This is a genomic window from Glutamicibacter protophormiae (assembly GCF_016894325.1).
Lineage (GTDB): Bacteria > Actinomycetota > Actinomycetes > Actinomycetales > Micrococcaceae > Glutamicibacter > Glutamicibacter protophormiae.
Map to the genome: position 1 here is coordinate 2,683,390 of NZ_CP069806.1, position 55,361 is coordinate 2,738,750.

The window sequence follows — 55,361 nt, forward strand, 5'->3', positions numbered from 1 at the left end:
CTTCGGGCTGCTGCACGGCGGCGCCTCGCTGGCCGTGGGCGAGGCGGTGGGCTCCTGGGCCGCAGTGAAGTTCGCGTCCACCTTCGGCAAGGTCGTGGTGGGAGTCGACGTCAACGCGACGCACCACCGCTCGGCCACCGAGGGCCTGGTGACCATCACCGCCACCCCGATCAAGCTGGGCCGCCGCATGACCAGCCACGAAGTGCTCATCACCGATGCTCAGCAACGCCGCATCTGCACCCTGCGCATCACCAATCTGGTGGTGGACAAGCCCAAGCGCTAGGCTTCCATGTTCCATGCTCGGGTTACGACGCGACAAGGCAGAAGCGAGCGGCTGACCCGGGATGCTGAATCTCATGAACACGCGGGCTCGCCGTCGGCGGGCCCGCTTCTAGTCGGAAGCCCAGACGCCCAGCTCGTTTCCGGAGGGGTCGGTGAAATGCAGCCGTCGGCCGCCGGGGAACGGATAGGCCGGCTGGTCGATCCAGCCTCCGGCCGCTTCGATGGCGCGGGCCGTGGCGTCCAGGTCCTCGGAATACAGCAGCACGAAGGGCCCTCCGACGGGCCGCGGCTTGTCGGCCAGCAGCAGTCCCCCGGATTCCTCCGTGCCCGCCTCCGGCATGAGGATGCCGGCGTACTGCTCGCCGTAGTCGACGAACTTCCACCCGAAGGCGACCGAGTAGAAGTCCTTGGCTGTTTTCAGGTCGGTGACGGTCAGTTCAACATAGTTCAAGGCATGATGCCGCAGCTTTCCATCCATGCCCCGAGCCTACAGTTCCGCTGCGGCCCTGTCAGGGGTCTTCGCGGCGCGCCAGCTCCCGCACGGCGGCAAGCCTGTTTTCGCCCAGGCCTTGGCCGAGCAGGTAGCCCTCGGCGGTGCCGAGCCAGTCGAGGAACTTCTCCAGCTCCTCGGCGCGGCCGCGGATGATCGAGTCCAGCTCGCCGGCCGGCTGGTGGGACTCGTAGGGGTGCTTGCGCGGAGAAACCCGATGCCATTCGTTGATGCCGCGCACCGCCGCTTCGTCGTGGGCCAGGACTTCCTCGCGCCGCCCGGCCAAATCCAGCAGCAGCGTCGCCACCAGGCCCGAACGGTCCCGTCCGGCGGAGCAGTGGATCACCGCGCCGCTGCGGGTTGCGGCCAGGTTCTCGAAGACCGCGGCCAGATGCCCGCCGAATTCCTCGCAGACCAGCCGGTACATCCCGGTGTGGTTCATGTACGGGACGGCGATCGCCTCGAAGCGCTCGTTGCCCGGGGCTTCCAGCGGAAGGTTGAACAGCTCGATGCCCCGCAGGCTCGGCTCCTGCACCACCGGGTCGTGTTCGCGGCGGCGGATCTCCCCGGGGTTGCGCAGGTCGATGACCCTGTCGATGCCGTCCGCCCGCAGCTGCCGCCAGCCCCGCTCGGTGAGCCATTCGTGGCGTCCCATGCGGTAGAAGGCTCCGCAGATGCGGCGGGCGTTGATCGCACCGTCCCAGTGGACGTCCATCGACTGCTTGCGGTACTCGGGGGCGTGGCTCATGTCTCCATTGCAACACATTCGCAATCTGCTGTAGAGTCTTAGTCATTGGTAAATGCCAATGAGTCTACCCGAGGAGGGATACCGATGAATGTCCGTTACCTTGCAACGCCATCTCCCCTCCTCACCAAGGACTTATTGTGTCTTACTACCCTGGCGGCGACACCGCCGCAACACCCCTAGCGTTCAACGGCTTCGACGAGGCCGACACCCGACTGAAAACCCGCCGCGGACGCCCCGCCTGGAACGAAACCGCCCAGGATGAGCTGGCCGACGGGCAGCGCTACTCCACGTGGCCGTCCATCGAAAAGGGCTGCCGCGGACCCAAGCCCTACCCGTCATGGCTCATCGAGGATGCCGCGGCCCTGGATACCGAGCTCGGGATCCTCAAGACCGGCAAGGAAGGGGATGTCTTCCTCGTGGAGCGGGCCACCGAGGCGCGCAGCGCGTTGCTGGCGGCCAAGCGCTACCGCGGCCGGGAGCATCTGCAGTTCAGCCGCTCCCAGGCCTACAGCGAGGGCCGCTCCGCGCGGCGCTCGCGCGATAACCGTGCGGTGAAAAACAATTCCAGCTACGGCCGCGAGGTGGCCGCCCTGCAATGGGCAAGCGCCGAATGGACGTATCTGCGCCGCTGCCACGAAGCGGGGATCCCGGTCCCCTATCCAGTACAGATCGACGGCACCGAAATCCTCATGGAGTTCATTGCGGACCCGCAGATCCCGCGGGCCGCCGCGCCCCGCCTGCAGCAGCTCTCCCGCAACGATCCGCGACTGCCGGCCCTCTGGGACCAGCTGGCCGACGCCATGGAGAAATTTGCCCTGCTGGGCATCGCGCACGGCGACCTCTCGGCCTACAATCTGCTGGTGGCCGGCGATCGCCTGGTGGTTATCGACGTGCCACAATGCGTGGATCTGGCCGGCAACGTGCAGGGCCTGGATTTCCTGCACCGCGACTGCGTCAACATGTGCGACTGGTTCACCGCCAAGGGCCTGCCGCGCGACGCCGAGGCACTGTTCACCTCGCTGCTGGCCAGCATGTTCGCCTAGACGGACGGCAGCCCGCCGCCCCGGGAATATCCGGGACGGCGGGCTGCCGTTGGCAGCGTTCTGCGCTGCTGCGGGCTACTTGGCCCACATCGGCAGCACCTCGCGCTTCCAGGTGGCGTTGGTGACGACGGCGAAGGAACCGTACGCGGCCAGCGCCGCAGTGAGAAGGCCCAGCCAGCCGCCGAGCTCGTGGATCAGCTGGTTGCCGGTGAACGCGCCGATGGTCAGGGCGACGAACGCGGTGCACAGCACGGTGAACACGGTGACCAGGACCCCGTTGGTTTTCAGCGAGGCGATGGTCATGTAGATGGTGAAGAGGGTCCATCCCAGCAGGTAGACGCCCATGCCGACGGATCCCACGGCCGCGGCGATTTCCGGGGTGGTTTCGATCCACCAGAAGCCCATCCAGAACATCCCGTAGGAGGTGAAGGCGGTGGCGCCGAAGACATTGCCCTTGAAGAATTCGATGACGCCGGCAATGACCTGCGCGATGCCTCCGTAGAAGAATGCCAGCGCCAGGACCGCGCTGCCGGCTTCGGGAATCAGTCCCGCATTGGCCAGGCTCAGCACGAAGGTGGTCATGGCGAAGGCACCCAGGCCGAGGGCTGCCGGATCGGCGATGACGGTCTTGGCGGCAGGCTCTTCGCGCAGCGGCAGATCGAGGTCGGGGCGGGTCAGTGTTGCAGTCATGGGGCACACTCCGATGTGTGTAGCGGTACAAGGTGATCGTCGGCCGGTGACCTTCGTCACCAACTCTCCTGCAGGTATCCTAGAGAGACAGTGAGGCGCATCACTACCATCTAAAGGAGGTAGCAGTTGACCACCGATTCTTCACCCCAGGTGGCTCTGCTGGAGCGTACGCTGAACACCCTGGCCGCCCGCACCGGCTTCCCCGTGGCCTTCGGCGGCTTCGCGGACCCCGGGGGCACCGTGCTGACCAGCTTCTCCGGAACCCGCACCGGGGTGTTGCGCGGGCTGGTGATCCAGCCCGGGCAGGGTCTGGGCGGGCTGGCGCTGGCCCGGCGGGAACTCACCGCCACCGGCTCCTACCACCAGTCCCCCGACATCATCCACAGCTACGACCGCGAGATCGGCGTGGAAGGGATCATCACGCTGCTGGCGATTCCCGTGGTGGTCGACAACCAGGTGCGGGCGCTGATCTACGCGGGGCTGCGCGACCGCTCGCAGCTCACCGACGAAATGCTGGCCACGGCCGCCGGCGAGGCGCGGCGCCTGGCTTGGGAGCTGTCGGTCCACGAGGAGACCGAGCGCCGCCTGGCGGTGCTGTCTGCGTCGGAGGCGCATGCCACGCACGTCTCGGACCTGGCGCTGAGCCAGGAGGACCTGACGGTGCTGTACACCGAACTGCGGGATATCGCCCGGCTGGTCGAGGACCCGCAGCTGGCGCAGCGGCTGAGCACCGCGGGATCCATGCTGCGCGCCGGGCAGCGGCGCGAGCTGGGCGGGCCGGGACCGTTGTCGACACGGGAATTGGATGTGGTCACGCACCTGGCCCTGGGCAAGCGCAATGCGCTGATCGGCGCGCACCTTGACCTGGCCGAAAGCACCGTCAAGAGCTATATCGCCTCGGCCATGCGCAAGCTGGAGGCGGACAACCGGTTCGACCTGGTGCTGCGGGCCCGAAGCCGCGGTCTGATTCCCTGAACCACCCGCCGGAAACGCGAAAAGGGCTGCTTTCGCAGCCCTTTCCATCATGTTCCTACCAGGTGTAGAAGCCCTGCCCGGTCTTGCGGCCGAGCTTCCCCTCCGCCACCAGGTCCTTGAGGATCTGCGGCGGGGCGAAACGGTCGCCCAAGGTCTCATGAAGGTATTCGGCAATGCCCAGGCGCACGTCCAGGCCCACGATGTCGGTGGTCTTCAGCGGGCCGGTCGGGTGCTTGTATCCGAGCACCATCGCGTTGTCGATGTCCTCAGCGCTGGCCACGCCCTCTTCGACCATGCGCATGGCTTCCAGCGCGATGGCCACGCCCAGGCGCGAGGAGGCGAAGCCCGGGGCGTCGTTGACCACCACGGCGGTCTTGCCCAGGGCTTCAACCCAGCCGCGCGAGGCGTCGACCAGCTGCGGGCTGGTCTGCTTGCCGATGACGACCTCGATCAGCGTGGAGGCCGGGACCGGGTTGAAGAAGTGCAGGCCCAGGAAGTTCTCCGGGCGTGCGAGCTTCTCCGCCAGGCCAGAGACCGACAGCGAGGAGGTGTTCGAGGCGAGCACCGCATCCTGCGCAAGCGATTCCTCCACCGCCTGCAGCGAGGAGACCTTCAGGTCCCAGATTTCCGGGACAGCTTCGATGACCAGCTGGCGGTCGGCGAACGCCGCGTAGTCGACCGAAACGCTCAGGCGCGAGGTCATCTCACCGAGGTTTGCATCGGTGGCACCGCGTTCGATGGACTTGGCGGCGGCAGCTTCAACGCGCTCGCGCGCGGCGATGGCGGAAGCCTCGTCGCGTTCCACGACCAACACGTCGCAGCCCTTGATCAGGAAGGCGTGGGCGATGCCGGCGCCCATGCGCCCGCCGCCCAGCACGCCCATTTTCGCAGGCAGTGCGCCGTCGATAAAGTTTGTCGCTTCACTCATGCTTACTTCTTCTTTCGGTCTAGGAATGCCTGCATGCGGTCGAACTTGGCCTGGGACTCGAAGAGCATGCCCTGGGCCAGGTTGTCGATGATCGGGTGAACTTCGCGCGGGGCGTGGAATACCGACTTGCTGATGCGCACGGCCAGCGGGTCCTGCGCGGCGATGCGGTCCGCCAGCGCATCCGCGGCGGCATCCAGCTCGGCGGCCGGGTGCAGCTCGGTGATCAGCTGCACCTCCAGGCACTGCGCCCCGGTGAGCACCTTGCCGGCCAGCAGGATTTCCTTGGCCAGCGGCTCGCCGACCAGTTCCTTCAGGCGCCAGGTGGCGCCGGCGGCGGCCATGATGCCCAGGTTGGTTTCCGGGTTGCCCATGCGCAGGTCCTCGGTGCCGATGCGGAAGTCGGCCGCGTAGGCCAGTTCCGCGCCGCCGCCCAGAGCGAAGCCGTCCAGCGCCGCGACCACGGGCATCGGCAGCTTGGCGATGCGGTCGAAGATGCCGGAGTTGATGCCGGCCAGCGCGTCGTCGCGGCGGCGCTCGCGCAGCTGGGCGATGTCCGCGCCGGAGGCGAAGATCCCCTTGGAGCCGCGCGGCTTGTCCTCGGTCGGAGCCTGGGACGGGGTGCCGGCCAGGATCATGATCTTCGGGGTGCGCTCCAGGTAGGCGCAGACCGCGTGCAGCTCGTCGACCATGACCTGGTCGATGGCGTTGCGGACCTCGGGTCGATGCAGGCGCACCCACACGCGGTCAGCGGTCTCGGTGAGCTGCAGGGTGGTGAAGTCTTCGGGGGTCAGGCTCATGGGCTTAGACACCCTCCACCAGCAGGGCGGTGCCCTGGCCGACGCCCACGCACATGGTGGCCACGCCGAGCTTGCGCTGCGCTCCGGCCAGTTCGCGTTCCATGCGGCCCAGCAGGGTGATCACGATGCGCGAGCCGGAGGAGCCCAGCGGGTGGCCCAGCGCGATGGCGCCGCCGTCGCGGTTCACGATGGACGGGTCCACACCCAGCTCGTTCATGCTGGCCAGCGACTGGCTGGCGAAGGCCTCGTTGATTTCCATGGCGCCGATGTCCCCGATGGACAGCCCGGCGCGGGCGAGCACCTTGTTGGTGGCCGGAACCGGGCCCATGCCCATGATCTCCTGGGCCAGGCCGGCGGCCTGCCCGTCGACGATGCGGGCGCGCGGGGTCAGGCCATACTTCTCGATGGCGCGCTCGGAGACCACCAGGATGGCCGAGGCTCCGTCGTTCAGCGTCGAGGCGTTGCCGGCGGTGACCACCGAGCCGCCCTTGACGACCGGGCGCAGCCCGGCCAGGACCTCTGCGGTGGTGCCGGGGCGCGGGCCCTCGTCGGTGTCCACGACGGTATCGCCCTTGCGGCCCTTGACGGTCACCGGGACGATCTCGTCCTTGAAGCGTCCGGCCTCGATCGCTGCAATGGACTTGGCGTGGGAATCCACGGCGAACTGGTCGGCGTCCTCGCGGGAGATGTTGTAGACGCGGGCGACTTCCTCGGCCGTCTCGGGCATCGAGTAGGTGGCCTTGCCGTCGCGGGACAGCTCGCCGGAGAGGAAGGCGGGGTTGGTGAAGCGCCAGCCGATGGAGGTGTCGAAGGTCGCCCCCGGCTTGGCGAAGGCCTTGGCAGGCTTTTCCATGACCCACGGGGCGCGGGACATGGATTCCACGCCGCCGGCCACCACGATGTCCGCGGCGCCCGACTTGACCATGTGGCTGGCCATGGTGATGGCGCTCATGCCCGAAGCGCACAGGCGGTTCACGGTGATGCCCGGAACGGTGTTCGGCAGGCCGGCCAGCAGCCAGGCCATGCGCGCTACGTTGCGGTTCTCTTCGCCGGCCCCATTGGCGTTGCCGAAAATGACCTCGTCCACCAGCGCCGGGTCGATGCCTGCGTCGTCGATGACGCGGCGGATGGTCAACGCCGCCAGATCGTCCGGGCGCACGCTGCTTAGCGCTCCGCCGTACCGTCCTACCGGGGTACGTGCTCCGCCTACGAGAAATGCCTCGGCCATGATTGCTCCTTGCGACAGAAAAGTAGTGATGCTCAGCACTCTAACTTACTGACCATTCGTTCAATAATACAAGCTCGGCTCGCCACAAACATTACGTGAAACCCCCTGCTGTTTAGGAGCTCTGCCCATTGATCACGTGATACCCAATCGAATATATCCGTGAGAGGATCCAATGGATTCCATGTCAACCGTTGAATTACATGATCACGTGGCGTAACCTCGGTTACTTGACCGACTCCGGGCCTGCCCGGATCGTGGACCGTAACCGGGACGCCAAAGTTTTCCAGCGGCTGCCCGGGCATCCGGTCGACGGAAAGCTGAGACGCATCGGAGCAGTAATGCAACCGGAAAACAGCCAACCACAAGACAACACCGATAACTCGTCATTCTCGCCGGACCTGACCAAGGACATCGGGCCGGACATGTCCACCGCGGAAGGCCGCAAGGAGGTCCGCAAGGCCACCGCCGCTTCGGCCATGGGCAACATGACCGAATGGTTCGACTACGGCGTTTACGCGGTCGCCGTCACCTACATCACCGCGCATTTCTTCCCCACCGAAGGCGGCACCGTGATGGCCTTGGCCACCTTCGCCCTCTCCTTCCTGGTCCGTCCCCTGGGCGGATTCGTCTGGGGTCCGCTGGGCGACAAGCTCGGACGCAAGAAGATCCTGGCCCTGACCATCCTCTTGATGTCCGGCGCGACGTTCCTGATCGGCGTGCTGCCGACCTATCAGATGGTCGGCGTGCTGGCCCCGGTGCTGCTGGTGCTGCTTCGCATGATCCAGGGATTCTCCACCGGCGGCGAGTACGGCGGCGCCGCGACCTTCATGGCCGAGTATGCCCCGGACCGCAAACGCGGGTTCTTCGGCTCCTTCCTTGAATTCGGCACCTTGGGCGGTTTCGCGCTGGGTACCGCGGTCATGCTGCTCCTGCAGCTGGGACTGGGCGAGGAAGCCATGATGGCCTACGGCTGGCGCATCCCGTTCTTCCTGGCGCTGCCCATGGGCCTGATCGGCCTGTACCTGCGAAGCAAGCTGGAGGACACCCCGGTCTTCCAGGAACTGGAGGAATCCGGCGCAACCGAGCAGGGCGGCTCCCTGAAGGACCTGTTCACCGCCTACTGGCGCCCGATCCTGACCATGGGCGGGCTGGTGATCGCGCTGAACGTGGTGAACTACACCCTGCTCAGCTACATGCCGACCTACCTGGAAACCCAGCTGGGCCTGGATTCGACGGCTTCCCTGGCGACCATCCTGATCGGCGAGGTGGCCATGATGGCCGTCATCCCGTTTGCCGGCTCGCTCTCGGACCGCATCGGGCGCAAGCCCATGTGGTACTTCTCGGTGATCGGCCTGTTCGTCCTGGCCCTGCCGATGTTCTGGCTCATGGGCCGCTCCTTCGCCTGGGCCATCGTGGGCTTCGCGGTGCTGGGCCTGCTGTACATCCCGCAGCTGGCAACGATCACCGCGACGTTCCCGGCGATGTTCCCCTCGCAGGTGCGCTTCGCGGGGTTCGCCGTCACCTACAACGTGGCCACGGCGCTGTTCGGCGGCACCGCGGCCATGGTCAACGAGGCGGCCATCAACTCCACCGGATTCCTGCTGTTCCCGGCCGTGTACATGATGGCCTCCTGCGTGATCGGCCTGATCGCCATCAAGTTCATGCCGGAGACCGCCGGTGCCTCGCTGCGCGGCACCGAGATCCCGGATGCCCACGACACCGGCATCCTGGCTGCGGTGCCTCCGGCGGCCGACAGCTCGCGGTCGGGCGCCTGAGCGAACTGTCCGACCACGGCGGCGGTGCTCCCCTGTTGGGGCAGCACCGCCGCCGCCGTTTGCGCCGAACGCGCAACAAAGCTGGCCCGGCGGCCGAAGTGCTGAAGAACGCGCGGCAAACGGCTAGCATTCATAGGGTGAGTAGCCAGAATAATTCCGCATTGCCCCACAAGGTTTCCGATATCTTCGACCCGACCCGGTGGCGGGTGGTCGAGGGATTCGACTTCACCGACATCACCTACCACCGCCAGGTGGAACGCGACGCCTCCGGCGCGATCCTGCGCGACCTGCCCACCGTGCGCATCGCCTTCGACCGGCCCGAGGTGCGCAACGCATTCCGCCCGCACACCGTGGACGAGCTCTACCGCGCCATGGACCATGCCCGCATGACCGGAGACGTGGCCACCGTGCTGCTCACCGGCAACGGCCCCTCCCCCAAGGACGGCGGCCATGCCTTCTGCTCGGGCGGCGACCAGCGCATCCGCGGCCGTGACGGCTACCGCTACGCCGAGGGCGAGACCCGCGAGAGCATCGACCCGGCCCGCGCCGGGCGCCTGCACATCCTGGAGGTGCAGCGCCTGATGCGCACCATGCCCAAGGTCGTGGTGTGCGTGGTCAACGGCTGGGCCGCCGGCGGCGGGCACTCGCTGCATGTGGTCTCGGATTTGACCATCGCTTCCAAGCAGCACGGCAAGTTCAAGCAGACCGACGCCACCGTGGGCTCCTTCGACGCCGGCTACGGCTCCGCGCTGCTGGCCCGCCAGGTCGGGCAGAAGACCGCCCGCGAGATCTTCTTCCTGGCCCGCGAGTACTCGGCCGACGACATGGTGCGCATGGGCGCGGTCAACGAGTCCGTGGAGCACGAGCGCCTGGAAGAGGTGGCCCTGGAATACGCGGCGGACATCGCCGCCCAGTCCCCGCAGGCCATCCGCATGCTGAAGTTCGCCTTCAACCTGGCCGACGACGGGCTGGCCGGCCAGCAGGTCTTCGCCGGCGAAGCCACCCGCATGGCCTACATGACCGACGAAGCGGTGGAGGGGCGCGACGCGTTCCTGGGCAAGCGCGACCCGGACTGGTCGAACTACCCCTACTACTTCTAGCCGCGCAGCGCACCACCACCTATCCGATCCACCCATCGACCCCGAGCTAGGAGACGGCTTTGGACGCACCCCATCTGGCACTGTTGGAGGCTCTGGCCGCCGCCGTGAACGAGGACGGCCCGGCCGTGGAGGTCGTGGCCGATCCGCAGGCCCCGGAGGGCTGGGTCCTCAACCGGCTGGACCCGGCCCAGCTTGCCGGCTTCGAGGAGCCGATGGTGGTGGTGCGCACCTCCGGGTCCACCGGCCGCGCCAAGCGCACGGTGCTCAGCGTCTCCGCGATGGCCTCCAGCGCGCAGGCCACCGCCGAGTTCCTGGGCTTCGAGGGGCAGTGGCTGCTGGCCCTGCCGGTGCACTACGTCGCCGGGCTCAGCGTGCTCACCCGTTCGCTGTTCGCCGGCACCAAGCCGGTCATCATGAAACAGAACGGCAGCTTCTCCGCCGAGGACTTCACCGCGGCGGCGGAGCAGATGGTGGACGCCCGGCGGCTGACCTCGCTGGTTCCCACCCAGCTGGCCCGCCTGCTGGACCACCCCACCCCGCGGACCGCCGCGGCGCTCAAGCGCTTCGATGCGATCCTGCTGGGCGGGGCGCGCGCCAGCAAGGACCTGCTGGCCAGCGCCCGCCACCACGGGCTTAAGATCTTCCAGACCTACGGTTCGGCGGAGACCTCCGGCGGCCTGGTCTACAACGGCACCGCCCTGCCCGGGGTGGCGCTGCGCGAACAGGACGGGCGCATCCTGGTCTCCGGGCCGATGCTGGCCGACGGCTACGCCAACGACCCGCAGGCCACCGCCGAGCACTTCGTGGAGCACGACGGGCAGCGCTGGTACCTGACCGACGATCTGGGCAGCGTGGACGGCTCCAGGCTGCGCATCGAGGGGCGCATCGACGACGTGATCAACACCGGCGGGGTGAAACTCTCCGCAGCCAAGATCGAGGGCCTGCTGGAGGAGTTCTTCACGCAGGCACTCGTGGTCGCCGTGCCGGACGCCCAGTGGGGCCAGGCCGTGGGATTGGCCTATTCCGGGCCTACCCGGACCGAGGACGCCTTCGAGGCGGTGCGCCGCACCCTGGGCAAGGAAGCGGTGCCGAAATATGTGCTGCACTACCCGCAGGGACTGCCACTGCTGGCCAACGGGAAGTTCGATCGCCGGCTGGTTGCGGCCCGGCTAGCCGATGCCCGTTAGCCGCCCGATTCGCCTTGCCCGCCGATTCGCGGGAAACTAGAGGGTACGGATTTTTGTGTTCGCCCGAAAGGACTGAAAGTGGCCACACTTTCCCAATGGGTCGCCGGCGCGCGCCTGCGCACCCTTCCCATCGTCATTGCCCCGGTCGTCATTGGAACAGCCGCAGCAGTGGGCGAAACCGGTCTCTTCCACTGGTTCCGCTTCCTTTTGGCGCTTTGCGTCGGGCTGCTGCTGCAGATCGGCGTGAACTACTCCAACGACTACTCCGACGGCATCCGCGGCACGGATGACGAGCGCGTCGGTCCGCTGCGGCTGACCGGCTCGAAGCTGACCGAGCCGAAGAACGTGCGCAACGCGGCCTTCGCCTGCTTCGGCCTGGCCGCCGTGCTGGGTCTGGTCCTGGTGGTCCTTTCCCAGGCCTGGCCGCTGCTGCTGATCGGCGTCGCAGCGATCTTCGCCGCCTGGGGCTACACCGGCGGCAAGAACCCCTACGGCTACCGCGGCTGGGGCGATGTCTACGTGTTCATCTTCTTCGGCCTGGTGGCCACCTTGGGCACTGCCTTCACCCAGAGCGGCACGTTCACCCTGACGGCGCTGCTCGGCGCGGTGGGCACCGGCCTGATCGGCTGTGCGTTGCTGATGGCCAACAACGTGCGCGACATCCCCACGGACACCGAGGTTGGCAAGATCACCCTCGCGGTGCGCCTGGGCGAGCACAATGCCCGATTGGCCTACGTGCTGATGCTCGCCGTGGCGATCCTGCTGCCGCTGCTGGTGACCGGTACCTTCCCGTGGATGTGGCTGGTCCTCGTCACGTTCCTGCCGGCTGCGGCGCCCAGCCTGACCATGCTGCGCCAGGCCGAGCTGTCCAAGCTAGTAATCGTGCTCAAGCAGACCGGCATCGTGAACATGGTCTACGCCGTGCTCTTCGCCGGCGCCATCCTGGTTCCCATGTGGCTTCGCTGAGCGCGGCAGCCTCCGCTTAAAATTCAACGCTCCATCCGCCAGCTTCCTGGCGGGTGGAGCGTTGTCGTTTTCCCCGACGGTCCGGCGTGGGATGACGCGGTGCCGGGTTACGCGGTTGGATCCTGAGGGCGGCGCTGTGATTCGTCGTAGGAATCCTCAGCGGCCTCGTCGGCCAACTGCTTTTCGGACTTGCTGGCGGTTGTCTTGTTGAACGCCTTGCCCACATCCTGGTTGGCGCGCAGGCGCAGGTTGTTGAAGAACAAGTAGGACACCGCGAAGGCAATCACCAGGCCGACAAGGCCCGCCACAAAGATCGGCCATTTCAGACCCCACCAGAGGCCCAGGAAAACGACCAGGAAAATTCCCAGTCGAAGCACGGTATATTTCAGAAGCTGCATAGTTTAAAGTTTACCGATGAACCTGTGAAGAAAATTGTCACTAGACTGGAGTCATGGTCCGCTTCATAATTCTCGCCGCAGTGATTTCGGTTGCACTGATGATCTACACCCTGATCGAATGCGCACGTTCCGAGGCACACCAGGTACGCTCGCTGCCCAAGCCTGCCTGGTTTGCAGTGATCCTCTTCCTACCGCTGATCGGAGCCACATTGTGGTTCACGCTGGGCCGCCCGCTGAGCGCCGAGACGAGCACCGTCCAGGGTTCCAAGGCTCCCGATGACGACGAGGACTTCCTGCGCCAGCTGGAGGTGTGGCGCCGCCAGCAGCGGCGCGACGCGGAGCTGACCGCACGTGAGGAAGAACTCAAGCGCCGCGAAGCCGAGCAGAAAAAGAACCAGTCCACGGACCGCCCTTCCAAGGAAGCCAAGGAAGCCAAGGACCAGAAGAACAAGTCAGACGGAAACGGCACCGCCACTCCCGATAGCTAGCATCGGCGCTGCGCTACCGGCAGCCGTCAGCGCCTTCTCCCTCGCCAGTACAGCTGGCGGGGGTTTTGTTTATCTTCCCAGCCGCGGCGATTCGGGACACCCATCTCCCCGCTTTCGGCGCTACGGCAGGCGATCAGAATCCGGGTCGGCCAGCAACAGGACGCACCGTGCCGCCTTCCCAGGAAGCTCCGCGCTGGCAGGAGGCGCCCACGGTGGTTATTGATATGAGGACAACTGATGCAGAAGAACGAATCCGCCTCCATGTTCAGGGGTATTACCTGGTTGCTCATTGCGGCCATGCTGTCGCTGGGAGCTGGTGTTCTGCTCGTCCTGGCAGGCAGTATTGCCGGCATGTCTTCGCCTGGGGCAGGACAAACACTCATGGCAGTTGCCACTTACATTTCCATCGCCACCCTGGGCTGCAGCGTGATATCCCTGAAGCTGGCGTCTTCCCTTCCCCCGGGCGAGCACAAGGACATCACGGATTCCGTGTCCTGGCGGTGGAAGCCATGGGCCTGTGCCGTTTTGGGGTTCGTCCTGCTTCTTGCCTCAGCCAGCTTGTCGTTGTAGACGGTCCAGGAAGGACCTAGCCTGCCCGGGCACCGGGTCGTGCCGCGGTGCCCGCCGGTCCCGGCTCTTGCGGGTTGTCCCGGCCGGCGCTGGAACAGGCGCCAAAAAAGGATCCGGCGGCCCACCAATGGTGGGCCGCCGGATCCTTTTTGCCGTTGCGACGTTTAGACGCCGGCGTAGGAGTGCAGACCGTTGAAGAAGATGTTCACGATGGTGAAGTTGAAGACCACGCACAGGAAGCCGATGATCGACAACCATGCCGAGCGCGGGCCGGTCCAACCGCCGGTGGCGCGGGCGTGGAGGTAGCCTGCGTAGACAACCCAGATCACGAACGACCAGACTTCCTTCGGATCCCAGCCCCAGTAGCGGCCCCAGGCTGCTTCAGCCCAGATCGCACCGGCGATCACGGTGAAGGTCCACATGGCAAAGCCGATGGTGTTCAACCGGTAGGCGAAGTTCTCCAGGGCGCCGGCGCCCGGAACTACGCGCATGAACGGCATCTTGTCAGGCTGGCCCTCGGCAATGCGCTTCATACGTGCATGCTGCATGAGCTGCAGGACGTTCATGGCGAAGCTGATGGCAAACAGCGCCGAGGCGAAGACGGCGATGGACACGTGGATCACGATCCACGGCGACTGCAAGGCCGGAACCAGGTGGCCGACAGGGGTCGGGAATCCGATAGTGGCGCCGCAGAGCATCAGTGTCACCAGGCCGGAGATGAAGCTGCCCATGAAGCGCAGGTCCTTGAAGAACAACGCGACCAAGTACACCACGGACACCACCAGGGCACCGGTGGACATGAATTCGTACATGTTGCCCCACGGCACGCGGTTCGCTGCAAAGGCGCGGGCGAAGACCGCGAAGCCGTGCAACGCGGTGGCCAAGCACATCAGGACCACGGCGATGCGGGCCATCTTGCGGCTCGATGAGAGCTTGGTGTACTCCATCTTGTCGGTCACGATGTGCTCGCCGACGTTGTCGGCACGGCTGTCTTCGCCGCGGCGTCCTCGGCCGGGGCGTGCCACGGCGCCGGCGGAGACCAGAAGTTTCTCGTCTTCCTTAAGCGCGGCGGCGTCCATCTCGCTGATGGACTTGTTCGTCTTGGCCAGATCCAGCGCGAAGAAGATGAAGACGACCATGTAGACCATGGCTGCCAGCAACATGAACAGCTGGCTGTAGACACCCAGCGTTTCGTTGATTGGCTCGAGTGCAGCGTTGCTACCCATTTACGGCTCCTAGGTCCTGTTCCTGGCTTGCCAGTGGCCAAGCCTTATCGAAGATTTTCTGCAATTCGTCGGATTCACGTTCAAGTCTCGGATCCTCACCACGGGCCAAGAGCGCGTATTCGATACTACGCCTGCCATCCTCATTCTTGAGCTTCACCCATACGCGGCGGCGGGGGGTGAACATCGAAATGATCAAGCCCAGCAACGCCAGCCCGGAGAAGATCGCGATCGGCCACTTGCCTGGATCGTAGTTCACGTCCAGTGCAATATAGCGCTTGAGGTCGTCGAAGGTGATGCTGCCCAAGTTGTCGGGCAGCTCGTAGGTGTCCCCCGCACCGAGCACGATGCCTCCGGCATCGAGGTTCCGGCTGTTCAGCTCCGTCATCTTCTCGGTGTCCAGCACGTACACGTTCTGCGGTTCGCCGGAGTTCAGCCCCAGATCGCCGTAGTAGGAGTTCAGCTGCAGCTGCGGGTTGATGGCGTTCGGGTCGCCGGAGAATGCCACGTTGTCCTCGCCCACCAGGGCAGTAGGCAGCAGGAATCCCTGGAAACCGAGCTGCTCGGGCTTGGCGTCGGGAACCTTGATGACCATCAGGGAGGTGTACACGGAGTCCTGGGGGACGGATACCAGCGGTCCGGAATAGGACACGTTGCCTTCGCCGTCGCGCACGGTGACCACCGGCGCGTAGCCGTTGCCCACCAGATAGACGTCCGCGCCGTCGATGCGCAGCGGATGGTTGACCTTCAGTTCCTGCTTGACCGGCTCGGCGTCGGGATTTTCGCGGACCTGCACGTGGGCGGTGAAGTCCAGCGGCTGGCCGAAGTAGTCCTTGGAATCGCGGTCGAAGAGGATGTCGAACTTGTCCAGCTTCACCGAGTAGCCCTGGAGGTTGTCGGCGGAGAAGTTGCTGCCGGGGCTGAACGAGTCGTAGGAGACCAGCGAGTTCACGAAGGTCTCGCCTTCGACAACCACACGCTGGCCGCCGTAGCCGTAGGCCTGGCCGAGGCCGGCCGTCGCGAGGATGCCCAGCAACGAGATGTGGAAGAGCAGGTTGCCGATCTCGCGGGTGTAACCGCGTTCAGCGGATACCGAGCGGCCGGTTGCGTCATCGCGGCGTTCCACGCGGTAGCCGCGCTTCTTCAGGATCTTGTAGGCATCGTCGATCAGCTGGTCGTCGGTTGGGGTGTCCGGCTGGTCCTCCATGACTTCCATGGAGTGGTACTGCGGCAGCCGTTCCAGCTTGGCCGGGGTGCGCGGAGGCGGGGTGCGCAGGGCCTTTGCATGTTTCTTGATGCGCGGGGTGATGCACCCTACCAGCGAGATGAACAGCAGGATGTAGATGGCGGAGAACCACGCCGAGGAGTACACCTCGAACATCTGGAAGCGGTCGAGCCACGGCCCGGCCACCGGATGCTGGTCCAGGTACTGGGCGACGAGTTCGGGGTTCACCGACCGCTGGGGGAAAATCGATCCCGGCACGGCGGCGACCGCCAGCATCAGCAGCAGGAACAGCGCCGTCGGCATCGACGTCAACTGGGTCCAAATCCACCGCAGGAATCCGACAAAGCCAAGGGCCGGGGCATCGCCCCGGTTCTTGGCTTTCTGCTTGTTCTTCGCCATTAGATTGGCAACCTCACTTCATTGGCAAACCAGTTTTGCAGTTCAGTTACCCAGGTGCCCCACAGGCCGGTAACCATGACAAGACCCAAAAGAATCAGGAGTCCCCCGCCCAGCCGCATGATCAGCAGCTGATGGCGGCGGAAGAAGTTCAATGCCTGCATGCCGCGCTGGAGCCCCAGCGCGATCAGGATGAACGGAAGGCCCAGGCCCAAGCAGTAGAACAGGGTCAGCAGCGTACCGCGACCCACATTCGCATCCACGCCGGTGGACATGATCAGCACGGCGCTCAGCGTCGGGCCGATGCACGGCGCCCAGCCCAGGCCGAAGGTCAGACCCAGCACCGGAGCGCCCCACAATCCTGCCGGCGGCTTGCGGTGGATCTTGCGGTCCCGCTGCATGAAGGAGAATCCCCCCATGAACACGACGCCCATGAACATCACCACCAGGCCCAGGATCTGGGTGACCCAACCGCCGTTGAAACGCAACCATGCAGTGGCCTGGCTGAACAGCACTCCGGCGGCGATGAAGACCACCGAGAAGCCCAGGACGAACAGCAGCACACCTGCCAGTACGCGTCCGCGACGGTGGTCCTTCAGGTCTGCACCGGTCAGGCCGGTGACGTAACCCAGATAGCCGGGAACCAGCGGGAGCACGCAGGGAGAGAGGAAGGAGACCAGTCCTGCCAGCAGCGCCACCGGGGCCGCAAGGAGCAGCGAGCCGTCCAGGACGATGTCCGCGAATGGATTATCGGTCAATGCTCAGCTCACAACTCTTCGGTCAGAGCGGTACTGATCAGCGATTTCAGCGTGCTTGGCTCGACGGCGCCGATGACACGGGCGCGCACCCGTCCATTGCGGTCCAGGATGATCGTGGACGGAACGGCCTGCAGCGGGACATACTTCGTCATGGCCAGCTGGATGTCGCCGCTGGTGTCCTGGACGGACTCGTAGGGAATTTCGAAGGTCCGTTCAAAGGCCATGGCGGCCTCCGCTTCGTCCCGGACGTTGACTCCGAGGAAATTGACCTTGCCCTTGAATTCCTCGGCAAGTTCCTTCAGGTGCGGCGCCTCGATTCGGCACGGTGCGCACGCTGCGTACCAGAAGTTCAAGACAGCCGGCTGGCCCTGCCACTCGGCGAGATCAACGGCGGTTCCCTGGTAGGTTTCGGCTTTGATTTCCACCGCGTCGGTGCGCCGATCCGGGGTGTATTCCTGCACGGCACCGTCGCCTGCGATGTAGTTCTTTCCGTCTCCGCTATTGGCCTGAGCGGTGAGATTATCCTCAGTGGGGGAACATGCCGCCAACGGAACCACTGCCGCCGCCGCCACCAAGGTACGCAGCATGGTGCGCCGAGACAGCGGACGAGGATTCTGCACGGGATCAATCATTTTGCTTCAGGCTCCAGGGATGTTTGCCGCGCCCGCAAGAAGCTCGGGGCTCGGTTCGGTGTAACGCACGGAGAGGATTTCATCTCCATCAAATTCAAAGCTGGTAATTGAGGTCAGCGTGCACTCGCGCTTGCGCGGATCATGCCACAGCGGCTTGCCCTCGGCGGCACGACGCGTGACCCAGATCGGAAGCTGATGGCTGACAATCACGATTTCGACACCGTCGCCGTGCTCGTCGAGCGCGGCCTTGCGGTGGAAGTCCATGGCCTCTCGCATGCGGGTGACCTGCTCTGCGTAGGGTTCGCCCCAGGACGGCTTAAGGGGGTTGACCAGCAACGGCCAGTAGCGCGGGTTCTTCAGATGCTGCGCGACCTTGGAAAGCCCCTGCAGTTTGTTGCCCGCTTCGATGACCCGGTCATCGGTGAGAATCGGCAGTTCCAGCGCCTGGGCCGTGGGGGCTGCAGTCTGCTGCGCCCGCACCAGCGGCGAGGCGACGATCCGGACGATGTTTCCACCGGAGGACTGGTGCTTGGCGAAGTAGTCCCCGGCACCATCGGCCATCTTGAATCCCAGCTCTGACAGGCCGAAACCTGGGATTCGACCATAAAGAATGCGATCCGGGTTGAAAACTTCCCCGTGGCGCAGCAAATGAACAGTCGAAAGTGGCATGCTTCCAGTGTCTCAAAGAATCAACCTAAAAGATGAATAATGTGCTCACCGTCAACGATTCACAGGGCTTGCATGGGATTCGCAAATGGAAAAACCATCCTTTCGGATGGGGTGCATCACAAAGCGCGGCGACTAGTCTGGATAGTACGAGAATGCACACGGAATCAAGCAGAGGGAGCCAATTTGGCTCCTTGCCGGTTCAACCTTTGAGGACACAGATGAGCAACTACGATCCGAACCAGCCGGGCCAGCCCTACGACCCCACTTCCGGGTCCGATGCTTCGAACCCGAATCCCTACGGACAAAACCCCTATGGCCAGAACCAGCCCGGTCAGGCACCCTATGGACAGAATCCGTACGGACAGCCGCAGTCCCCGGCACCGTCTTTCGACCCCTACGGCCAGCCGCAGGGCGGATACGCTCCGGTCCAGCCTCCGGCGCAGCGGCCCAAGACCCTGCAGTGGGCTTTCCTCCTGATCCTGCTTTCCGGAATCGCCAATGCCATTGCCACCTGGTTCATGTTCAATTCGAACATGTTCGCGAACATGATCACGTCGCAGTGGTCGTTGCTCCAGGAGCAGATGCAGTCCGACCTGCAGGCCAATCCGCAGCTGGCCGAGGATCCGTTTGTCGAGCAGATGCTCAGCAGCCCCGAGGCGTTCATGGCCGAGTTCAACTCCGTGATGTCCGGCTTCATGATCACTTCCGCTGTCATCAGCATCGCCTTGTACTTCTTGGTGGGCTTCTTCGTGGGCCGCGGTGTGAGCGCCATGCGCATCATCGCCACCGTGCTGGCCGTGCTCTCGCTGCTGGGGCTGTCCATGTCCATCGCCACGGTGTCCATGTTCGGCGATGCCCAGGCGGGCATGCTGAACGCGATGATCGTGCTGGCTACCGGTCTCGGAGTGGCCGGTGTCGTCTTCGCATGGCTGCGACCGTCCTCGGAGTACATCCTTGCACGCCGGATGGCGCGCCGGGCCGGCTACCGCTAAATCAGCGACGCGTAACGCGCAGAGGCGGCCTGATCCCACGAGGGATCAGGCCGCTTCTGCCATTGTCGGAAAAGATTATGGTTGGACTGCCAGGTAGGCCAGGATCTGCAGCTCGGTGGACAAATCGACCCTGCGCAGATTCATGCCGCGGGGAACAACCAGCGGCTTGGGCGCGAAGGACAACACGGAATTCACATCCAGCTCGCCCAACTCGTAGACCAGGTCCTGGGCCGCATCGCCGGGCACCGCGAGTACCGCAATGTTGATCTCCTCGCGGCGCACCACCGCGGCCAGATCGTTGCGCGGCTCGACGCGCAGGTTCCCGACTTCCGTGCCGACCAGTTCAGGCGAGACGTCAAGAATCGCCCGGACCTTGAAGCCGCGGGTGGTGAAGCCTGCATAGCCGCTGAGCGCGCGGCCGAGGTTGCCGGCGCCGAGGATCAGTACTCGCCAGTCCCGGTTCAGGCCCAGCGTGTTGTTGATGTGCTCCGAAAGCTCGCGGACCACATAGCCCACGCCTCGCGTGCCGTAGGAGCCCAGCCACGACAGGTCCTTGCGCAGGATCGCCGGATTCACGCCGGCTTCCTTGGCCAGCACCCCGGAGCTGGTGCGCTCCAGGCCGCGAGATTCAAGGGCGTTCAGCGCCCTCAGATACTGCGTCAGGCGTGCAACCGTGGCTTCGGGAAGCACCTTTGCTTCAAGCTCGGACATGCTGCGTCCCCCGATCGGTACGATTCCCCAAGACGCGCTGGTAGCGCGCAGTCGTATTCATCAGCTGCTGAGCAGACGTTCAAGCCGGACAGGGTCGATGGTCCAGAAATCCCTGACCTGTCCGTCGATCACCAGTACCGGAACTTCTTCATGGTGGCGTTCGAGCAGCTCGGGATCGCTGTCGATGTCCAGCTCGGTGAACTGCATCCCCAGTCGATTGGTGACCTTGCTGACGGTCGCCCGTGCGGCCTCGCAAAGGTGGCATCCCTGGCGCACCAACAACTGAATCTCATGCAATGTACTCACCCCTTCATATTCTCATGAGCCCCGACGGGTCTTAAACTTCGTAATGAAATAAACTGGAGCAAATGTCTTCCATCGATTCAGCCTTCGCGTCCGAACCCGAGCAGCATCCCGAAATCGTCGCCGCATTCTTCGACGTCGACAACACCTTGGTTCGCGGGGCCTCCCTCTATCTCCTGGCCCGCAAGCTGCACGAGCACCGGTTCTTCCGCATGCGGGAAATCCTGTGGTTCGCGCTCAAGCAACTGCGCTTCGCCGCCCGCGGCGAGCATCTGGGAGATATCCACCAGATCCGGGACCGCGCGCTGCTCATGGCCCAGGGCATCAAGGTCTCCGAGATCGAGGAAATCGGCAACGAGATCTTCGACGAGTACATCGAACCCAAGCTGTGGCGCGGCACGGTCGCCATCGCCCACCAGCACCTGACGGTAGGCCGCGAAGTCTGGCTTGTCACCGCCACGCCGCTGGAAGTGGCCAACGTCATCTCCGACCGGCTCAAGCTGTCCGGTGCCTTGGGCACCGTGGTGGACAGCGTCGACGGAGTTTATACCGGTGCGCTGGCCAGCCCCATCCTCCACGCAGCGGAGAAGGCCCAAGCGGTCCGCGCCCTGGCCAAGGAGCGCGGGATCAAGTTGTCCAAGTCGTGGGCCTACTCCGACTCCTACAACGATGTCCCCCTGCTCGAAGCCGTGGGGCATCCAGTCTGCATCAATCCGGATGCGCGGTTGCGTGCCTATGCCAAGCGCCGTGGCTGGCAGGTCTACGACTTCCGCACCGGGCAGCGCGCCGCCAAGTTCAGCCTGAAGGCCGCAGGCGTCATCGGATTCATCTGGGCCGCCAAGCGGTCGTTCAAGGACCGCAGCGGCCGTTAGAGCGGCTCCTACGGCGTTCTGCGGATAAAGCAATCGCCACCGTCCAGGACAGAATCCTGATGCGGTGGCGATGAATGCCAAGCGGCAAGCTGCTCGAAGTAGATCTACTTCTTGTTGCGGCGCTGGTGGCGAGTCTTACGAAGCAATTTGCGGTGCTTCTTCTTCGACATACGCTTGCGGCGCTTCTTGATAACAGAGCCCATATTGGTTCCTCACAAACTAATTAAAATGCGCCAACCTCGATGCTCCCCCTGCGCCGAAGCACACGGCAAGGTTGACCGGACGTTAAACGTTCCTTAATAGATTACCCGCTTTTCGGCCATGCTCTGACCACCGCTTGGCTTATCGACCGAGGGAACCCGTACCGCGTTGCGGATCAATCGCCGCAGACTGCAGATAGGTTTCTACGGCGTTTTCCGGAACGCGATAGGAGCGACCAAACTGAACCGCAGGCAGATCGCCCGCGTGGATCAGACGATAAACCGTCATTTTGGAAACGCGCATCATGTCGGCCACCTCGGCCACCGTCATGAAACGGGCTCCTGCAAAATTCTGTTTATCCTGCATGCGGGATATTCTCCTGACGCTGATCTCTTGTTCGTCGCGTGACTAGCACACGTGAACTTACACGACTTTGGATCAACACCGGCGATCGGATTCACGTTTGCTTTGTACCAGTCTAGTCGCACTTTCATAACTTTCGCATCACGAAACACACACGTGTCACGGTCAATCCGACTTTTTTGCCGGGGGTGCGACAGCAGCCCAGAGTATCTGAAGTGTTTTCCACTTCAGATACTCTGGGCTGCAGGCGATTCGGCGGGTAGAAGGCGCTAGATCAGGCCCTGGGCCAGCATGGCGTCGGCGACCTTGACGAAGCCGGCAATGTTGGCGCCGGCCACGTAGTTGCCCGGCATGCCGTACTCTTCTGCGGTGGTCGCGCAGCGGTCGTGGATGCCGACCATGATTTCACCCAGCCGGCGTTCGGTGTGGCTGAAGGACCACGAGTCGCGGCTGGCGTTCTGCTGCATTTCCAGCGCAGAGGTCGCCACGCCACCGGCGTTGGCGGCCTTGCCGGGGCCGAAGAGCACTCCGGCATCCTGGAAGACCGAGGTCGCTTCGGCGGTCGTGGGCATGTTGGCGCCTTCGGCAACGGCGATGGTGCCGGCGGCAACCATCTTCTTGGCCGAGGCGGCCCCCAGCTCGTTCTGGGTGGCGCATGGCAGGGCCACGGTACCCGGCACGTCCCAGACGTTTCCGCTGTCGACGTACTTGACCTTCTTGCTGCCGCGGCGTTCCGCGTACTCGGAGATGCGGCCGCGTTCGACTTCCTTGATCTGGCGCAGCAGGTCCAGGTCGATGCCTGCTTCGTCCACAATGAACCCGCCCGAGTCGGAGGCGGTGACGACATTGGCGCCCAGGGACTGCGCCTTCTCGATGGCGTGCAGCGCCACGTTGCCCGAACCCGAGATGATGACACGCTGGCCGTCAAGGGACTGGCCGCGGGTCTTGAGCATTTCCTCGGTGAAGATGACCGCGCCGTAGCCGGTCGCCTCCGGGCGGACCAGTGAGCCGCCCCAGGACAGGCCCTTGCCGGTGAGCACACCGGACTCATAGCGGTTGGTGATGCGCTTGTACTGGCCGAACAGGTAGCCGATCTCGCGGCCGCCGACACCAATATCGCCCGCCGGGACGTCGGTGTATTCACCGATGTGGCGGTACAGCTCGGTCATGAAGGACTGGCAGAAGCGCATGACTTCGCCGTCGGACTTGCCGCGCGGGTCGAAGTCCGAGCCGCCCTTGCCGCCGCCAATCGGCATGCCGGTCAGGGAGTTCTTGAAGATCTGCTCGAAGCCGAGGAACTTGACGATGCCGAGGTACACGGATGGATGGAAGCGCAGCCCGCCCTTGTAGGGGCCCAGTGCAGAGTTGAATTCAACGCGGAAGCCCCGGTTGATCTGGACCTTGCCGTTGTCGTCGACCCAGGGAACACGGAAAATAATCTGGCGTTCAGGTTCGCACAGACGCTGCAGAATGGCGGCTTCGGCGTATTCAGGGTGCTTCAGCGATACTGCTTCAAGGCTTTCAAAAACCTCGGTGACCGCCTGGTGGAACTCTGCTTCGCCGGGATTGCGGCGGAAGACTTCGTCGCGAATCGTCGCTAAGTGCTTATCCAAGTTTCTCTCCTCATCACTTGGGGCAGGCACGGGCCGTGACAGGGCCACAAGATACCCGGCGTCACTGCCCCAGACACGAGAATGCCATGCAAGGCAATCTGAACGAAAATTTCACGTTACAAAACAGGAATGTCCGCGTAACGTAAATTTTTAGCCATTTTGTAGGCTCGGCACCCCATCTACTGGTCAAATGTCTACCGGCGGCGCCCGAACCGTGGTAGCTTCTCGAAGAATTCTTGGGCTCGTCCCGTGACTTGCTCCAGCCCGCGGCCTACACTCCGGCCCAGATGCTGCGCAGCAGGAGCGGCGTCCGCCAGCTCGACCTGCGCCTCGTTGCCGGGCACTCCCACGGCCTGTTCCTGGGATTCCGGAATCGGCAGGATCTCGGCACACCAGCCGACCAGCACCTCGACCGCTTCGGTGTCGATGCTGTAGATGCGCCGCTGCCCGGCCGCCGTCATGCTGACCAGGTTCGCTTCGCGCAGCACCTTCAGGTGCTTGGAAACCGTCGGCTGGGAGATCTCCAGCTCGGTCACCAACGCCCCCACCGCCTTGGGTTCAGATTTCAGTGCTTCAATAATCCTGCGCCGCGTCGGCTCAGCCAACGCAGAAAAAACTTCATCAATAGCCACAGACATAACCCTAGCGGCATATGACCGATCTGCAACGTAGGCATATGTCCCCGCATGACCGCAGCCATGCACAATTCCTCGCGCACCGGCCCTTGGCGCCGGGCCGGCGCGTTGTCCGCTAGTCGAACCAGGGATCCAGCCCGAACAGCGGGAATACTTCCTTGCGGGTGGCGATGATGGAGCGGTCCACCGGGTCGGCGGGATCGTAGCCCACTTCCCAGTTGCGCCACCACAGCTGGGCGTCGTCCCCCATGAGGTAGGGCATCGCCCGGCCGTAGGTTTCCAGCACGTAGCGGCGGAATTCCTCGGGCACGTAGGTGCGCAGCGGTACCGGCTTGCCGGCCACGATCGCCGTCAGATGCGTCCAGGTGCGCGGCACAACCGCGGTGACGTTGTAGCCGCCGCCGCCGGTGGCCAGCCAGCGGCCCTCGCACAGCTCGTCTGCCAGCTGCGAGATATCCAAGGCCACCTGTCGCTGGGCATCAACCGACAGCTTCAGATTGGTCATGTCGTCATCCCGGTGCGCGTCGCAGCCGTGCTGGGAGACGATCACTTCCGGCTTGAAGGCGCGCACCAGCTGCGGGACCACCGCGTGGAAGGCGCGCATCCACCCGGCGTCCGAGGTCATGGCCGGGACCGCGATGTTCACGGCACTGCCCTCGGCCTTGGGTCCGCCGATCTCGTTGGCGAAGCCGGTGCCCGGGAACAGGCTCAGGCCCGATTCGTGGATGGAAATGGTCAGCACGCGGTCGTCGTCCCAGAAAATCGATTCGGTGCCGTCGCCGTGGTGGGCGTCGACATCGATGTACACCACGCGCCGGGCCCCGCGCTCGAGCATGCGGTGGATGGCGGCGGCCGCATCGTTGTAGATGCAGAAGCCGCTGGCCTTGCTGCGTGCCGCGTGGTGCATGCCGCCGGCGAAATTGACGGCTCTCACCGTGGTTTCGTCCATGATCGCATCCGCAGCGATGACCGATCCGCCCACGATGCGCGCCGCGGCCTCGTGCATGCCGGCGAACACCGGATCATCATCGGTGCCCAGCCCGAACTCCTCGGCAACAATGCTGGGATCAAGGCTGACCTTGCGTACCTGGTCGATGAAGGACTGGTCATGCACCGTGGCGATCACGGAATCTTCCGCAACCGCTGGAGGCTCGATGCTGACGTTGGGCCCGCCCAAGACATCCAGCTGCTCGCTGAGCCGATAGGTCAGCTCCAGGCGAGCCGGATGCATCGGGTGCCAGTCGCTAAATTTGTATTTCAGGTACTTCTCGTCCCACATCACCATCGTTGGTCGTGGGGCATGCTGGGGCTCTAACACAATTTCAGGCTACCTGATCGTGATGCAACTCATGCATTTATGGCGCCCGGATTGCTCCGGCGCCGCCAGACCCGACCGTTGGACGGGCGAAGTTGCCGTCAAACGCGTAAATTACATGGAGTAAGGTTTCCAGACATTCATTTTTACGGGAAAGACCGAGCCTATTCCAATGAGCAGCATGAGCGGTCCGGGCGCCGGAAGGCAGCCAGGCGAATCGCGCGACGAGGCGCGCCGCAGGTGGCTGGCGATTCGCACCTCGATCGCCAACTTCACCATCCGCTCCCCCGCCCGCCTGACCCTGGGCGCCTTCCTGATTGTGATCACGCTGTTCACCTCGCTGCTGGCCGCGCCGTTCGCTTCCTCCAGCGGCAGGCCCACGCCGTTGCACGACGCGCTGTTCACCGCGGTGTCCTCGGTCTGCGTGACCGGCCTGACCACGGTCTCCACCGCCGAGCACTGGTCCTTCCTGGGCCAGCTGATTATCATCGTCGGCACCTTCATCGGCGGCTTGGGCATCCTCACGCTGGCGTCCATCATGTCGCTGGCGGTCTCCCGCAAGCTCGGCGTGCGCGCCAAGCTGATGGCGCAGAACTCGATGAACACCTCCGGGGCTTCGGCGCTGGGCGAGGTGGGCTCGCTGCTGCGCATCGTGATCCTGACGGCCATCAGCCTGCAGGCGCTGATTGCGCTGTTCCTGATCCCGCGCTTCTACATCCTCGGCGAGAGCCTGCTCTCCTCGATCTGGCACGGGGTGTTCTATGCGATCTCCGCGTTCAACAACGCCGGTTTCACCCCCCATTCCGACGGGCTGGTCCCCTACGAGACTGACCTATGGATCCTCGGGCCGCTGATGGCCGGCGTGTTCGTCGGCTCGCTGGGCTTCCCGGTGATCATGGTGCTGCTGGCCAACCGCTTCAACACCAGGAAGTGGAACCTGCACACCAAGCTGACGCTGCTGGTCACCACCATCCTGCTGGTCGCCGGCTCCCTGCTGTGGCTGCTGGCGGAATGGAACAACCCGAAGACCATCGGCACGCTGAGCATGTCCGACAAGCTGATCCACGCGCTGTTCTCCTCCGTCATGATGCGCTCGGGCGGCATGAACCTGGTGGACCAGAACGACATCCACGAGGTCACCATGCTGATCACGGACGCGATGATGTTCGCCGGCGGCGGCTCGGCCTCCACGGCCGGCGGCATCAAGGTCACCACCATCGCCGTGATGTTCCTTGCCATCATGGCCGAGGTGCGCGGCGACAGCGAGACCCGCGCATTCGGCCGACGCATCCCCGAGGAAACCATGCGCGTGGCCATCTCGGTCGTGGCCCTGGGAGCCTCGCTGGTCGCGCTGGCCACGGGCCTGCTGGTGACCGTCGACGAGCAGGTGGGCATCTCGCGGGCCTTGTTCGAGTCCATCTCCGCCTTCGCCACGGTGGGGCTGAGCACCGGCGTCTCCCAGGAGATGCCGCCGGCCGGCAAATACGTGCTCAGCGCCCTGATGTTCGCCGGCCGCATCGGCAGCATCACCCTGGCCAGCGCCCTGACCATGCGGCATCGCGATACGCTGTACAAGCTCCCGGAAGAAAGGCCGATCATTGGCTGACAAGAACATGGACCACAACGCCCCGGTACTGGTCATCGGGCTGGGCCGCTTCGGCGCATCGGTCGCCGAAACCCTGGTCAAGCAGGGGCGCGAAGTCCTGGCCATTGAACGCAGCCCGGAACTGGTCCAGCAGTGGGCCAGCACGCTGACGCACGTGGTCTCCGCCGACGCGACCAACATCGACGCGCTGCGCCAGCTCGGCGCACAGGAATTCTCCTCCGCGGTGGTCGGCGTGGGCACCTCCATCGAGTCCTCCGTGCTGATCACGGTGAACCTGGTGGACCTGGGCATCGAGCACCTGTGGGTCAAGGCCATCACCCCGTCCCACGGCAAGATCCTCACCCGCATCGGCGCGAACCACGTGATCTACCCGGAGGCGGACGCCGGGGTCCGCGCCGCACACCTGGTCGGCGGGCGCATGCTGGACTTCATCGAATTCGACGACGGCTTCGCGATCGTGAAGATGTACCCGCCGAAAGAAACCCAGGGCTTCACGCTGGCCCAGTCCCAGGTCCGCTCGAAATACGGGATCACCATTGTCGGGGTGAAGTCCCCCGGCGAGGACTTCACCTACGCGGTGCCCGACACCATGGTCACCCGGCGAGACATGCTGATCGTCTCCGGGCACGTGGACCTGCTCGAACGCTTCGCTGCCCGGCCCTAGACCCGCGGGGTCCCCTGCCGGGCAGCGGACGGCGCAGCGTGCGGGCTAGCCCAGTTCGCGGCTCAGCTGCGCGGCGCGTTCGGCGGCCGCGCGGGCGCCGGCCTCGATGATGGCCGGGATGCCGCCCTCGTCGAAGGCGGCGATGGCGCGCTCGGTGGTGCCGTTGGGGCTGGTGACCGCCTTGCGCAGCGCCGCCGGATCAGCGTTCGGGTCCGCGAGCATCTTGCCCGCCCCGGCTACGGTGGCCCGGGCGATGCTGGTGGACAGCTCGGCGTCCAATCCCAGGGCAATGCCTGCCTTGGCCATGGCTTCGGCCAGGTAGAAGGCGTAGGCCGGCCCGGAGCCGGAAATGGCGGACAGGGCGTTCTGCTGCTGTTCGTCGATCACGTGCACGTCCCCCGACCCGGAGAGCAGGTCGGTCACGGACCGGACCTGCTCATCGCTGACGGTGCCGGCCGGGGAGATGCCCACCACGCCGGCGCCCACCATCAGCGGGGTGTTCGGCATGGAGCGGATGACCGGCTGGCCCGCGGGCAGCTTGTCCTGCATCGAGGCGAGGGTAATCGCCGCGGCAACCGAAACCACCACGGTCCCGGGCTTCAGCGCCGGCGCGATCTCCGCGCACAGCTCGGTGATGCCCACCGGCTTCACGCCCAGGAAAATCACGTCGGCCTCCGCGGCGGCGGTTCGGTTCGCCTCGTCGTCCTGTGAATTGACCAGCACGGTGATGCCCAGTTCGCGCAGCTCGTCCACGCGGTTCTCGCTGCGCACGGTGGCGGTGACCAGCTTCGGGTCGTGGCCCGAGGCCAGGATGCCGCGCAGGATGGCGCCGTTCATGGAACCGGTGCCAAGGAAGGACAGTTTCAGATTGCTGGTTGCTTCGCTCATATGGCTATTTTGCCACTGGCTTGGGATCTTTGCTGACGTTGAAGTGCTCCCGGGCGAATTGCAAGGTATTGCCCAGCCATTCTTCCTTCTGGCCGGCGTTTTTGGCCTTGCGGGTGGAGACCTCCACGGCAATCACGCCCTCCCAGTCGCTCTCATGCAGGTACTGCAGCGATTCGGAGACGCGCTGGGTTCCCAGCCCCGGAACCAGGTGCTCGTCCCTGCCGTTGTCCAGGCCGTCGCACAGGTGCACGTGGGCCAGGCGCGTGCCCAGATCCTCCATGGCCTGGCGCGAGTCCATGTTGGCAATGGCCGCATGCGAGAAATCCCAGGTGACGTGCTGGTAGGACTGCGGAACCGGGTTCCAGTGCGGCAGGTACATCTTGGCCTCGCGGCCGCGGGCGCGCCACGGGTACATGTTCTCGACAGCGATCTTCATTCCGGTGCTCTCGGTGATGCGGTGCACGCCCTCGGCGAATTCCTCCGCGTAGCTGCCCTGCCAGCGGAACGGCGGGTGGGCCACCACGACGCTGGCGCCCACGGCCTGCGCGAGGATGACCGAACGCTCGATCTTGGCCCAGGCCGATCCCCAGACCTGCTGGGTCAGCAGCAGGGTCGGCGCGTGGATCGCCATGATGGGCAGCTGGTACTTGTCCATCAGCGCCCGCAGCGCGGTCGCCGACTGGCTGGCCGCGTTGCCGGTGATCAGCACCTCCAGGCCGTCATAGCCGACGTCCTTGGCGATGGCAAAGGCATCGTGGACCGTCAGCGGGTAGACGGAGGCACTTGAGAGCGTCACCGGGACTTTCGCGGGTGAATGTACTTCCATGGTCATGCCCTCCTAACCGAATCGGCTGACGCCGATCGCTTATATCCGAGGATACCTAGTTTTGCTTCTCCGCCATCTGCCGGACGGTGGAGCCCAAGGCAACTTCCCCTACCCCAACGCTACTACTGAGCGGGGTCGTAGAGTCGAACATCACGTGATCAAAACGCCTGAGCATCAATCCTTCACGCAGGGCCCAGGGGCAGATGCGCACGGTTTTCAGCTTCAGCGCGCTCATGGCCTCGTGGGCCACGATCGCGCCGGCCAGCAGCTGCGGCGCACGGATCTCCGAGACGCCCGGCAGTTCGGCGCGTTCGGCCCAGCTCATGGCGGTCAGGCGATTGGTCCAGATCTTCAGCGCGTCGCGGTGCAGCACGCGTTTGACGTAGGGCCCCTCGGTGCTCGGGGCGGCACCCGTGATGCGGGCCAGCGACCTGAAGGTCTTGGAGGTGGCGGTGGCCAGCGTGGGTTTGCCGTACTGGCGCAGCTCGGTGGTCGGGTCGGTGAGCACGTCGCGCACGTAGTTGCGCAGCTCGCGCACTTCCTTGATGCCCGGCAGGTCGTTGGGCAGCCATTCGCGGGTCAACCGGCCGGCGCCCAGCGGCACCGAGAACGCCACTTGTGGGAACTCGTCGGTGCCCAGGGCCAGCTCCAGGGAGCCTCCGCCCATGTCCAGGTTCAGGATGGACTCCGAGGACCAGCCGAACCAGCGGCGCACCGAGTAGAACGTCATCCCGGCTTCTTCCTCGCCGGACAGTTCCATCAGGGTGACCCCGGTCTCGTGCTTGACCCGTTCCAGCACCGCGTGTCCGTTGGAGGACTCGCGGATGGCGGAAGTGCAGAAGGCCATGAAGTCTTCCACCCGGTGGCTGCTGGCGAACTCGGCGGCCTCCGAGATGAACGAGATCAGCTCGTTCTGGCCTTCTTCGGTAATCGCACCGTATTCGTTGAGGTAGCGCACCAGCGACAGCGGACGCTTGTGCGAAGCATAGGGCACCGGGCGGGCGCCGGGGTACGCATCGACCAGCAGCAGGTGCACGGTATTGGATCCAATATCCAGTACGCCAAGTCTCATGGTGCGCTCCTCAACGGGGTGGTGCTCAGTTTACTTCTCGGTGCTCTTCGCGGCCGGCTTTTTCGCCGGCGCCTTCTTGGCCGCCGGTTTCTTGGCCGGAGCCTTGGAGGCCGGCGCCTTCTTCGCAGCGGTGCGCTTCACCGGGCCGCGGGCGCGCTTGTCCGCCAGCAGCTCGATGGCCTGCTCACGGGTCAGCTCCTCCAGCGAGGTGCCGCGCGGAACGGTGATGTTGGTGACGCCGTCGGTGATGTACGGGCCGAAGCGGCCGTCCTTCACCACGATGTTCTTCTCGCTGGTCGGGTCCACGCCGAACTCCGCCAGCGGCGGCACCGCGGCGCGGCGGCCGCGCTGCTTGGGCTGCGCGTAGATGGCCAGCGCCTCGTCCAAGGTGATCGTGAAGATCTGCTCCTCGGTCTCGATGGAGCGCGAGTCGCTGCCCTTCTTCAGGTACGGGCCGAAGCGTCCGTTCTGGACGGTGATCTCTTCGCCCTCGGCGTCCGCGCCCAGCACCCGCGGCAGGCTCAGCAGCTTCAGCGCGTCATCCAGCGTCACGGTCTCCACCGACATGGACTTGAACAGGCTGCCGGTGCGCGGCTTGACCTTGGTCGGCTTCTTCGGCGGCTTCGGCTTGCCGTTCTTGTAGTACTCGACCGGCTGGGCCGCGATTTCCTCTTCGGTCAGCTCCGGGATGACCTCGGTGACGTAGGCGCCGTAGCGTCCGTCCTTGGCCACGATCTTGCGGCCGGTGGCCGGGTCGACGCCCAGTTCCTTCTCCGAGACCTGGGAGTTGGCGAACAGTTCTTCGGCCTTTTCCGCGGTCAGCTCGTCCGGCGCCAGGTCCTCGGGCACGTTGGCGCGCTGTGGCTCGGTGCCTTCCTCGGCGCCTTCGGGCAGGGCGCGTTCCAGATACGGGCCGAACTTGCCAACGCGCAGGGTGATGTCGTCGGTGATCTTGATGGAGTTGATGGCGCGGGCGTCGATGTCGCCCAGGTTCTCCACCACGTGCTTCAGGCCCTCGGTGTTGTCCTTGCCGAAGTAGAACAGGTTCAGCCAGTCGGTGCGGGCGCGCTGGCCCTTGGCGATCTCGTCCAGGTCGTCTTCCAGCCGGGCGGTGAAGTCGTAGTCGACGTACTGCGCGAAGTGCTCCTCGAGCAGGCGGATGACGGAGAATGCGATCCAGCTCGGGACCAGGGCGCCGCCGCGCTTGGTGACGTAGCCGCGGTCCATGATGGTGGAGATCGTCGGCGCGTAGGTCGACGGACGGCCGATCTCGCGCTTTTCCAGCTCGGCCACGATCGATGCTTCGGTGTAGCGGGCCGGCGGGGTGGTTTCGTGGCCCAGCGCGGTCAGCTCGTCTCCGGCCAGCGGCTGGCCGGCGGTCAGCTGCGGAAGGCGGGCTTCGGCGTCCGCGGCTTCGGCGTTCTCCGAGCGTTCCTGGTCCTTGCCTTCCTCGTAGGCGGACAGGAAGCCGCGGAAGGTGATCACGGTTCCGGAGGCGGAGAATTCTGCCACGCGGGAGTCGCTGGCGGTGCCGGCGAGCTTGATGGTGGCGGTGAAGCCCTTGGCGTCGGCCATCTGCGAGGCGACGGTGCGCTTCCAGATCAGCTCGTAAAGGGCGTATTCGTCCTTGGACAGCGAGGAGCGAACGTCGGTCGGGCGGCGGAACATGTCGCCGGCCGGGCGGATGGCCTCGTGGGCTTCCTGGGCGGCGTCGGACTTGGCCTTGTAGACGCGCGGCTTCTCCGGGACGGAGTCCGCGCCGTACAGCTCGGTGGCCTGCTTGCGGGCCGCGGTGACTGCCTCGTTGGACAGGAAGACCGAGTCGGTACGCATGTAGGTGATGTAGCCGTTTTCATACAGGCGCTGGGCGATCTGCATGGTCAGCTTGGAGCTCCAGCGCAGTTTGCGGCTGGCTTCCTGCTGCAGCGTGGAGGTGGTGAACGGGGCCGCCGGGCGGCGGGTGTACGGCTTGTCCTCGACCGAGGTGACGGCGAAGTCGGTGTTGGCCAGGTTGGCCACCAGCGATTCGGCCGAGGCCTGGTCCAGGTGCGCCAGCTTGGTGCGGGCGGTCTTGAGCTGGCCGCGGTCGTCGAAGTCGCGGCCGGACGCTACGCGGGCGCCGTCCACCGAGGAGAGCTTGGCGGCGAAGGATTCTCCGTTGCCGGTGGCGAAGGTGCCCTTGATGTCCCAGTAGCCGGCGGAGATGAAGGCCATACGCTCACGCTCGCGCTCCACCACCAGGCGGGTGGCCACGGACTGCACGCGGCCGGCGGACAGGCCGCGTGCGACCTTTCGCCAGAGCACCGGGGAGATCTCGTAGCCGTAGAGGCGGTCCAGCACGCGGCGGGTTTCCTGCGCGTCGACCAGGTCGGTATCCAGTTCGCGCATGTTTTCCAGCGCGCGGGCGATGCCTTCCTTGGTGATTTCGGTGAAGGCCAGGCGGCGCACCGGAACCTTGGGCTTGAGCACCTGCAGCAGGTGCCACGCGATAGCTTCGCCTTCGCGGTCCGCATCGGTTGCGAGGTAGAGTTCGTCGGCTTCCTTGAGCTTTGCCTTCAGCTCGGAGACGCGCTTCTTCTTGTCCGGGTAGACAACGTAATACGGCTCGAAATCGTTGTCCAGGTCGACGGCGAACTTGCCGACCGAGGTCTTTTTCAGCTCGGTGGGAAGTTCCGAGGGCTGCGGAAGATCACGGATGTGGCCTACCGAAGCGTCCACATCGAAGCCTTCACCCAAATACTTGGCGATCGACTTCACCTTGGCAGGAGACTCGACGATGACGAGTTTCTTACCGGTCTTTTCCTTGGCCTTGGCGGGCACGGCTCTCCTTCAGACAACGCGGCATGCCGGAGCCCCAATGGGGTGCCCCTCATGCCGCCAGCGCAGCTTTGACTCATTGAGCCTGCAGTGCGAGGCCCAATTCCCGATGATATTACACCGAAAATCGAAAGATCCTGCGCCAGACATATTTCTAGGACTTAGCCTCCCCGACGCTCGGGTACTCGGGAAGCAACGAGATTAAGTAGAACATACGCTGTGAGTCGATGCTGCGTTCCTCGGCCGTGGCCATGGCTTCATACTCGTAGACGAGGTCCAGCAGGCGGCGGTTGAACTCCAGCTGTTTTTCCTCCGAGAGGAAGACCAATCCGCTAGTCAGCATGGGCGGCCGGTCCGGCGACGGGGCGATGCCCGCCTTCGCTTCCGCCTCGCGGCGCTGCACCTCGTCATTCAGGCGTGTCCTGAATGCGTTCAACTGCACATTCAGGTACGCGGTCTTGGCGTTGGCCGAGTCGATCTGGGTGTTCAGCTCGAGGCGTTCGCCCGCGGCGCGCCAGCGTCGTTCGCGGGCGTCGCCCTCGCTGGCTGCACGGATGACGTAGCCGTATTTCTCCAGCGCGCGCAGGTGGTAGCTCATGGCGCTGGGTGTCAAATCGCACAGCGATGCGAGCTCCGTGGCGGTGCGCGTGGTCTGCGAAGCGAAAAGTTCGTCAAGCACGATCAGGCGTGCATCATGAGCCAGGGCCCGGATCGCCTGCGGATCGGTAATGGAGACGACTTGCGGAACAGCGCCCTTGCCGTCCTGCGTCGCCAAAGCGTGCTCCTGGTATGTGTTCCCTGTCATACCGAAAAACTTTAGCGCTTGTTTCACATTTTTCGAAGCAGGCCATGTCGCAATAGTCGGGCCACCGCTTCATAAAGCCGTCCGGTGAAGTCTTCCTCGCCTTCCCCGATCAGCGAGTCAAGCGCGTTAACCAGCTGCGAGACCGACAAATCCCCGTCGCAGGCGGAGGCGAAACCGGCTTGCGCCGTATCCAACAGTTCGGTGCGACGCAGCCCCGCCCCCTGGCGCAGCAGGATCACTCCGGGATGCTCGGCGCCCGGGCGCTGGTGGCGTTCTTCCGTGACGTCGTCGGCCACCACCAGATGCCAGTCGCGGAAGCCCTTGCCCGCCGCGGCCAGTTCGTCGGCCATCGCGATATCTCGCTGCAGGGTGCCTGCCACCGGCTGCTCGATGGGGTGGGTGATCTGCTCGAAGCGCCGCAGGGCCGCCGTACCGGTGGCGGACTTGCGGAAGTACACCAGTCCGAAACCGATCGCCCCCACTCCCCGCGATTCGAAATCATCCAGGTAGGCGTTGTAGGCGGCGGCGTACGAGGAGCTGTCCTCGGTCTGCGAAGCGTCGCGCAGCCAGGTTTCGGCGTAAACGCTCGGGGTAGTCTGCTCGCGCTCGATGACCCACACATCGAGGTCCTCGGGGAACCAGCTCTTGAGCCGAAGGTCCCATGGTTCATTCGATTCATCATCCAGACGATGAATCTCCCAGTTCGAGAGCATCTGCATCGATCCGCCGGGGTTCAGGAAGTCCCCCGCCTGGGCGATCACCGTGCTGACCAAACGGTCCCCGGACATGCCGCCGTCACGGTAGGTGAAGCGGTCCTTCTCGCGCTCGGTGGCGCGGCGCGGGGTGATCACGAACGGCGGGTTGGAGGCGATCAGGTCGAACTTCTGCCCGGCCACCGGTTCGAACAGGCTGCCGCGCAGCAGGCTGACGCGTTCCTGGAGATTGCGCGGATCCAGCTTCAGCACCTTGTGGTTCAGCACCAGGTTGAAACGGGTGAACGCCAGCGCACGGGCCGACAGGTCGGTGGCGGTGACGTGGTTGGCGTGGCCCAGCAGGTGGAAGAGCTGGATGCCGCAGCCGGTGCCCAGATCCAGTGCGCGGTCGACCTTTTCACGCAGCGTGATCTGGGCCAGGGTCAGCGACGCCTGGCCGATGCCCAACACGTGGTCGGTGCGCAGCACGCCAGGACGCTGGTGCGCTCCGAGATCGTGGGCCACCCACAGCTCGCCGTCGGCATCCGAGGAGTGCAGCGTCAACGCGACGGTGGCGCGGTATCCCGAAGCCCATGGCTCGATCAGCCCGAGCTTCAGCAAGCCGTCGACCTTCACGCTCGGGAAGGCCTGGTTCAGCGCCGCAGCCGCCTCGGTCCGGCCCAGTTGGAAAATCCGGAAGGCGCAGGCCAGCTCGGTCTCCGCGGCATCCCGCTCGATCACGCGCAGGGCCGGCAGGATCTGGTCGCGGGCCAGCGCGGCGGTGGCTTCATCGCCCAGCAGCTGCGAAACCTCGTCGTAGTTGAACCCGATTGCGGTCAGGTCTTCGGCGAGTCGTTCGAGCAGTTGCAGATCGGAACTCTGCGGGGCGTCTTCAAGGGCTGAAAATTCGGCGGCATTCACGCCCACCAGTCTACCGAGTACCCACGCAGGGAACCGATAAGAACTTTCCTGCCCGGCCTGCATAAAATATAGGTCATGACCAACGTCACGATTACCTACCTGCAATTGCTCTCCCCCGAGGAAATCAAGCCTTCCTCCCGTCCCACGCCCCAGGACGTGCGCATCGAGTTGGTGCAGGACATCTCGCCAGAGTATTCCAAGTTCCTCTACCGCAGCGTGGGCAGCGACCTGAACTGGGCCGACCGGCTGGATTCGACCCGCGAGCAGTGGGACGCCGTCCTTCGCAAAAACGGCTCTGAGACCTGGGTGCTGTACCGCCACGGCGCACCGCAGGGATATGTGGAGCTGGTGACCGAAGTGGTCGAGGGACACAGCGAAGTCGAGGTCTTCTACTTCGGGCTCTTCCCGCAGGCCATCGGCCAGGGCCTGGGCGGCCTGCTGCTGACCGAAGTGCTGCGCCAGGCCTGGGAGGTGGATTCGCGCACCGCCGGGCTGCCGCCGGTGGGTCGCGTCTGGCTGCACACCTGCTCGCTGGACGGCCCGGCCGCGCTGCCGAACTACGAGGCCCGCGGGTTGAAAGTCTACAAACATGAAACCGAGGAAACCGACGTCAAGGACGCCTCGCTCGGCCTGTGGCCGGAAGCCACCGTCCAGGCCGGATAAGCAGCAATCCATGCCGCCCCTTCCGGGAACGGCAAAGGGCGGCAGGCCGCCGGATCTCCGGTCGCCTGCCGCCCTTCTGGTATTTTGCCTATTAAACGGCTGCCATGCTGCAGTCCGGGCAGATGCGCAGCTTCTCGTCCTGGGCACAGTCCTCGCAGAACAGCCGCAGATTTCGGCATGACGGATTCGAGCAGTTCTCGAACTTGTTCGTCGGACCCTGGCAGCCCACGCATTCGCCGATAGTCACCGCTTCATCGGTGAATTCGGTGTGCATGCGCTTGTCGAAGACGTACAGCGAGCCCTCCCAAAGACCGGCGTCGCCGTACTTCTCGCCGTAGCGGACAATGCCGCCCTGCATCTGGTAAACCTCTTGGAAACCGCGCTTGACCATCAGGGCGGAGAGCACCTCGCAGCGGATCCCGCCGGTGCAGTAGGTGACCACGGGCTGGTCCTTCAGGTGGTCGTACTTGCCTGAATCCAGTTCGGCGACGAAGTCCCGGGTGGTGTCCACCTCGGGGACGATGGCGTCCTTGAACTTGCCGATCTGGGCTTCAAAGGCGTTGCGGCCGTCGAAGAAGTGCACCTTGGAGCCTGACTGCTCCTTGGCTTCCACCAGTTCGTGGAGTTCCTCGGGGCGCAAGTGCGTTCCACCGCCCACGACACCGTTTTCGTCGACTTCGAGCTCCCCCGGAGCACCGAAGGTGACGATCTCGTCGCGGACCTTGACGGAGATGCGCGGGAAGTCGGCAGCGGAGCCCTCGGACCACTTGATGTCCATCTTCTTGAAGGCGGGGAATTCGCGGGTCGCTTTCACGTACTTCTTCACGGCGCTCAGCTCGCCGCCGACGGTTCCGTTGATGCCGTCTTTAGAGATGATGATGCGTCCGCGCAGTCCCCAGCGTTCCAGCAGCGAACGCTGCCACAGGCGGACGGCCTCCGGGTCGGGGAGCGGAGTAAATGCGTAATACAAGACAATTCGTTCAATGGCCACACCACAAGTTTAGTGGTTGAACGGCACGAAACGCCGGGTGAAAGAGCAAAATCACATTCTCCGGCGCGCTTTTCCGGGGGCAATGGGATTCTTTCGTTTCAACTAGGCAACGATTGGCGCAATGTCAGCTAATTCCTAGGAAAGACAAGGTAGGGTCAAGATATGGCATCAAACGCAAGCGATGAACTGATTGGCACTTGGGTCGCCGGCTGGGCGGGAGCCCGCGGTTATGAGACCCGCAATGAGGGACGCGTCCATGCAGCGTTGCGTCACGACACCACCGAGGACTGGGAATACGTTATCTACGGCCCTTCCAAGGAAGAGCTCGCCGCTGTCGCCGAAACCCTGAAGAAGCACCCTAACCGCCGTTTGACTGCGTTCGACGACTCCGTCGAGCAGCTGCTGGCCACCGCAGCCGAGGTTGGCCTGCAGGTCGCCGCCGACGACGAGGTACTGATGGTCACCGAGCTGGCAGTGCATGACGTCGAGGTCCCGCTGCCCGCCGAAGGTTTCATGTTCCAGATTGAACGCGACGGCACCCATGCCTACGTCTCGCTGCACCCCGAAGACAACCAGGAAATCGTCGCCGCCTCAGGCCACGTCTCCGCCGTCGAAGGCTACGCCATTTTCGACCGCATCATCACCGGCCCGGACTTCCGCCGCAAGGGTCTTGGCACCCTGGTCATGCGTGCGCTGGCCTCGCTGGCCCAAGAACACGACGTGGACGAGGGCCTGCTGATCGCCTCGGTCGACGGTCAAAAGCTCTACGCCTCCCTGGGATGGACTTCCCTGGGCAAGGTCGTCAACTTCAAAGCCTGAGTTCCGGGCTTTCCTCTCGCCGTTGCAGCCGTTCCCGGCTGCGACGGCGATAGTCTTTTAACACCGCGGACTCCAGCGCCGCGCTTCCCACCGTTCCGGCTTCGAAAGGCTGAGTTTCGTGAAGTCTGTGCGTGCCCTGCTTGATCCCTACGACCGGAGCAACGATCCGGAAGCCGTGATGCACCGCCGCAGCGTCCCGGCCAAGGACCAGATCACCGCACCGTGGCCCGGCTGGCTGGCCGACGAAGTCAAAACAACGTTCCAGGGGCTGGGCATCAATAAACCATGGCTGCACCAGGTGCAAGCCGCGGATCTGATCCATGCCGGGAAGCACACGATCATCTCCACCGGCACCGCCTCGGGCAAATCTTTGGCCTACCTCATGCCGTCCATCGATGCGCTGTTCCGCACCCGGGACGCTGCCGCCAACGACGCCGGTGCCCAGGCCTCCGTGCTGTATATCTGCCCTACCAAGGCGTTGGCCGCCGACCAGCTCTCGGCCGTTGAAGCCCTCAAGGTTCCGGGAGTACGGGCTGCCTCCTACGACGGCGACACGGACCAGGCAACCCGCGCCTGGGTGCGCCAGCACGGAAACTTCGTCTTCACCAACCCCGACATGCTGCACCGCGGCATCCTGCCCAACCACCCGGCGTGGTCCCGTTTCTTCAAGCGGCTGAAGTACATCATCATCGACGAGGCCCATTCCTACCGCGGGGTCTTCGGAGCCCACGTGGCGAACCTGATGCGCCGGCTGCGCCGAATCTGCGCCCACTACGGCAATAATCCGGTGTTCATCGGCGCCTCGGCCACCAGCTCCGATCCCGAAGAATCCTTCGGACGACTCATCGGCGCCGAGGTATCGGCGGTGACGCGCGACTTCTCCGCCTCCGGCGAACTGGTGATCGGGCTCTGGGAGCCGCCCCTGTCCGACCGCACCGGTGAAAACGGCGCCCCGCTGCGCCGCACCGCCATCGCCGAAAGCGCGTCAATTCTCACCGACCTGATGGCGGACCACGTGCGAACCATCGTCTTCATCAAGTCCCGCCGCGGCGCGGAAACCATCGCCACCCTCACGCGCAAGCACTTGGAGAACTTCGCTCCCGAGCTGTCGGTCAGGCTGGCCGCCTACCGGTCGGGCTATCTCCCCGGGGAACGGCGGGAGGTTGAACGCAAGCTGCGCTCCGGCGAGCTGCTCGGCGTGACTTCCACTTCAGCGCTGGAACTGGGCATCGACATCTCGGGCCTGGACGCCGTGGTGGTGGCCGGCTGGCCCGGAACCCGTGCATCCTTCTTCCAGCAGATCGGCAGGGCAGGCCGCTCCGGCCAGGACGCGTTGGCGCTCTTCGTGGCCGCCGAAGATCCGCTGGACACCTATCTGGTCAGCCACCCGGAGGCCATCTTCGACCTCGGTGTCGAGGCTACCGTGTTCGATCCGCAGAACAAGTACGTGCTCAGCGGGCATTTGTGCGCGGCGGCCCAGGAGAACCCGCTGCGCCCCGAAGAGCTGGAAATCTTCGGCCCGCAGACCGAAGCGCTGCTTGATTCCCTGGTGCAGCGCGGCTACCTGCGCCGCCGGCCTGCGGGATGGTTCTGGACCCACCCGCAGCACGCGGCCGGGATGTTCTCCATCCGCGCCGACGGCGGCGGGCCGGTGGACATCATCGATGCGGAAACCGGAGCGCTGCTGGGAACCATGGACTCCCCGCAGAGCCACTACCAGGCGCACCCCGGGGCCATCTACGTCCACCAGGGCGCCAGCTACCACGTGGAGGAACTGGACGAGCAGAACCACGTGGTGGTCGTGACCAGGGTGAACCCCGACTACTACACCACTGCCCGCGACCTGACCACGGTGGCCATCGAATCCGAGGAACGCACCAGCAAGCATCGGGAGCTGGAGATCTTCTTCGGTGAAGTCATCGTGACCACCCAGGTGGTCTCCTTCCAACGCAAATCCATCGCATCCAACGAGGTGCTCTCCGAGGAGCCGCTGGACCTCGAAGCCCGGGACCTGCACACCAAATCCGTCTGGTTCACCTTGACCGAGCAGCGGCTGCTGCGCGCGGGCCTGACCGTGGACCAATTCCCCGGCGCCCTGCACGCCGCCGAACACGCAATGATCGGCCTGCTGCCGCTGGTGGCCACCAGCGACCGCTGGGACATCGGAGGGGTTTCCACCGCGCTGCACATGGACACCGGCCATCCCACGATCTTCGTGTATGACGCGCAGCCTGGAGGTGCGGGATTTGCCGAGCGCGGCTTCGAGAAGTTCTCCACCTGGGTGCGGGCCACCCGGGATGCCATTGAAGCCTGCGAATGCCGCAGCGGCTGCCCCAGCTGCGTGCAATCCCCGAAATGCGGCAACAGGAACAACCCGCTGGACAAGGCCGGGGCGGTGCTGCTGCTCAGCGCCGTGCTGGAGGATGTCCAGCCGCGGCACCACTTCTAACAGATTCGGCTAGTCCCGGGTCAGCGGCGGAGCACCGGCCCGGGCTTGGGCGGAAGCCGCCGGGAACTCGATTCCCAGCGCGGAAAACGTAATCGCCACCGATACCTGAACACGCACGGTGGTGCCGTCGGCTTCGACGGTGCAGGAATCCAGTCGTGCGTCATTGGCCGAGGCCAGCAGCCCGGCGGCGGCGCAGGGATCCCCGACGCGCAACCCTCGGGCGGTATCCGCCGCAGCAAGGGCCGCCAGGTCCGCCGCGCTGGCGGCCTGCATCGCCGCTCGGGTCACCGCCGACCAAGCAAGAATGCCGGCGGCCAACAGCAGCGCGGTGATGGCCAGGGCGGTAGCCGCGACGGTGCTGCTTCCCCGTTGCGAGCCGAACTCCGCGCAACTCATTGTTCGTTCGCCACGCTTGCAGTGCCCCGAACCTCGACCGGCCCCACCACCGGCAGGTCCACGGATTTCGCCACCGTAACCGTGGCGTACCCTCCCCCGTTGTCCACCGAGAAGCTGGCCGAGGTCCCGGCCAGCTGGATGCCCCGTGCCCGGGCTGCGCCGGGGTCCTCGCCGCGGGAAAGTTCCCTGGCCATGGCCCCGGCCGCTTGCTGGACCTGGATCTGGTGCATCCCCAGGACCCCGAGGCACAACAGCAGCGAAAGCAGGAGCGCGATGGCCGGCAGCAGCACGGCGAACTCCGCCGTGCTGCTGCCGCGTTCATCCATGACGTCCATGGCCTACAGGCTCAAGGCCTTGCTGATGAGGCCCATGAGCATGCCCCGCACGTCGCCGCTGGACAAGATGCTGATCAGCAGGCCGGCGAAAGCCACGGCGGCGAGGGTGACCATGGCGAATTCTGCGGTGGTTGAGCCTTGCTCCTCATCGAGCCGTTCGCGCAGCCTGTTCAGGGTGCTATTCATGTCGGTTCCTTTCGGTCGGGTTGCATCGAGCCTGTCCCCGGCTGGGGCGGTGATGGTGCTTTCAGGCTCGCAGTACTATCCCTGACGCGGTTGGGGCCGGCCGCAAGGTGGGCATAACTTGCCATCGAGGAATCAGGCAAAGTGCGGGAACAACGCAATGATCAGCGGCACCACACCCAAGGCGATGAAGGCTGGAAGCGCGCAGGCCCCCAGCGGCAGCACCAGCCGGGTGGCGAACTGCGCACCGCATCGGGCGACATGCTGGGCCCGTTCCCTGCGTCGCAGCTGGGCGGTATTGCGCAGCAGCGCGGACGCCGGAGCACCGGTGGCATGGGCGAATCCCAGGGAACGCTGCAACGGAGCGAGCCAGCGTGGCGCCGGTTCCCAGGCCTTCTCCCATTCCATGTTCATCTCCAGGCATCTGGCCACGGTCCGCAACGCGGCGCACTGCGGGATGCAGCGCCCCATCGAGTCAAGCAACGTGGTCATGGGCAGCCCTGATTCCATCAGGCTCGCGCCGAGGTCCAGAACCAGGTCGATGGGTTCGCTGCCTTCATACGTCTTCCTGCTTCGGGCCGAGACGGCTTGCCATTGCCTTTCCGTGTTGCGGACCGTGGCGGACCCCCGGGCATTCCACAGGAGAATTCCGGATAGCAAGCAGAGCAGAGCCGCTGCAGTCATTTCAGGGCCTGCGCCGTCGTCGCCGCGAGCAACCGGCGGCACCAGATCCTGTTCAGCGCCCACAGTCCAGCGCCTGCCGCCATGCTCAGCTGCGCGGGCCACGAGGTCAGCAAGGTGGAACCCACATCGATGCCGAGCAAGAACCCCGCGCCGAGTCCTACCACCGGCAGCCAGGTCAATAGCCGCGTGGTAGCCCTGGGGCCGGCCATGGCCGCGTCGAACGACTGCCGTGCCAGCAGCTCCGCTTCCAGATCTTCTGCCAGCTGATCCAGCACCCCGGCCAGCGGGGCTCCGGTCTGCGTTGAAAGATCCAAGCACCAGGACAGCCGTTGCACCGACCCGCCGTCCTTGTGCCCCGCGGAATGTTCGATTTCAATGGCCTGTTCGCCGCGGAACCTGGCCTGCGCTGCCAGCCGGCGCAGTGCGTCCAGGACCGGGCACGGCTCCGCGCGTAGCTGCAGCAGCGCTTCGAGAGCCTGCGGGAACATCAAGCCGCTGCGCAACAACGCAGAGAGCTCGCGGATCACGTGGGCGTCTCGACTCAGCTCCTGCTGCTGGGCGCCGTCCGAGGCTGCGCGCAGCTTCCAGCTGCCCAGCAGGCCGGGATCCGTTGCCCTGCCGGAAGCCGACCGCGGGGTCCACCACAGCCAGAGCCCGGCCAGCAGCAACAGCAGCAGCACCGCAGTCATCATTGCTCCCGCCCGGCACGGCCCGCGTGCCACCGTGCGACCTCGGCCGAGGCCTCGTCGCCGAGTTTCTCCCGCAGCAGCTCCAGGCTGCGGGCATCGGGACGGTTCCGCGTTTCCATGTCGACCAGCATGCGCACGCCGAGTCGGTCGTTCGAATCGGTGGACAAGCTTCCCAGCGCTACCGGCGAGCGCGCTCCGGACGGCTGCCGACGCATGTGGATGATCAGGTCCAAGGCGCTGGCGGCCTGAAGCGAGGTGGCTTGCAGCCCCCACCCGGCCAAGGCACCCAACGCGGCCAAGCGTGCCGGCACGGATTCGGGATGGTTTGCATGCAGGGTGCCGGCCGCTCCCTGGTGGCCGGTGTTCATGGCCGCGAGGAAGTCCCGGATCTCCGCCCCTCGGCACTCCCCGACGACCAGTCGGTCAGGTCTCATGCGCAATGCTTGGACCACCAGGTCCCGGAGTTCTATCTGCCCGGCGGATTCGACGTTCGCCGAGCGGGTCTGCAGGCTCACCACATGGCGGTGGTCGACCACCAGCTCGTGGGAGTCTTCGATGATCACCAGCCGTTGCTTGTCGCTTGCCTGCGCCAGCATGGCCTGGAGCAGCGTCGTTTTGCCGCTGCCGGTACCGCCGGTGACCAGGAAATTCAGCTGTCGTCCCATGATCTCGCGGAGCACCGTGGGCCAGAAACCAGGCGCCTGGGCGAGGACGGTGTCCAAGTCGAGCAGCTGTCGGGTTTTCACGCGGATGGAAATCAGCGGGCCTTCGGTGGCGATGGGCGGAAGTACCGCATGGACCCGATAATTCTTGACGCTCATGTCCATGAAGGGGCTGGCCGCGTCCAACCGCCGTCCGGCCATGGCCGCCAGGTGCACGGCCAGCGAACGCACCTGCTCGGGGGACGCGAAGCGGAATCCCGTAAGTTCCAGTCCCCGGGATGAATCGGTCCATACCTGGCCTTGCCCGTCCACCAGCACATCCGTGATCCCCGGACGCTGGGCGAATCGTTCAAGGACCGATAGTCCGGCGACCTCGTCCTGCAGGGCTTTCAATGACTCGGTCGCACCGCGGGCGCCGAGGGCGGTGCCCGAATCGTGGACGGCGCTCGCCAGCGAGATGGTGTCCAATTCTCCGCCGCTGGCCAAGGCACGGTCCCGGACCGACTCCAGGATGCGCGTGTCCAGCGGGTTCGGCCGGGCGGAATGCGGCGGTGATGGCGAATGGCGTCCGGGGCTCATGGCGCGCCTCGCAGCCCCGTGTCCTCGGTGGCTGCCGGCAGCAGGCGCAAGTCGGCCAGCTGCTGCCTCAGCCGTCGGGATCTGAGGGCATCGAGCAGGTCCCCGCGTGCAACTGCCCGTTCTATCGACGTCGCATGGGCCACGCTCCCCAGCAGGGAGCGGTTCTCCGCCCAGGCAGGCGCTCTTGCGTGTTCAGCACGCAGCACGTAGTCGCCGTGCGGCGGGATGCTTGCCGCATCGCACACCATGATCTGCCGGTCCGTGAAGTGGCCTATCGTCTCTGCTTCGTGATGCGGTGTCCTCCCGGTGTCAAGAACCAGCAAGTCGAACCCCTGCCGTGCGGCTGTCAACAGCCGGGCTGTCAACGGTCCGTCCACCGGACCCGGTGGCGGAGTTCCAGACCAGGTGAGCACCGCTGTTCCCCGGACGCTCGGGAGCGCCTCGACCAATTGGTGCGAAGCCAACGCTCCTCCCGAAGCCGCCAATTCCTCCCAGCCGATCCCGGAAGGCGGCTGGGAGCAGATCCGCGGCCACAGCCCGCAGGAATGGGAGTCCAGATCCACGACCAGGCTGTGCAGTCCGCTGAGCGTTCCAGCATGGGCCAGCAGTACGGCCAGGGTGCTGGTACCCAGCCCGCCCGCCCGTGAACCCAACGCCACGGTATGCCCATGACCCGATCTCATGCACCACAGCCCCAGATACTCGCCCAGCCACTGGCTCGCGCCGGGAAGGACCGCAACCCTGGCCTGGGGCAGCTGGCTGGCCGCTTCCCACAGGGTTTGCGCTTGCGCCTCGACGCCCACCAGGACATCGCACCGGGTAGAGCCTGCCAACGCCGGTCCGATTGCATCCACACCCCACAGCACCGGCCCCTCGGCATCATGAATCAGCGGCGAGTCGCTGGCACACCGGGAAATCCTGACCGCCGCACCCAGCGAAATCAGGGCGCATTGCGCCACCAGCTCCTCGTCGTCGCTCACCAGCACGCAGCCCGGTCCCCCGCGGTCGCCCCCATGGACTGCTCGGCGTTGGGCACGGTGCGGTGCAGGCTCCCCGGGCGGAGCTTCCAGGGACTGCGGAACGAACCGAGCATCGGTTCCGGGTCCAGGGTCTTGCGGGCGAAAGGGTAACCAGTTCATGGGTCGAGGTTGCCACCGCAGGTTTGCCGGCGGTTCGCGGTGTCCGCGAACTGGGGATATCCACTCTGGCCACGGCACAATGGAAGCATGCCCCCTGGACATTCTGGCGTGCTCGCCTTCCTCGCCGCGGATCCCGAAGGATTCGCCCTGCTGCAGCTGCGCGACGCCGCCACCGGCGAGCCGCTCACTTCGGCCCGGACCGCTGCCCGGGATGAGCTCTGCCAGTCGGTGGCCGAGATTGAGCGCGTTCATTCCCCGCGCTGGGTGATGCTGCGCACCTCCCCCTGGCTTCAGCTGCTGGCCTCCGCAGACGTCTACCTCGCCAAGGCCCATGTGCTCTCGCTGGCCCAGCGTATTCTCCACCGCAGCCCGCTGGCGGCAGTGCGCCTGCCGGACATCGATCTGGAGAACCCTCCGCAGTCCCATGATGCCGGCGACCAAGGCACCCTGTTTTCCGCCCCGGTCAGCGGAGAGTCCCTGCAGGAACTGGTGAACATGTACGCGGCCCAGCTGCAGGCGCTGCCGACCGATCCTGCAGCCCGCAAGCGGCTACAGCTGCTGATCCATGCCGAATCCGTGGGCGCGCTGATCGCCGCGGAAATGGAGGCCACGGGGCTGTCCTGGGACGAGCAGGGACACCGGCAGCTGCTGCGCCGGATGCTCGGCGAGCGCGTCCCGGAATCCGTGCGTCCGCCCAAGCTCGCAGCCCTGGCCCAGCAGCTGGGCCACACCCTGCAGACCCCGGGACTGAACCCCGACTCCCCGCAGGAGCTGCTGCGCGCCCTGCACCGGGCAGGATTCGCGGTGCAGTCGCTCCGGGCCTGGGAACTGGAGCAGATCAATCACCCGGCCATCGCCCAAGTGCTTGAGTACAAGAAATTATCGCGGCTGGCCAGCACCCACGGGGATGCCTGGCTGGATGCATGGGTCGCCCATGGACGCTTCCATCCCCACTACGTCTTGGGCACCGTCGCTTCCGGCCGCTGGGCTGCGTCGGGCGGCGGCGCGCTGCAGCTGCCGCATTCCATCCGCCAGGTCGTGCGGACCCCGGCAGGCAGGAGATTCGTGGTGGCCGACGGGCGCCAGCTTGAACCGCGCATCCTCGCCGCCATGTCCCGCGACCGCCACCTGCAGCAAGCCGGCCTGCAGGATGACCTCTACCAGTGGCTCATCGATGCAGGGTTGGTCAAGGACCGCAACGAGGCCAAGATGGGCATGCTGTCGGTCATCTACGGCGGTACCTCCGGAGGCGCCGCGGCCGTGGGGGCCGCGTTGAAGAAGAACTTCCCGGCGGCCATGGATTTCGTTGATGCGGCAGCCCGCGCCGGCGAGCGCGGCGACGGGGTGAGCAGCTTCCTGGGGCGAGGATGCCCGCCGGCGGACGAACGCTGGATGCAGGCGCAGCGCGATACCAGGGACGAGGCCTCCCAGCGCGCCGCCGACGCGGCGGCCCGCTCCCGAGGCCGCTTCACCCGCAACTTCGTGGTGCAGTCGACCGCCGCCGAATGGGCGCTGATCTGGATGGGCCATGCCCGCCACCTGATCCATCAGGCCGGTTGGAGCCAAGAGTGCCGCCAGGTCTTCTTCGTCCACGACGAAATCGTCTTCGAATGCCCCGAGGGCCGGGCGCCGCAGCTGGCCGAGATCATCAGGCATGCCGCTGCGCTCGCCGGGCGCACCCTGTTCGGGGACCAGTCGGTCAACTTCCCTGTCAGCGTGGTGATTACAGAGAACTATGCCGAGGCGAAATAGCCGGAAGAAAAAGCTCGGCGGACCGGCCTAGAGCATGCGGATTTCACGCTTGGGCGACCACGGTCTGGTCCAGCCCAGCTCGTTGAACAGCTTGTCCGCCACCATGGCGGTGAAGCCCCAGATCACCCGGCCGTCGTATTCAAAGGCGGGGGCGCTGAACTTGCGCCCTCCGCGCTGCACTACGCCCAGCACCCGGTTGCGCGGGTCCAGCAGGTGCGCGACGGGCGCGCGGAAGACCCCTGCGCTCTCGCCGGGATCGACGGGGAACACCGCGGATTCGGTGTGCCACCACCCCAGCACCGGGGTGACGATGAAGTTCGAAACCGGAAGCTCGGTCGCGGCCAGCTGCCCCAGCACCTCGATGCCCGAGGTCTGCACCCCGGTTTCCTCCCAGGCTTCGCGCAGCGCGGCGTCGGTTTCCGAGGCGTCCTCGGGATCGATCCCGCCGCCGGGGAATGAAATCTGTCCGGCGTGGGAGCGCAGGGTCTCGGCGCGCTCGACGAACAACAGATCCAGCTCGGCGGGATCCGCATCGCGGCTCAAGCCCCGGCCGTCGGCAGAGCCGAAGAGCATCAGGATCGCGGCGCGGCGCACGCTGTTGGCGTCGAGCTGCTTGAAGGCCCAGGAGTCCGGGAGTTTTTGCGTCGCACCTATCGTGTGCGAATGCTCGGCAACAACCTGCTTCAGGTCTTTCAGTGCGCTCATGCGTCCAATCCATATCCCTCGGCCCGCAGTTCACGGCGGGTGGCTCCGGCGAGCATCTTGTCCAGCAGCTCTTCACGCCCCGGAGCAAGTTCGTACTTAAGCAACGCTTTCGCCTTGGCTGGTATATCCTCGCCGATGCCGTAGGAAGGGCACAGCTTGGCCAGCACGCAGGCTCCGCAGGCGGGCTTGCGTGAGTGGCAGACCCGGCGGCCGTGGAACACCACGCGGTGGCTGAGCATCGTCCAGTCGCGCTTCTCGAACAGCTCGCCGACCGCGTGCTCGACCTTCACCGGGTCGGTTTCATTGGTCCATCCGAAACGGTTGGCCAGGCGTCCGAAATGCGTGTCCACGGTGATGCCAGGAACCCCGAAGGCATTGCCCAGCACCACGTTGGCGGTCTTCCGCCCTACGCCCGGCAGCTTGACCAGCTCGTCCAGCTTCGGCGGGACTTCGCCGTCGAAGCGTTCCACCAGCGCCGCCGAAAGCCCCAGCAGCGATTCGGTCTTGGCCCGGAAGAAACCGGTGGCCCGGATCAGTTCCTCCAGTTCGCTGCGCTCGGCCCGGCTCATGGCGTGGGCATCCGGGAAGCGGGCGAACAGCGCCGGGGTGATGGCGTTGACGCGGACATCGGTGGTCTGCGCGGACAGCACCGTCGCGACCAGCAACTCGAAGGGATTCTCGAAATCCAGTTCGGGCACCGCGTAGGGGTAGGCCTCCGCCAGCAGGCGGTTCATCTTGCGTGCCCGGCGCTTGAGCCCGAGCTCCGTTTCAATTTTCACATTCACAGCCACGCTTCGATACTGCCACGGACCGCCCGGGTTTTCACTCATCCCGTCCCGTTTGCGCGGCGTATCCCCGGACGGGCCGGAATGCAGTTCAACGCACCCAATGACCGTTTGGCGCAGAATTCACCCACTCCCGCGCCAATCCGTGACACAAACCACACAGGCCGACCCTTGAGCGTGTAACTTTGATCACAGAGTTAAACGTGTCTAACTGGAAGGACCAAACTACCGTGAGCGAATCCAAGACTTTGGATAACCTGTCGAACGAGACCCGGTCATTCGCACCGAGCAAGGAATTCAGCGACAACGCCATTGCCACCCAGGCCCGCTACGATGCCGCGGCAGCCGACCGGTTGGGCTACTGGGCCGACCAGGCGCGGCAGGTCCTCACCTGGGACACGGATTTCACCGAAACCCTGGACTGGTCCGAAGCGCCGGTGGCCAAGTGGTTCGTCGGCGGCAAGGTCAACGCGGCGTACAACGCGCTGGACCGCCACGTCGAGAACGGGCTGGGAGACCGCGTCGCCATCTACTTCGAGGGCGAGCCGGGCGACACCCGCACCTACACCTACGCGCAGCTGACCGAAGAGGTCAAGAAGGCCGCAAACGCCTTCGAATCCCTGGGCGTCGAAAAGGGCGACCGCGTCGCCGTCTACCTGCCGATGATCCCGGAAGCCGTCATCACCATGCTGGCCTGCGCCCGCATCGGCGCCATCCACTCGGTGGTGTTCGGCGGCTTCTCCGCCGACGCGCTGCGCAGCCGCGTCGATGACGCCGACGCCAAGCTCGTGGTCACCGCCGACGGCACCTGGCGCCGCGGCAAGCCGAGCCCGCTGAAGCCGGCCGTCGACGAGGCGCTGTCCGCCCCGGGCCATACCGTTCAGAACGTCGTGGTCGTCAAGCGCAACGGCGAGCCCACCGAGTTCGGCCCGCTGGACAAGTGGTGGCACGACGTCGTGGACTCGGCCGGCACCGAGCACACCGCGGTGGGCCACGACTCCGAGCACCCGCTGTTCGTGCTGTACACCTCCGGCACCACCGGCAAGCCCAAGGGCATCGTGCACACCACCGGCGGCTTCCTCACGCAGACCGCCGTCACCCACCGCGACACCTTCGACCTGCACCCGGAATCCGACGTATTCTGGTGCACCGCGGACATCGGCTGGGTCACCGGCCACTCCTATGTCACCTACGCCCCGCTGGTCAACGGCGCCACCCAGGTCATCTACGAAGGCACCCCGGACACCCCGCACCAGGGCCGCTGGTGGGAAATCGTGGCGAAGTACGGCGTCAGCATCCTGTACACCGCGCCGACCGCCATCCGCACCTTCATGAAGTGGGGCCGGCAGATCCCTGACGGCTACGACTTGTCCTCCCTGCGCGTGCTCGGCTCCGTGGGCGAGCCGATCAACCCCGAGGCATGGATGTGGTACCGCGACGTCATCGGCTCCAACAACGGCGCCAACGGCGAGAAGAAAGCGAACCCGACCCCGATCGTGGATACCTGGTGGCAGACCGAAACCGGCGCCCACATGATCGCGCCGCTGCCGGGCGTCACCAAGACCAAGCCGGGCTCCGCCCAGGTCGCCGTGCCGGGCATCAGCATCGACGTGGTCGACGAGGCCGGCAACTCGGTGGGCAACGGCGAGGGCGGCTTCCTGGTCATCCGCGAACCGTGGCCTGCCATGCTGCGCGGCATCTGGGGCGACATGGAACGCTACAAGGACACCTACTGGTCCCGCTTCGATAACATGTACTTCGCCGGCGACGGCGCGAAGAAGGACGACGACGGGGACATCTGGCTGCTGGGCCGCGTGGACGACGTCATGAACGTCTCCGGGCACCGCCTGTCCACCACCGAGATCGAGTCCTCGCTGGTCGCCCACCCGTACGTGGCCGAGGCCGCCGTGGTCGGCGCGAAGGACGAGACCACCGGCGAGGCAGTGGTCGCGTTCGTGATCCTGCAGACCGAACCGGCCGAGGGCGAGGATGTCGTGGCGACCCTGCGCAACCACGTGGGCAAGGACATCGGGCCGATCGCCAAGCCGAAGCACGTGCTGGTGGTTCCGGAGCTTCCGAAGACCCGCTCGGGCAAGATCATGCGCCGTCTGCTCAAGGACGTGGCAGAAGGCCGCGAGGTCGGCGATGCCACCACGCTGGCGGACAACACCGTCATGTCGCAGATTGCGCAGTCGATGAAGAAGTAGCCGCCAGGCCGCGAATACAGGCCGCCGCCCGGATGCCCGCCTCCCAGCAGGGGAAGCGGCTCCGGACGGCGGCCTGTGCCGTGCCCGGGGACTTCGACGCTAGCGCGCCGCTTCCCTGCGGTCCTTGACCTCGACCGTCGAAGCGGCGCTGTGGCCGTCGACCACCACGTGGACCGACTCCAGGTCCTTGAACTTCTTGTGCGTCGCGTCGAGCACTTCCTCGGCGATGAATTCAAGGTCGCCGGGGGTGTTGGTGAAGATCTGCGGGTCTGCGGCCGCTGCCTGCTCCATGGTGATGCGCAGCTGCCCTGGTGCGTTCGAGTCGAAGGACTCGATGTAGTAGTACGGCCAGGTCATCGCGTCCGGGCATCCAGCTCCGGCGGAGTCCAGCCACGAAGCGGCCACCTTGTCGGCCCAGCCCTGCGGGGAGCCTGCGACCCCGGAGGGGTTCCATGACACGCAGTTCTTGTCCCAGGTGGCTTCGGAGCGGCCCAGATCAAGGGCGATCTGGCGGGCGTTGTCGATCTCGGCGGGAGTTGTCGCCCTGGCTGTGGGAAGCGTCTGGGGCACAATGGGCCCCTGCACGATCGGGGTGCCGGCGTTGGCTTCGGCGGTCAGCTCGGCGTCGTTCTTCAGGAAGTCCGGATCAAAGTGGTTCACCGCCAGAATGCCGAGCACCCCGGCCAGGAACGCACCTACCGAAATATTGCCGATGATGCGCTTGGCACGCCTGTTCATGCGAACCTCCTGATGATCCCGGGCTTTCCACCATTGAATATATCCACATGAGCCGTGGACGGGAATTCGAGGGCCGCTTGATGCCGGCACCGCCGGTTCGCGCGGTTGCCTGGGTCCGGATGGCTTCGTCATGGAACAGCGCCGGGAACACCGGCTGTACTAGATTGACTCCATGACTGAAAATGCCTCACGCACCATCCTGCTGCTCAACGGACCCAACCTGAACCTGCTGGGAACCCGCGAACCCGAGATCTACGGCCGCGAGACGCTGGCCGATGTCGAGGCACTGGCCCGCAGCACGGCCAAGTCGCTGGGCTTCGAGCTCAAGGCCCTGCAGTCCAACCACGAAGGCGTGCTGCTGGACGCCATCCACGAGGCACGCACCACCGCCGCGGGAATCGTCATCAACCCCGGCGCGTTCACCCATACCTCGATCGCCCTGGCCGATGCCATCAGTGGCGTGGAGCTTCCGGCCATCGAGGTGCACATCTCGAACGTGCACAAGCGCGAGGCATTCCGCCACCACTCCTACATCTCCCCCGTGGCCAGCTCCATCATCATCGGCGCCGGGGTCAACGGCTACCGCCTGGCCGTTCAGCAGATGGCCCACCTGCTGGGCAGCTAGCGGCGGCGCAGTTGCCTGGATCCGTACTGGCCCGGAGCTAGTCACTGATGCAGGCGCCGGTCTTGATCGAGGTGGTCCGGTGGCCGCCGGCGTTCAACGCGTCGCTCATTTCTTCCAGGCTCAGGGCGAAGCCCACCTCGTCGTCGCTCCGGGACTTGGCGAAAATCAACCCCACGGCGTCGCCGGATTCATCCAGCAGCGGGCCTCCCGAGTTGCCCTGGGCCACCTCGGCGGTGAGCTGGTAGACCGACAGCTGCGCGGGATCCTCGCCGTAGATATTGGCGATGGAGACGGTGGCCTTGGACGCGACGACGGCGCCGCGCACCTGCTGCGGCCCGCCGGAGGGGTATCCGACGAACGCCGCGGAATCCCCGCGAACCAGGTCCTTGGTGGCCAGGTCGATCGGTTCGGCGGCAAGCCCCTCCACGTAGAGCAGCGCGATATCCGCCTCGGGATCGAAGTACACCACCTTGCCTCGGTTCAGCTCGCCCCTGCCGGTTTCCACCGTGGCGGCGCTCAAGCCGGCGACCACGTGGGCGTTGGTCATGACAAGGTCGTCGTCGATGACGAAACCGGACCCGGTCAGGTTCACGCCGCACTCCACCGCGGTGCCCGAAATCTTGGCCACGGACTTTGCCGAGGCCAGCTGCAGGTCGTTCGGCTCCCAGTCGGTGTCCTCGACCGGTGCGACCGGCGGGGCGAAGGGCTCGATCAGCGCGGGAATGGTCTGCGCCATCACGGCCGAGCGGGCCGTGGAAATGGCCGAGGTGACGAAATCCGGGGTGAGCCCGCGGATCGTGTCGATCATCTTGGATTTGGCGATTTCGGCGGACAGCCGGGGAATGCCCATGCTGGAGGCGGAGAACGCCAGGGCGCCGATGATGGTGGCGGTAATCAGGATCGAAAGCGCACCGCCGGCCAGCCGGTCCGCTGCGCGCAGGAAATCGACGTTCATCCAGTGGCGGATCTTGGTGGCGATGAAACGGCCCAGCGCCTGGCCCATGATGATCAGCACCGCAGCGGTGGCGACCATCAGCCCCACCCGCCACCACGGATTGCTGGCCAGGGTCGACACCAGCGGGATGGCGAAGAACGCCGCCACGCCGCCCACGATCAGTCCGAGCATGTCGCCGACGGTCAGAAGGAAGCCTCGGCGGAGTCCGATAATGAAAAAAGTCAGCAGAACAACGCAAATGACCGCGTCCAGCCAGCCGAAAACTTCGAGCACCGAGACTCCACTTCATTCATCCAAACGGTATTAATCCAAGGTACCCTTAGAAGCTGATGGATTTCTGCGAGCATATTCGCGAGTTTTGTTCGAAACTGCGTGATTTTCAACATTTTCTTGGTTAAACCACGTGTGGAAACTGTCACATTGTTACCGAATACGGCACAATGAAGTGAGCGCCTACTACTGTTGACAGGAGATTTAATGGATATCGAGGTACTGCGCCGTGCGCCGCTTTTCGCGTCGCTTGGTGATGAAGTATTCGCCACGCTAACCGAAGAACTGACCGAGGTCGATCTGTCCCGTGGTGCATCGGTGTTCCGTGAAGGCGATCAGGGCGACCGTCTCTACTTCATCGTCTCGGGCAAAATCAAGCTCGGCCGCACTTCGTCCGACGGACGCGAAAACCTGATCGCCGTTCTCGGCCCGGGTGAGCTGTTCGGCGAAATGGCCCTTTTCGATCCACACCCACGCAACGCAACGGCGACCGCCGTGTCGGAAACCCGACTTGCCGGTCTGAGCCACGAGAACATGCGCAAGGCGATCCTGAACTCTCCTGAGGTTTCGATCCAGCTGCTGCAGGCTCTGGCCGCCCGCCTGCGTCGCACCAACGAGTCCCTCGCCGATCTGGTGTTCTCCGACGTTCCTGGCCGCGTGGCCAAGGCGCTGTTGGATCTGGCCGACCGCTTCGGTCGCCCGGCCACCGATGGCATCCTGGTCGCTCACGAGCTGACCCAGGAAGAGCTGGCACAGCTCGTCGGCGCCTCGCGTGAAACCGTGAACAAGGCCCTGGCCGAGTTCGTGCAGCGCGGATGGCTGCGTCTGGAAGCACGCGCCGTCGTGATTCTGGACATCCAGCGCCTGCGCCAGCGCTCGCGCTAGGCCGCATCAGCGAAGACAGCGAAGGCCGAATACCTGCAAAGTATTCGGCCTTCGCTGTCTTCGTCTCAGGCAGCCGGTTCAGTGCCCGGCCGTGGCCTGCCAGGATCTGGCCGAATCTGCCTTCTGCGTGCCGATGACCTCAAGATAGTAGGTGCCGTCGCGCACCAGCAGATCGGGATGCTGCAGGTCGAAGGAGCGCACACGGGAGAGGTAGGCCACCACGCCGTTGGCATCGGTCATTCGCTCGAGCATGATTTCCACCGCCGGGTAGGTGATCTGCGACAGGTTCATGTCCACGGTATTCGGCTGGCCGACCATGTCCCCCAGCGCGCTGCTGTTGCGTTTGGCGATCACCTGGCTGGCAACGCACCAGCGCCCCCATTTGCCCTTGCCGCGCAGCAGCGTCGGCTCCTGCCGCAGCGGGACAGTGGCCGCGAAGTACCAGGTGTCGAAGCGTCGGAAAGCGAAGTTCGGGCTGAGCCAGTGCGCCACCGGGCGCAGCAGGTCGGTGCGCAGCCCCAGGCCGCGGCGGCGCAGGAACTCATCGAACCCCAAGTCCTGGCCGGCGATGGATTCCCGGGCGGTCATCCATTCCTCGGGGTCGGTCATCTCGATGACCGACTGCTCGTCGGTGCCAGCCAGCAGGATGCCCGTTTCCTCGAAAAGTTCTCGAATGGCGCAGACGATGTGCGCCTGCACCAATTGCTGGTCCAACACGTCCATGCGCTTGGACCACTGCGACAGGCTCGGGCCGAACCACTGGTAGGCGGCCCTGTCGCTGGCTTCGTGGCTTCCGCCGGGGAATGCCACGTTGCCCAAGGGGGATCCCCCGGGGCGGTATGTCAGATAGGTCTCCACGCCTTGGGAAGTGTCGCGCACCAAGGTCACCGAGGAGGCCTTGCGGGCGGCGCGCGGAGTGCGCGTTCCGAAGGCGAACCAGTTTTCCGCCGCGGAGACTTCGTGCAGCGGCACGTCGAAGAGCCGGC

At 65.2% G+C, this 55,361-nt stretch carries 58 protein-coding genes (2 of these 58 only partly in view); 20 read left to right on the forward strand and 38 right to left on the reverse strand.

Annotated elements, in window-relative coordinates; genetic code table 11:
• A protein-coding gene (locus JQN66_RS12545; protein WP_204675318.1) for a hotdog fold thioesterase crosses the window boundary here: on the forward strand, positions 1 to 283 show its 3' portion. 146 nt of this gene lie to the left of the window's left edge; 283 of the gene's 429 nt are visible here — the last part of the coding sequence; the start codon falls outside the window, past its left edge; its stop codon occupies positions 281 to 283.
• 108 nt (positions 284 to 391) lie between these two features.
• Here JQN66_RS12545 and JQN66_RS12550 read toward each other — a convergent pair whose 3' ends face one another.
• Together JQN66_RS12550 and JQN66_RS12555 are read right to left on the reverse strand one after the other, a co-directional pair.
• Positions 392 to 760 carry a VOC family protein gene (locus tag JQN66_RS12550; RefSeq protein WP_204675320.1) on the reverse strand — a complete coding sequence of 123 codons (369 nt, stop codon included), beginning with the start codon at positions 758 to 760 and terminating at the stop codon, positions 392 to 394.
• 31 nt (positions 761 to 791) lie between these two features.
• Complete coding sequence (locus JQN66_RS12555) at positions 792 to 1,520, reverse strand: tyrosine-protein phosphatase (RefSeq protein WP_188948790.1); 729 nt, start codon at positions 1,518 to 1,520, stop codon at positions 792 to 794.
• 137 nt (positions 1,521 to 1,657) lie between these two features.
• Between JQN66_RS12555 and JQN66_RS12560 the strand changes: the two genes are divergently transcribed.
• A complete protein-coding gene (locus JQN66_RS12560; RefSeq protein WP_204675322.1) occupies positions 1,658 to 2,563 on the forward strand; it encodes a serine protein kinase RIO in 906 nt (301 codons plus the stop codon).
• 75 nt (positions 2,564 to 2,638) lie between these two features.
• On the opposite strand, the gene JQN66_RS12565 is transcribed toward JQN66_RS12560, so the two are convergent.
• Positions 2,639 to 3,253 (reverse strand): acetate uptake transporter, encoded by a 615-nt coding sequence (locus tag JQN66_RS12565; protein WP_204675324.1) that lies wholly within the window; start codon positions 3,251 to 3,253, stop codon positions 2,639 to 2,641.
• Between the two features lie 126 nt (positions 3,254 to 3,379).
• On the opposite strand from JQN66_RS12565, the gene JQN66_RS12570 reads away from it, so the two are divergent.
• Positions 3,380 to 4,228: a helix-turn-helix transcriptional regulator gene (locus JQN66_RS12570; RefSeq protein WP_188948787.1), complete on the forward strand. Its 849-nt coding sequence runs from the start codon at positions 3,380 to 3,382 to the stop codon at positions 4,226 to 4,228.
• Between the two features lie 55 nt (positions 4,229 to 4,283).
• On the opposite strand, the gene JQN66_RS12575 is transcribed toward JQN66_RS12570, so the two are convergent.
• Genes JQN66_RS12575 through JQN66_RS12585 form a run of 3 tightly spaced genes read right to left on the reverse strand, consistent with a single transcriptional unit; the run spans position 4,284 to position 7,181 of the window.
• Positions 4,284 to 5,156 carry a 3-hydroxyacyl-CoA dehydrogenase family protein gene (locus JQN66_RS12575; RefSeq protein WP_188948786.1) on the reverse strand — a complete coding sequence of 291 codons (873 nt, stop codon included), beginning with the start codon at positions 5,154 to 5,156 and terminating at the stop codon, positions 4,284 to 4,286.
• 2 nt (positions 5,157 to 5,158) lie between these two features.
• Positions 5,159 to 5,953 carry an enoyl-CoA hydratase/isomerase family protein gene (locus JQN66_RS12580; RefSeq protein ID WP_188948785.1) on the reverse strand — a complete coding sequence of 265 codons (795 nt, stop codon included), beginning with the start codon at positions 5,951 to 5,953 and terminating at the stop codon, positions 5,159 to 5,161.
• Between the two features lie 4 nt (positions 5,954 to 5,957).
• Complete coding sequence (locus JQN66_RS12585; RefSeq protein WP_188948784.1) at positions 5,958 to 7,181, reverse strand: thiolase family protein; 1,224 nt, start codon at positions 7,179 to 7,181, stop codon at positions 5,958 to 5,960.
• Positions 7,182 to 7,519: 338 nt separating this feature from the next.
• Between JQN66_RS12585 and JQN66_RS12590 the strand changes: the two genes are divergently transcribed.
• From JQN66_RS12590 to JQN66_RS12605, 4 genes are all read left to right on the forward strand, one after another.
• On the forward strand, positions 7,520 to 8,956 hold the full coding sequence (locus JQN66_RS12590; protein WP_188948783.1) for an MFS transporter: 1,437 nt from the start codon (positions 7,520 to 7,522) through the stop codon (positions 8,954 to 8,956).
• 137 nt (positions 8,957 to 9,093) lie between these two features.
• A complete protein-coding gene (locus tag JQN66_RS12595; RefSeq protein WP_204675326.1) occupies positions 9,094 to 10,056 on the forward strand; it encodes a 1,4-dihydroxy-2-naphthoyl-CoA synthase in 963 nt (320 codons plus the stop codon).
• A gap of 59 nt (positions 10,057 to 10,115) precedes the next feature.
• Positions 10,116 to 11,243, forward strand: a complete 1,128-nt coding sequence (locus JQN66_RS12600) for an AMP-binding protein (RefSeq protein WP_204675328.1) — start codon at positions 10,116 to 10,118, stop codon at positions 11,241 to 11,243.
• A gap of 78 nt (positions 11,244 to 11,321) precedes the next feature.
• A complete protein-coding gene (locus tag JQN66_RS12605) occupies positions 11,322 to 12,209 on the forward strand; it encodes a 1,4-dihydroxy-2-naphthoate polyprenyltransferase (RefSeq protein ID WP_188948780.1) in 888 nt (295 codons plus the stop codon).
• Positions 12,210 to 12,316: 107 nt separating this feature from the next.
• On the opposite strand, the gene JQN66_RS12610 is transcribed toward JQN66_RS12605, so the two are convergent.
• Positions 12,317 to 12,607: a DUF4229 domain-containing protein gene (locus JQN66_RS12610; protein WP_188948779.1), complete on the reverse strand. Its 291-nt coding sequence runs from the start codon at positions 12,605 to 12,607 to the stop codon at positions 12,317 to 12,319.
• A 53-nt stretch (positions 12,608 to 12,660) separates the two neighbouring features.
• Between JQN66_RS12610 and JQN66_RS12615 the strand changes: the two genes are divergently transcribed.
• Both JQN66_RS12615 and JQN66_RS12620 read left to right on the forward strand, forming a co-directional pair.
• Positions 12,661 to 13,095, forward strand: a complete 435-nt coding sequence (locus tag JQN66_RS12615; protein WP_204675330.1) for a PLD nuclease N-terminal domain-containing protein — start codon at positions 12,661 to 12,663, stop codon at positions 13,093 to 13,095.
• A 237-nt stretch (positions 13,096 to 13,332) separates the two neighbouring features.
• Positions 13,333 to 13,665, forward strand: a complete 333-nt coding sequence (locus JQN66_RS12620; protein WP_204675332.1) for a hypothetical protein — start codon at positions 13,333 to 13,335, stop codon at positions 13,663 to 13,665.
• A gap of 164 nt (positions 13,666 to 13,829) precedes the next feature.
• On the opposite strand, the gene ccsB is transcribed toward JQN66_RS12620, so the two are convergent.
• Genes ccsB through JQN66_RS12645 form a run of 5 tightly spaced genes read right to left on the reverse strand, consistent with a single transcriptional unit; the run spans position 13,830 to position 18,568 of the window.
• On the reverse strand, positions 13,830 to 14,891 hold the full coding sequence (gene ccsB / locus JQN66_RS12625; protein WP_188948776.1) for a c-type cytochrome biogenesis protein CcsB: 1,062 nt from the start codon (positions 14,889 to 14,891) through the stop codon (positions 13,830 to 13,832).
• Positions 14,884 to 16,512, reverse strand: a complete 1,629-nt coding sequence (resB, locus tag JQN66_RS12630; protein WP_204675334.1) for a cytochrome c biogenesis protein ResB — start codon at positions 16,510 to 16,512, stop codon at positions 14,884 to 14,886. The genes ccsB and resB overlap by 8 nt, the downstream gene beginning before the upstream one ends.
• Positions 16,512 to 17,267 carry a cytochrome c biogenesis CcdA family protein gene (locus JQN66_RS12635; RefSeq protein ID WP_204675336.1) on the reverse strand — a complete coding sequence of 252 codons (756 nt, stop codon included), beginning with the start codon at positions 17,265 to 17,267 and terminating at the stop codon, positions 16,512 to 16,514. Before JQN66_RS12635 ends, resB begins: the two co-directional genes overlap by 1 nt.
• Positions 17,268 to 17,275: 8 nt before the next feature.
• Positions 17,276 to 17,899: a TlpA family protein disulfide reductase gene (locus JQN66_RS12640; RefSeq protein WP_188948773.1), complete on the reverse strand. Its 624-nt coding sequence runs from the start codon at positions 17,897 to 17,899 to the stop codon at positions 17,276 to 17,278.
• Between the two features lie 6 nt (positions 17,900 to 17,905).
• A complete protein-coding gene (locus tag JQN66_RS12645; RefSeq protein WP_204675338.1) occupies positions 17,906 to 18,568 on the reverse strand; it encodes a histidine phosphatase family protein in 663 nt (220 codons plus the stop codon).
• A gap of 218 nt (positions 18,569 to 18,786) precedes the next feature.
• Between JQN66_RS12645 and JQN66_RS12650 the strand changes: the two genes are divergently transcribed.
• On the forward strand, positions 18,787 to 19,560 hold the full coding sequence (locus tag JQN66_RS12650) for a hypothetical protein (protein ID WP_204675340.1): 774 nt from the start codon (positions 18,787 to 18,789) through the stop codon (positions 19,558 to 19,560).
• A 75-nt stretch (positions 19,561 to 19,635) separates the two neighbouring features.
• On the opposite strand, the gene JQN66_RS12655 is transcribed toward JQN66_RS12650, so the two are convergent.
• Positions 19,636 to 20,271 (reverse strand): redox-sensing transcriptional repressor Rex, encoded by a 636-nt coding sequence (locus tag JQN66_RS12655; RefSeq protein WP_204675342.1) that lies wholly within the window; start codon positions 20,269 to 20,271, stop codon positions 19,636 to 19,638.
• 60 nt (positions 20,272 to 20,331) lie between these two features.
• A complete protein-coding gene (locus JQN66_RS12660) occupies positions 20,332 to 20,577 on the reverse strand; it encodes a glutaredoxin family protein (RefSeq protein ID WP_308425059.1) in 246 nt (81 codons plus the stop codon).
• A 62-nt stretch (positions 20,578 to 20,639) separates the two neighbouring features.
• On the opposite strand from JQN66_RS12660, the gene JQN66_RS12665 reads away from it, so the two are divergent.
• Positions 20,640 to 21,446 carry an HAD family hydrolase gene (locus JQN66_RS12665; protein WP_188948769.1) on the forward strand — a complete coding sequence of 269 codons (807 nt, stop codon included), beginning with the start codon at positions 20,640 to 20,642 and terminating at the stop codon, positions 21,444 to 21,446.
• 104 nt (positions 21,447 to 21,550) lie between these two features.
• On the opposite strand, the gene JQN66_RS12670 is transcribed toward JQN66_RS12665, so the two are convergent.
• From JQN66_RS12670 to JQN66_RS12690, 5 genes are all read right to left on the reverse strand, one after another.
• Positions 21,551 to 21,649: a 30S ribosomal protein bS22 gene (locus tag JQN66_RS12670; RefSeq protein ID WP_005504750.1), complete on the reverse strand. Its 99-nt coding sequence runs from the start codon at positions 21,647 to 21,649 to the stop codon at positions 21,551 to 21,553.
• A 139-nt stretch (positions 21,650 to 21,788) separates the two neighbouring features.
• Positions 21,789 to 22,013: a helix-turn-helix domain-containing protein gene (locus JQN66_RS12675; protein ID WP_047119816.1), complete on the reverse strand. Its 225-nt coding sequence runs from the start codon at positions 22,011 to 22,013 to the stop codon at positions 21,789 to 21,791.
• A gap of 266 nt (positions 22,014 to 22,279) precedes the next feature.
• Entirely contained in the window at positions 22,280 to 23,623 is a 1,344-nt protein-coding gene (gene gdhA, locus JQN66_RS12680; RefSeq protein ID WP_188948768.1) for an NADP-specific glutamate dehydrogenase, read from the reverse strand.
• A gap of 194 nt (positions 23,624 to 23,817) precedes the next feature.
• Positions 23,818 to 24,261 (reverse strand): ArsR/SmtB family transcription factor, encoded by a 444-nt coding sequence (locus tag JQN66_RS12685; protein WP_281065209.1) that lies wholly within the window; start codon positions 24,259 to 24,261, stop codon positions 23,818 to 23,820.
• Positions 24,262 to 24,373: 112 nt separating this feature from the next.
• Positions 24,374 to 25,543 (reverse strand): acetoin utilization protein AcuC, encoded by a 1,170-nt coding sequence (locus tag JQN66_RS12690; protein ID WP_204677585.1) that lies wholly within the window; start codon positions 25,541 to 25,543, stop codon positions 24,374 to 24,376.
• 202 nt (positions 25,544 to 25,745) lie between these two features.
• Between JQN66_RS12690 and JQN66_RS12695 the strand changes: the two genes are divergently transcribed.
• Complete coding sequence (locus tag JQN66_RS12695; RefSeq protein WP_188948766.1) at positions 25,746 to 27,179, forward strand: TrkH family potassium uptake protein; 1,434 nt, start codon at positions 25,746 to 25,748, stop codon at positions 27,177 to 27,179.
• A 7-nt stretch (positions 27,180 to 27,186) separates the two neighbouring features.
• Positions 27,187 to 27,843, forward strand: a complete 657-nt coding sequence (locus JQN66_RS12700) for a potassium channel family protein (RefSeq protein ID WP_188948834.1) — start codon at positions 27,187 to 27,189, stop codon at positions 27,841 to 27,843.
• Between the two features lie 45 nt (positions 27,844 to 27,888).
• On the opposite strand, the gene proC is transcribed toward JQN66_RS12700, so the two are convergent.
• The 6 genes from proC to JQN66_RS12730 form a co-directional block, all read right to left on the reverse strand.
• Positions 27,889 to 28,731: a pyrroline-5-carboxylate reductase gene (gene proC, locus JQN66_RS12705; RefSeq protein WP_204675344.1), complete on the reverse strand. Its 843-nt coding sequence runs from the start codon at positions 28,729 to 28,731 to the stop codon at positions 27,889 to 27,891.
• A gap of 4 nt (positions 28,732 to 28,735) precedes the next feature.
• A complete protein-coding gene (locus JQN66_RS12710; RefSeq protein ID WP_420870930.1) occupies positions 28,736 to 29,557 on the reverse strand; it encodes a sugar phosphate isomerase/epimerase family protein in 822 nt (273 codons plus the stop codon).
• A gap of 55 nt (positions 29,558 to 29,612) precedes the next feature.
• Complete coding sequence (locus tag JQN66_RS12715) at positions 29,613 to 30,629, reverse strand: Ppx/GppA family phosphatase (RefSeq protein WP_204675347.1); 1,017 nt, start codon at positions 30,627 to 30,629, stop codon at positions 29,613 to 29,615.
• 30 nt (positions 30,630 to 30,659) lie between these two features.
• Positions 30,660 to 33,449: a type I DNA topoisomerase gene (gene topA / locus JQN66_RS12720; protein ID WP_204675349.1), complete on the reverse strand. Its 2,790-nt coding sequence runs from the start codon at positions 33,447 to 33,449 to the stop codon at positions 30,660 to 30,662.
• Positions 33,450 to 33,600: 151 nt separating this feature from the next.
• Positions 33,601 to 34,251 carry an ArsR/SmtB family transcription factor gene (locus JQN66_RS12725; protein WP_204675351.1) on the reverse strand — a complete coding sequence of 217 codons (651 nt, stop codon included), beginning with the start codon at positions 34,249 to 34,251 and terminating at the stop codon, positions 33,601 to 33,603.
• A 23-nt stretch (positions 34,252 to 34,274) separates the two neighbouring features.
• Positions 34,275 to 35,864 (reverse strand): DUF7059 domain-containing protein, encoded by a 1,590-nt coding sequence (locus JQN66_RS12730; RefSeq protein ID WP_204675353.1) that lies wholly within the window; start codon positions 35,862 to 35,864, stop codon positions 34,275 to 34,277.
• 75 nt (positions 35,865 to 35,939) lie between these two features.
• On the opposite strand from JQN66_RS12730, the gene JQN66_RS12735 reads away from it, so the two are divergent.
• Positions 35,940 to 36,527 (forward strand): GNAT family N-acetyltransferase, encoded by a 588-nt coding sequence (locus JQN66_RS12735; protein WP_204675355.1) that lies wholly within the window; start codon positions 35,940 to 35,942, stop codon positions 36,525 to 36,527.
• A gap of 91 nt (positions 36,528 to 36,618) precedes the next feature.
• Here the strand turns inward: JQN66_RS12735 and trhO are convergent, their stop codons facing one another.
• A complete protein-coding gene (gene trhO, locus JQN66_RS12740) occupies positions 36,619 to 37,518 on the reverse strand; it encodes an oxygen-dependent tRNA uridine(34) hydroxylase TrhO (RefSeq protein ID WP_204675357.1) in 900 nt (299 codons plus the stop codon).
• A gap of 162 nt (positions 37,519 to 37,680) precedes the next feature.
• Between trhO and JQN66_RS12745 the strand changes: the two genes are divergently transcribed.
• Positions 37,681 to 38,337, forward strand: a complete 657-nt coding sequence (locus tag JQN66_RS12745; RefSeq protein ID WP_188948757.1) for a GNAT family N-acetyltransferase — start codon at positions 37,681 to 37,683, stop codon at positions 38,335 to 38,337.
• A gap of 118 nt (positions 38,338 to 38,455) precedes the next feature.
• Positions 38,456 to 40,786: a DEAD/DEAH box helicase gene (locus JQN66_RS12750; RefSeq protein WP_420870931.1), complete on the forward strand. Its 2,331-nt coding sequence runs from the start codon at positions 38,456 to 38,458 to the stop codon at positions 40,784 to 40,786.
• 9 nt (positions 40,787 to 40,795) lie between these two features.
• On the opposite strand, the gene JQN66_RS12755 is transcribed toward JQN66_RS12750, so the two are convergent.
• From JQN66_RS12755 to JQN66_RS12785, 7 genes are all read right to left on the reverse strand, one after another.
• Positions 40,796 to 41,182 carry an Rv3654c family TadE-like protein gene (locus JQN66_RS12755; protein WP_188948756.1) on the reverse strand — a complete coding sequence of 129 codons (387 nt, stop codon included), beginning with the start codon at positions 41,180 to 41,182 and terminating at the stop codon, positions 40,796 to 40,798.
• Complete coding sequence (locus JQN66_RS12760) at positions 41,179 to 41,517, reverse strand: TadE family type IV pilus minor pilin (RefSeq protein ID WP_204675359.1); 339 nt, start codon at positions 41,515 to 41,517, stop codon at positions 41,179 to 41,181. Before JQN66_RS12760 ends, JQN66_RS12755 begins: the two co-directional genes overlap by 4 nt.
• Before the next feature lie 3 nt (positions 41,518 to 41,520).
• Positions 41,521 to 41,703, reverse strand: a complete 183-nt coding sequence (locus JQN66_RS12765) for a DUF4244 domain-containing protein (RefSeq protein ID WP_204675361.1) — start codon at positions 41,701 to 41,703, stop codon at positions 41,521 to 41,523.
• Positions 41,704 to 41,835: 132 nt separating this feature from the next.
• Positions 41,836 to 42,384, reverse strand: a complete 549-nt coding sequence (locus JQN66_RS12770; RefSeq protein ID WP_204675363.1) for a type II secretion system F family protein — start codon at positions 42,382 to 42,384, stop codon at positions 41,836 to 41,838.
• Positions 42,381 to 43,076: a type II secretion system F family protein gene (locus JQN66_RS12775; protein WP_204675365.1), complete on the reverse strand. Its 696-nt coding sequence runs from the start codon at positions 43,074 to 43,076 to the stop codon at positions 42,381 to 42,383. The genes JQN66_RS12770 and JQN66_RS12775 overlap by 4 nt, the downstream gene beginning before the upstream one ends.
• Positions 43,073 to 44,314 (reverse strand): TadA family conjugal transfer-associated ATPase, encoded by a 1,242-nt coding sequence (locus tag JQN66_RS12780; protein WP_204675367.1) that lies wholly within the window; start codon positions 44,312 to 44,314, stop codon positions 43,073 to 43,075. Before JQN66_RS12780 ends, JQN66_RS12775 begins: the two co-directional genes overlap by 4 nt.
• Entirely contained in the window at positions 44,311 to 45,294 is a 984-nt protein-coding gene (locus tag JQN66_RS12785) for a CpaE-like family protein (protein ID WP_204675369.1), read from the reverse strand. The genes JQN66_RS12780 and JQN66_RS12785 overlap by 4 nt, the downstream gene beginning before the upstream one ends.
• Positions 45,295 to 45,540: 246 nt before the next feature.
• Here JQN66_RS12785 and JQN66_RS12790 point away from each other — a divergent pair, with 246 nt between their 5' ends.
• On the forward strand, positions 45,541 to 47,205 hold the full coding sequence (locus JQN66_RS12790) for a bifunctional 3'-5' exonuclease/DNA polymerase (RefSeq protein ID WP_204675371.1): 1,665 nt from the start codon (positions 45,541 to 45,543) through the stop codon (positions 47,203 to 47,205).
• A gap of 27 nt (positions 47,206 to 47,232) precedes the next feature.
• Here JQN66_RS12790 and JQN66_RS12795 read toward each other — a convergent pair whose 3' ends face one another.
• Both JQN66_RS12795 and nth read right to left on the reverse strand, forming a co-directional pair.
• Complete coding sequence (locus tag JQN66_RS12795; protein WP_204675373.1) at positions 47,233 to 47,910, reverse strand: NUDIX hydrolase; 678 nt, start codon at positions 47,908 to 47,910, stop codon at positions 47,233 to 47,235.
• Positions 47,907 to 48,740, reverse strand: a complete 834-nt coding sequence (gene nth / locus JQN66_RS12800) for an endonuclease III (protein ID WP_204675375.1) — start codon at positions 48,738 to 48,740, stop codon at positions 47,907 to 47,909. Before nth ends, JQN66_RS12795 begins: the two co-directional genes overlap by 4 nt.
• A 185-nt stretch (positions 48,741 to 48,925) precedes the next feature.
• On the opposite strand from nth, the gene acs reads away from it, so the two are divergent.
• Positions 48,926 to 50,902: an acetate--CoA ligase gene (gene acs / locus JQN66_RS12805; RefSeq protein ID WP_239464003.1), complete on the forward strand. Its 1,977-nt coding sequence runs from the start codon at positions 48,926 to 48,928 to the stop codon at positions 50,900 to 50,902.
• A gap of 99 nt (positions 50,903 to 51,001) precedes the next feature.
• On the opposite strand, the gene JQN66_RS12810 is transcribed toward acs, so the two are convergent.
• Positions 51,002 to 51,640 (reverse strand): hypothetical protein, encoded by a 639-nt coding sequence (locus JQN66_RS12810; RefSeq protein ID WP_204675379.1) that lies wholly within the window; start codon positions 51,638 to 51,640, stop codon positions 51,002 to 51,004.
• A 172-nt stretch (positions 51,641 to 51,812) separates the two neighbouring features.
• Here JQN66_RS12810 and aroQ point away from each other — a divergent pair, with 172 nt between their 5' ends.
• Entirely contained in the window at positions 51,813 to 52,265 is a 453-nt protein-coding gene (aroQ, locus tag JQN66_RS12815; RefSeq protein WP_188948744.1) for a type II 3-dehydroquinate dehydratase, read from the forward strand.
• A 37-nt stretch (positions 52,266 to 52,302) separates the two neighbouring features.
• On the opposite strand, the gene JQN66_RS12820 is transcribed toward aroQ, so the two are convergent.
• Positions 52,303 to 53,493, reverse strand: coding sequence for a MarP family serine protease (locus JQN66_RS12820; protein ID WP_188948743.1), 1,191 nt, complete (start codon positions 53,491 to 53,493; stop codon positions 52,303 to 52,305).
• A 204-nt stretch (positions 53,494 to 53,697) separates the two neighbouring features.
• On the opposite strand from JQN66_RS12820, the gene JQN66_RS12825 reads away from it, so the two are divergent.
• A complete protein-coding gene (locus tag JQN66_RS12825) occupies positions 53,698 to 54,375 on the forward strand; it encodes a Crp/Fnr family transcriptional regulator (protein ID WP_047119846.1) in 678 nt (225 codons plus the stop codon).
• Between the two features lie 78 nt (positions 54,376 to 54,453).
• Here the strand turns inward: JQN66_RS12825 and JQN66_RS12830 are convergent, their stop codons facing one another.
• Positions 54,454 to 55,361 carry the 3' portion of an NUDIX hydrolase gene (locus JQN66_RS12830; RefSeq protein WP_204677589.1) on the reverse strand. 7 nt of this gene lie beyond the right edge of the window, so 908 of the gene's 915 nt are visible here — the last part of the coding sequence; the start codon falls outside the window, past its right edge — the gene reads right to left on this strand; it ends in the stop codon at positions 54,454 to 54,456.

Coding starts and splice junctions, on each gene's coding strand:
- JQN66_RS12590 (WP_188948783.1), top strand. CDS start 7,520: ATGCAACCGGAAAACAGCCAACCACAAGACAACACCGATAACTCGTCA.
- JQN66_RS12795 (WP_204675373.1), bottom strand. CDS start 47,910: ATGAGCGCACTGAAAGACCTGAAGCAGGTTGTTGCCGAGCATTCGCAC.
- JQN66_RS12790 (WP_204675371.1), top strand. CDS start 45,541: ATGCCCCCTGGACATTCTGGCGTGCTCGCCTTCCTCGCCGCGGATCCC.
- resB (WP_204675334.1), bottom strand. CDS start 16,512: ATGGCGAAGAACAAGCAGAAAGCCAAGAACCGGGGCGATGCCCCGGCC.
- ccsB (WP_188948776.1), bottom strand. CDS start 14,891: ATGGGTAGCAACGCTGCACTCGAGCCAATCAACGAAACGCTGGGTGTC.
- JQN66_RS12655 (WP_204675342.1), bottom strand. CDS start 20,271: ATGTCCGAGCTTGAAGCAAAGGTGCTTCCCGAAGCCACGGTTGCACGC.
- JQN66_RS12710 (WP_420870930.1), bottom strand. CDS start 29,557: ATGGAAGTACATTCACCCGCGAAAGTCCCGGTGACGCTCTCAAGTGCC.
- JQN66_RS12735 (WP_204675355.1), top strand. CDS start 35,940: ATGACCAACGTCACGATTACCTACCTGCAATTGCTCTCCCCCGAGGAA.
- JQN66_RS12645 (WP_204675338.1), bottom strand. CDS start 18,568: ATGCCACTTTCGACTGTTCATTTGCTGCGCCACGGGGAAGTTTTCAAC.
- JQN66_RS12550 (WP_204675320.1), bottom strand. CDS start 760: ATGGATGGAAAGCTGCGGCATCATGCCTTGAACTATGTTGAACTGACC.
- JQN66_RS12810 (WP_204675379.1), bottom strand. CDS start 51,640: ATGAACAGGCGTGCCAAGCGCATCATCGGCAATATTTCGGTAGGTGCG.
- nth (WP_204675375.1), bottom strand. CDS start 48,740: ATGAGTGAAAACCCGGGCGGTCCGTGGCAGTATCGAAGCGTGGCTGTG.
- JQN66_RS12650 (WP_204675340.1), top strand. CDS start 18,787: ATGAGCAACTACGATCCGAACCAGCCGGGCCAGCCCTACGACCCCACT.
- JQN66_RS12565 (WP_204675324.1), bottom strand. CDS start 3,253: ATGACTGCAACACTGACCCGCCCCGACCTCGATCTGCCGCTGCGCGAA.
- JQN66_RS12640 (WP_188948773.1), bottom strand. CDS start 17,899: ATGATTGATCCCGTGCAGAATCCTCGTCCGCTGTCTCGGCGCACCATG.
- aroQ (WP_188948744.1), top strand. CDS start 51,813: ATGACTGAAAATGCCTCACGCACCATCCTGCTGCTCAACGGACCCAAC.
- JQN66_RS12690 (WP_204677585.1), bottom strand. CDS start 25,543: ATGGTGATGTGGGACGAGAAGTACCTGAAATACAAATTTAGCGACTGG.
- JQN66_RS12755 (WP_188948756.1), bottom strand. CDS start 41,182: ATGAGTTGCGCGGAGTTCGGCTCGCAACGGGGAAGCAGCACCGTCGCG.
- JQN66_RS12825 (WP_047119846.1), top strand. CDS start 53,698: ATGGATATCGAGGTACTGCGCCGTGCGCCGCTTTTCGCGTCGCTTGGT.
- proC (WP_204675344.1), bottom strand. CDS start 28,731: ATGAGCGAAGCAACCAGCAATCTGAAACTGTCCTTCCTTGGCACCGGT.
- JQN66_RS12725 (WP_204675351.1), bottom strand. CDS start 34,251: ATGACAGGGAACACATACCAGGAGCACGCTTTGGCGACGCAGGACGGC.
- JQN66_RS12745 (WP_188948757.1), top strand. CDS start 37,681: ATGGCATCAAACGCAAGCGATGAACTGATTGGCACTTGGGTCGCCGGC.
- JQN66_RS12665 (WP_188948769.1), top strand. CDS start 20,640: ATGTCTTCCATCGATTCAGCCTTCGCGTCCGAACCCGAGCAGCATCCC.
- JQN66_RS12620 (WP_204675332.1), top strand. CDS start 13,333: ATGCAGAAGAACGAATCCGCCTCCATGTTCAGGGGTATTACCTGGTTG.
- JQN66_RS12700 (WP_188948834.1), top strand. CDS start 27,187: ATGGACCACAACGCCCCGGTACTGGTCATCGGGCTGGGCCGCTTCGGC.
- JQN66_RS12770 (WP_204675363.1), bottom strand. CDS start 42,384: ATGACTGCAGCGGCTCTGCTCTGCTTGCTATCCGGAATTCTCCTGTGG.
- JQN66_RS12585 (WP_188948784.1), bottom strand. CDS start 7,181: ATGGCCGAGGCATTTCTCGTAGGCGGAGCACGTACCCCGGTAGGACGG.
- JQN66_RS12780 (WP_204675367.1), bottom strand. CDS start 44,314: ATGAGCCCCGGACGCCATTCGCCATCACCGCCGCATTCCGCCCGGCCG.
- JQN66_RS12675 (WP_047119816.1), bottom strand. CDS start 22,013: ATGCAGGATAAACAGAATTTTGCAGGAGCCCGTTTCATGACGGTGGCC.
- JQN66_RS12685 (WP_281065209.1), bottom strand. CDS start 24,261: ATGTCTGTGGCTATTGATGAAGTTTTTTCTGCGTTGGCTGAGCCGACG.
- JQN66_RS12695 (WP_188948766.1), top strand. CDS start 25,746: ATGAGCAGCATGAGCGGTCCGGGCGCCGGAAGGCAGCCAGGCGAATCG.
- JQN66_RS12760 (WP_204675359.1), bottom strand. CDS start 41,517: ATGGACGTCATGGATGAACGCGGCAGCAGCACGGCGGAGTTCGCCGTG.
- JQN66_RS12775 (WP_204675365.1), bottom strand. CDS start 43,076: ATGATGACTGCGGTGCTGCTGCTGTTGCTGCTGGCCGGGCTCTGGCTG.
- JQN66_RS12670 (WP_005504750.1), bottom strand. CDS start 21,649: ATGGGCTCTGTTATCAAGAAGCGCCGCAAGCGTATGTCGAAGAAGAAG.
- JQN66_RS12615 (WP_204675330.1), top strand. CDS start 12,661: ATGGTCCGCTTCATAATTCTCGCCGCAGTGATTTCGGTTGCACTGATG.
- JQN66_RS12580 (WP_188948785.1), bottom strand. CDS start 5,953: ATGAGCCTGACCCCCGAAGACTTCACCACCCTGCAGCTCACCGAGACC.
- JQN66_RS12765 (WP_204675361.1), bottom strand. CDS start 41,703: ATGAATAGCACCCTGAACAGGCTGCGCGAACGGCTCGATGAGGAGCAA.
- JQN66_RS12610 (WP_188948779.1), bottom strand. CDS start 12,607: ATGCAGCTTCTGAAATATACCGTGCTTCGACTGGGAATTTTCCTGGTC.
- JQN66_RS12715 (WP_204675347.1), bottom strand. CDS start 30,629: ATGAGACTTGGCGTACTGGATATTGGATCCAATACCGTGCACCTGCTG.
- JQN66_RS12575 (WP_188948786.1), bottom strand. CDS start 5,156: ATGAGTGAAGCGACAAACTTTATCGACGGCGCACTGCCTGCGAAAATG.
- JQN66_RS12555 (WP_188948790.1), bottom strand. CDS start 1,520: ATGAGCCACGCCCCCGAGTACCGCAAGCAGTCGATGGACGTCCACTGG.